Genomic DNA, 43,578 nt, shown 5'->3' on the forward strand with positions numbered 1-43,578 from the left:
TATAATACATCCTTAATTTTTCGAGTCAACACTTAATTTTAAACTTTCTTTTTAGACCGTTTTAAACCGAAGTTTTACTTAACTCTCTGCTACGTTGTTCAGCATCTTTCGTTGCTGCCCGCCGTGTCAGTGGATGCGCATTATAGGGATGCGAAGAATTAACGCAAGCACTTTTTGTAGAAAACTACTAAAAACTTACCTTTCGCGCAAAAAACAAGCTAAAGGCAGTAAAAAACACAGTTTGCTGTACAAAATACAGTCAACTTTTCTCGAGAGGATCTTAAGTATTATCGAAATTAGGTAATACGCAAGTTTTTAAATAAAAAAAAGCGCCACAATCTTAGTGGCGCTTTTATCAATCAACTCTGAATTAGTACAAGATACTATATAACTTACGACGATACTTAGATGCCAAGGCATCGCCATCAGGTAAAGAAGCGATAATTTCTAGATAGGTTGGTTTTGCATCTGCGTAGTTAAGATCTTTTTTAAGTACATTAAATAGCATCTCTAAAGCTTCTTCTTTACGACCCGCGCTATTAAGAGCATTACTTAGTTCTACTTTTATCTCTAAATCATTTGGGTATTTTTCAACTTTATCCTGCAGTGCTTTTATCTCTGGTGAATCTGTTGCTGCTAATGCTTGTTCACATTTTGCTTGGATATTTGTGAAATACGCATCACGTTCATTTTCTGCAACCGAATCTAATAATGCTTGTGCATCTTCTAATTTATGAATTTGAATACAGATATCAGCTAAAACTAACTTTACCCGTGTATGGTTTGGATCAAGCTCATAAGCCTGCTTTGCATAGTTAAAAGCATTATTTAAATCTTGATTGATTAACGCTTGCTTAGCTTGCTCTAGTAATAACTCGTGTTGAGCTGGTAAATGTTTGGCTAGCGCATCGCGAATTTGCTGCTCTGTTTGAGCACCCGGTAACATATCTACAGGCGCTGATTCTTTTAACATCACAAGCGTAGGTAATGCTTGTAAACCAATTTGCTGCGCAAGTTGCCCTGCAAGAGCTTGCTCAACATCACAATCTAATGTTGCTACTAATAAATGCTCACCATACTCATTTGCTATTTTCTCTAAAATTGCAGCTTGCTGATGACACTCTGGGTTTTGCGCAGAGTAAAAAGTAAGTAGCACTAGTTTTTCAGCGGACGTTTCACCCAGTGCTTGCTGCAAATTTTGCTGGGTAAGTTTTATCATATTATTCATTTGATCGATTGCACTATATAAGTATTTAGGTTTTTATATAGTGGCAAACATAACAATTACAAGCCCCACGGGTCGAGGTCATTATGAAATTATCTGCTATTTCTGCAGCTTTATTACTTCTTAGTCCATTCGCACAAGCAACAACGCTCGATTTAAATCTCAAAAAAACTATGCCTGAGATTGAAAAGCTTTATTTAGATTTACATCAATCTCCCGAGCTGTCTTACCACGAAAAACAAACAGGTCAAAAGCTAGCAAAGCAATTAAAACAGCTGGGCTTTACTGTTACTGATAATGTGGGTGGTTACGGCGTTGTTGGTATTTATGAAAACGGTGATGGCCCTACAGTAATGATCCGCACAGATACTGATGGATTACCAATTGTTGAGCAAACAGGAAAACCTTACGCCTCTAAAGTGACTGTAACAAATAATGCTGGTGCAACAGTTGGCGTAATGCATGGTTGTGGTCATGATATTCACATGAGTTCATTTATTGGCACAGCACAACAGTTAATGACACATAAAGATCAATGGCAAGGTACGTTAATGATGGTCGCACAACCTGCAGAGGAAGTAGGCGGTGGTGCAAAAGCAATGCTTAAAGAAGGGCTTTTTACTAAGTACCCTACTCCAGACCATGTTATTGGTTTACATGTAAGTGCGAGTGTTCCTGCTGGTAAAGTTAGCATGAAAACTGAGTATACGATGGCAAGTGTTGACTCTGTTGATATTACTGTAAAGGGTAAAGGCGGTCACGGTGCCTATCCACATACAACAATAGACCCTGTTGTGATTGCTTCACGTATTGTATTGGCACTGCAAACTATTACTAGTCGCGAATTGTCACCACTTGAACCGTCAGTGGTCACTGTTGGCTCAATTCATGGTGGCTCTAAACACAATGTCATTTCTGATGAAGTAAAACTACAGCTCACACTTCGCAGTTATAACCCTGAAGTACGTTTGCAACAAATCGCGGCGATTAAACGAATTTCTAAAGGTATCGCATTAAGTGCTGGCCTTGATGAAAGCTTAGCGCCTGAAGTATATGTACATGAAGATGAGTCAATTCCTTCGACTTACAATAACCCTGCACAAACCAATGTAGTGCGTTCAGCAATTGCTAATGCTATTGGTGAAGACAATGTTCTTGAAACTGAAGCTGTAATGGCTGGCGAAGACTTTGGTCTATACGGTCGTACAGAGCAGCACGTGCCAATTACTTTGTTTTGGTTAGGCGGTGTTGAACCGAGTCAATATGATGCAGCAATGCAATCTGGCGCAACATTACCTTCTTTACACTCAAGCAAGTTTGCACCTGATTACAAGAAGGCTCTTCCTACAGGGATTACAGCGATGAGTAATGCTGCGGTTGCCCTATTCAACAAAAAATAGTTTAGGCTGACTTAGCTCTAGGCTTAGTTTTTCTTTTAAAACGTCGCTTTTGCGGCGTTTTTGGTAACTGAGCAAAGACTTGGCTGTCGCACTGCTTGGCTTGCTCAACTAAAGCATGTAACTCTGCCAACAATGGTGTTAAAAATTGCTGATAACTCATGTGTTGCTCAGCTATATTCCCTAACGATGCTTCCCACTTAGCTGTTAAGTCAGGGCTAGCAAGCTGCTCTGGTAATGTACTTATAAGAGCTTTGCCTGTTGCGGTAGCTAGAATGTTTTTACCCTGACGCTCTAAAAAGCGTCGTTTAAATAAAAGCTCAAGAATACCAGCCCTTGTAGCCTCAGTGCCTAAGCCATCAGTTTCTTTGAGGATCTTTTTAATTTCTGGGTCTTTCACATAGCGGCTGATGCCTGTCATAGCACTCAATAAGGTAGCATCAGTAAAATGCGCTGGCGGTGTCGTCATTTTGTCTACCACTTCACCTTGATTGCAATGTAGCGACTGACCTTTTTCAAGTGGCGGTAAGGTTTGCTCATCTTTTAACTCTGTTTTGCCCATTAATGTTTTAAAGCCTAAGCTAACATCTTGCTTAGCAGCAGCTTTAAAAAGCCCACCCGCAATTTCAACCGTTACTTTAGTTTCGTTAAATATATAGTCTGGATAAAACTGAATTAAATAATGACGGCAGATCAACCGATAGATTTTTTGTTCATCACTATTTAATGATGCTGAGCGAAGCTGTTTTTCAGTAGGAACAATAGCGTGGTGAGCTGCAACCTTGCTGTCATTAAAACATTTACTCCGCTTATTGGTATCAGCTTGCTTGCAAGCTTCATTTACTTGACCTTCATTATTAGTGATGGCGGCAATAATACTCGCTGCATCTTTATGATGCTCTTTTGGTAAATAGCGGTTATCTGAACGAGGGTACGTAATTAACTTATGACGCTCATACAAGCTTTGACAGGTATCTAGCACCTTTTGTGCTGGCATTGAAAAAGCCTTTGCCGCATCAATTTGTAAAGCCGACAAGTTATAAGGCAGTGGCGCTTGTTGCTTTTTTTGCTTTTGTTCAAGCTCAACTACTTTCGCTGGCTGATTAGTTATGCGTGACACAACATTTTCAGCAAGCCCTCTATGTAATACCCGCCCTTCTTCATCTTGATAAGGTTCACATGCTTTACTTGGCTGCCACTTTGCAGAAAATACTTGCTGCTGCTGAGTTTCAAGATGAGCTAATACTTCATAAAAAGGTTTCGCTACAAAGTTAGCTATTTCATTATCACGATTTACAACTAGACCTAAAATAGGAGTTTGAACACGCCCAACAGATAACACATTACCAAACCCAGCTTTTTGCCCAGCAAGCGTATAAGCGCGAGTTAAATTCATGCCAAATAGCCAATCGGCACGTGAGCGAGCTAAAGCCGATACACTCAATGGAATAAAATCGCGATTCGATTTTAAATTATTCAGCGCTTTTTTAACTGCACCTAAGTTTAAGTCGCTGATCAAGAGTCGTTGAATTTGCTGTTTTTTAACTTGGCTAAGTTTAACCTGTTCGATCACTTCATCAACCAATAGCTGGCCTTCCCTATCAGGGTCGCCGGCATGAACAATTATATTTGCCTGCTTGATTAGCTTTTTTAATACAGTGAGTTGTTTACGTGTTTTTGATTTAGGCTTTAATTGCCACTGTTCAGGCACGATAGGTAAATGCTCAAACCGCCACTTTTTAAAACTTGCATCGTAGTCATCGGGTTCTGCTTGTTCAAGCAAATGACCAATACACCATGAGACACAATCACCATTACCTAGCTCTATATAGCCATCATGCTTTTTTTGTGGTTTTGGCAGTGCATCTGCAATGGCTCGCGCCAAGGATGGTTTTTCGGCAATGTAAAGTTTCATAACGCAACACTAAATACTGTTTTTATAAACAGTAGTCTAGCACAGGATTTTTAACGAAGAAACGCCTTATGCTTGCTGGCTTCGTCGAGTAAAGAGGTAGATAAGCGGTAGGTAACATACGACCACAGTACCAATATTGATTAGCGGTAGCAGGGTCTTGTACATGTAGGTGCTGTAAGACAAATCCCAAAGGTGGCGGTCAACTAAACGGAACAACTGTAGAATGGGCGCCATTATCACAACCAACTGCCCTAAAACACTTTGCCATAAGTAGACTTTATCTTTAATACCCAAGTAAGCAATGATTGCCATCCAAGCAATATCATTAAAAGCCCAGACTACATAGCGCCAGATATAGATATCATCAAACTCTCTTAAAGCAGAATAAATAAGAGTTCCATAAAGGAAAAAAGCAGCAGTAATGATAGAGAAATAAAAAGCGGGCCAATCTTTACGAAGGTAAAAAATAATAATAGCCGGGCTCAAAATGAACACCCAGCTATTGCTTAATATAACTCTAATTTCTACAAACCAATCAGGCAAAATGCAGTGCCTTAATCAGTTTTATCATCATCACCGCCATCACCATTGCCTGGCATATAGCTATATTTATCAACTTTTTTCATTTTTATACTCCATTACATGTGTTAATGAAGTTTCACTTTAATTGATTTATTGCCTTACATCAATAGGGTCAGACTCGTGTGCTTTACCTTGCATAATAGAGATTTCAACACGGCGATTACGCTTGCGATCTTCATCGGTCACATTCGGTACAAGAGGCCTTGTTTCTGCGTGACCTACCACCATCATACGAGATTTATCAAAACCGGGCGCTTTTTCCATTTCACTGGCAACTGCCACCGCACGTTTTGATGATAAATCCCAATTATTAGTATAAAGTTCATTCGATACTTGGAAGTCATCAGTGTGACCTGACACGGTTATTTCACCCGGCACATCTTTTAACAGCGTAGCAATATCACGAATAATAGGTTTAAATTTTGGCTGTAAAAAAGCACTACCTGATGGGAATGAGCCATTCTCACGGATACGAATAATAATTTGCTGACCTAATGACTCGAGCTCAATCGCACCATCCATAATTTGCTGTTCTAGTTGCTGAGCAATTTTCTTCACAAGTTCATTTGTTTGTTCTTGATCAGCTGCTGAAATTGACTGTTCTAAAGCTTGTTGCTGAGCCGTACTTTGCGATTCACCACCACGTTTATTACCGCGCTGTTCTTGTCGACCACCGGCAGAGCTTTCGTCGCCAGCCTGAAACTCAAGCATTTGTTGCGTCATTTCTACGGTTTGTTGTTGAATCGTTTCAATAGGAGTGGGTTCAGGTTTACCCGGAGTGAACTCCATGGCAATGACCGAGGTTCCCTTTGGAATATCTTTTACTTCAATTTTATTTTGTACACCGAAAGCAAACTTCATGGAGCCGGCAATTTGCTTAAACTTCAGTACGTCCATTTCTGAGAAAGCAAGCAAGAGTACAAAGAAGCACATTAATAATGACATTAAATCTGCGAAGGTTCCCATCCACGCGGGTAAACCCGGTGGTGGACATTTGCACTCTTGATCTGACATGCCCTACTCCTCGGTATCAACTTTACGTTTTGATTCAGCTAAGTAGTTTTTCAAGATACCTTCAATTACTTTCGGGTTTTGACCATCTTGAATACCTAGTACCGCGTCGAGAATTAAACGTTGATTAAGCGCTTCCTCGTCTTTACGTAGCTCTAGTTTTACCTGAATTGGAATAGCAACAACGTTTGCTAAGAACGCACCATAGAGAGTAGTTAAAAGTGCAACCGCCATTGCAGGGCCGATTGCTTTTGGGTCATCCATGTTTGATAACATAGCAACCAAACCGATTAGCGTACCGATCATACCCATCGCAGGGGCAATATCGGCAAGTGATTTAAATAACCCAGCCCCTAGTTCATGACGGTTAGCTGTAAGAGAAATATCTTTTTGTAGGGTGGCACGAACAACATCAGCATCATGACCATCCACTAACATATCGACCCCTTTGCGCATAAAACCGTTGGGGATTTCGGCTTCTTCTAATGCTAAGAAACCACCTTTACGTGCTGAATCAGCTAATTCTACTGCTTTTTCAATTAATTCTTCTGGAGATTCGATTTTGAACATAAAGGCTTTTGCAGCGACTTTACCTATGCCCAAAAATTGCCCCATAGTGAAATTCGATAATACGATAAAAATCGAACCACCAAATACAATGACCACCGAAGGCGTGTTGTAAAACATTGCAACTTGGCCGTCACTACTTAACACCATCGACATAGCAATTAAGCCTATGGCACCAAGAATACCTATTATGGTTGCTAAATCCACATACCCCTCCAGAGGAACAATTACACGACACCCTCAGGTATCAAATTTTTATTATTAACTGCTTATCGGCAAGCAGTTGAAATACTTAAATCATTAAATGAATTAATTTTATTTTAATGTAAGATTTTTAAGCTACAAGTTTAAGCTGTATCTAAAACCGTAAAAATAGCATATTGAAAATGGATTATGCGTAAAAAAACACATCATTCTTTGACCTAGTTTAGCATTCCCCCTAAAATTGGCCTCACTTTCTAACAGCTATCGAGGCCACAATGGCAACAAAGAAACCAGAAAACTTAAGCTTTGAAGAAGCGCTGGATGAATTATCTCAAATTGTTGCACAAATGGAGCAAGGTGAATTGTCACTAGAACAATCGCTAAAACAATTTGAACGCGGCATTGCACTGGCGAATGCTTCGTCTGGTAAGTTACAGCAAGCCGAACAAAAGGTTGCCATTTTAATGGGTAACGATAGCCAAGCTCCTCTTAGCAATTTTGATTCAAACTTGGACTAATTAAGTGCAATTAAAAGAACAACTACAACGCGCTCGTGAAGACGTTGAAGCACATTTAAATCGCTATTTCGAACTACCACTTAATACCGAAAAAACCATCAAAGAAGCCACCCATTACGGTGTTTTAAATGGTGGTAAGCGCTTACGTCCATACCTTGTATACGCAACGGGTCGAATGATGGGCGCAGACAAGACCGATCTTGATATTCTTGCTGCCGCTATTGAGTGTATTCATAGCTACTCTTTAGTCCATGATGACTTACCTGCCATGGATGATGATGACTTAAGACGTGGCCGCCCTACCTGTCATATTGTTTATGGCGAAGCGCAAGCCATACTCGCGGGCGATGCATTACAAACGCTGGCATTTGATTTAATTGCCAACCATCAATTTGCCGTTCCTGCGAGCCAGCAAGTAAAAATGATTGCCTCATTAAGCAAAGCCTCAGGTATTGAAGGTATGGTAGGTGGGCAAGCACTGGATATTGAAGCGACCGATAAAGAAATTACCGTTGCGCAGTTAGAGCGCATTCATCAGCTAAAAACGGGCGCCTTGCTTAATTGTGCTATTACACTTGGTGCATTGAGTGCAAAAAGCTGTGATGAACATACTCTCGCGCAATTAAACCTATTTGGCCAAGCAATAGGGCTAGCTTTTCAGGTACAAGACGATATCCTTGATGTAGAAGCTGATACTGAAACATTAGGTAAGCCACAAGGCTCAGATATTGCGGCTAATAAAGCAACTTACCCTGCTTTATTAGGTATGGCTGGTGCAAAGCAAAAAGCACAAGATTTACTAGCTCAAGCTCATCAAGCTCTTGAGGCAATTGATTACGACACCAGCGAACTGGCGAGCCTTGCTAGCTATATCGTTGAACGTAATTATTAATGCCTAAAAAAGAAAGACAAAATAACTAAAAAATCAGAGCAGCAATGGGCTATAATGCACTCTGGTTAGCGAAGGATGTATAAAAAATCATGACACTTGATAGTAGCAAGTATCCATTATTAAGTTTGGTTGACGAACCAGCACAGCTGCGTGATTTAGCGCAAGACAAGTTACCTGCGTTTAGTAAAGAGTTACGCGAATACCTACTTAATTCAGTTTCGCAAAGTAGTGGTCATCTAGCATCAGGTTTAGGCACTGTTGAACTAACCGTTGCGCTGCATTATGTTTATAACACTCCTGAAGATCGTTTAGTATGGGATGTGGGTCATCAAGCATATCCGCACAAAATCTTAACGGGTCGTCGTGACCAAATGCATACTATTCGTCAAAAAGACGGTTTGCACCCTTTCCCATTCCGTGAAGAAAGCCCTTACGATACATTTAGTGTTGGCCATTCGAGCACCTCTATTTCAGCAGCCTTAGGCATGGCCATTGCTGCCGAAAAAGAAGGTAAAGATCGTAAAACAGTTGCTGTTATTGGCGATGGTGCGATCACTGCTGGTATGGCATTTGAAGCGATGAACCACATGGGTGATGTTAACCCTAACGTGTTAATTATCTTAAACGATAATGAAATGTCGATTTCAGAAAACGTAGGTGCACTAAACAATCACTTTGCCCGTATTTTATCTGGCAGCTTCTACACCAATATTCGTGAAGGCAGTAAAAAGCTTCTTTCTGGTTTACCGCCAGTGAAAGAACTTGCTAGCCGCATGGAAGAACACTTAAAAGGTATGGTCATTCCGGGCACTTTCTTTGAAGAGTTAGGCCTAAACTACATCGGCCCAATTGATGGCCACGATGTTAATATGATGGTTGATACCTTACGTAATATGCGCAACCTTAAAGGTCCGCAATTACTACATATTAAAACGCAAAAAGGTAAAGGTTATAAGCCTGCTGAAGCAGATCCAATTGGCTACCACGGCGTACCAAAATTTGATCCGAGCATGTCGAAATTACCAAAATCAAAACCGGGCGCTGCCACATTCTCAAATGTGTTCGGTGACTGGTTATGCGATATGGCAGCTCAAGACGACAAGCTAATGGCAATTACCCCTGCCATGCGTGAAGGCTCAGGCATGGTACGTTTTTCTAAAGAGTACCCAGCGCAATACTTTGATGTAGCAATTGCTGAGCAACATGCTGTAACGCTTGCAGCTGGTCTTGCTTGTGAAGGGTTGAAGCCTGTTGTTGCTATTTATTCAAGCTTTTTACAACGTGCGTACGACCAACTTATCCACGATGTAGCATTACAAAACTTACCTGTTCTATTTGCTATTGACCGTGCCGGTATTGTTGGTGCTGATGGTGAAACTCACCAAGGCGCCTATGACTTAAGCTTTATGCGCTGTATTCCTAATATGATCATCATGGCGCCTAGCGACACTAACGAGTGCCGCCAAATGCTTTACACTGGCTACCAATGCAATCAACCTGTTGCTGTTCGTTACCCACGTGGTAGTGCCGGCACCTGTGAGGTTGAATCAACCATGAGTGCAATTGAAATTGGTAAAGCGCGTAGCATCAAACAAGGTAATAAAGTGGCCATCTTGTCGTTTGGTACGCTGTTAGAGAACGCCAAAGAAGCTGCTGAAAAGCTTAACGCAACAGTGATTGATATGCGCTTTATTAAGCCTCTTGATACTGACGCTATCAGTGAATTACTTGGCAACCATGATGTAATTGTTACTCTAGAAGACAACGCCATTGCAGGCGGTGCGGGTTCTGCTGTAAATGAATACTTAGCTGCAATCAAAGCGGATGTGACTATCTTAAACTTAGGGATTCCAGATGAGTTCATCAAGCATGGCACGCAAGATGAAATGCACGCCGAAATGGGCCTAGATGCTAATGGTATTTTAACTAGCATCAAAGCGTTCATGGCTTAAGCCAAACAGCATTCACTAAAAAGGAGCCTTAAGGCTCCTTTTTTAATACCAATAGAAACGCTAGCGCATCCAAATTTTAATATCGGCTAAACCATTAGCTTGTAGTGCACTAAGCTGCTGATCAACATTGTGGCTTTGTTCGAACTCAAAGGCATCTAATTGCTCGTCAAAGGTAATGTTGGCAACGCCATCACCACCGCGCTTTTTCACTTGATGCAATGCAATATCAGCAAGGTTAACTGAGGTTTCCCAACCAATAACTTGGCCACCTAATAAAGGTAAAGGATAGAAAGACCAGCCAACCGACGCAGTAATCGTGGTCGATTCTCCATTCGGTAATCTAAATGGGTTTGCTGCAATTGCTTCACATAAATCGGCCACATAATTGTCTATTGCTGTGCGTTTGAAATCACGTAGTAAGAGTAAAAACTCATCGCCACTCCAACGTGCAACATAGTCAGAACCTTGAGTACGGCTATTCAGTAAAGTCGCCATTTGCTGTAAGCAGCTATCGCCGGCGAGCGGGCCATATGCATCATTAATGCGACTGAAGTTATCAAAGTTAATTATCAATAGCACGAGCGACTTACCCTGCGCTTGCAATGATTGCGAGTTACGCTGGAAGTGTTCGATATCTTTAGGGAGCTGATCAAACAAGAAGCGGCGGCTACGTAGGCCTGTAAGCTCATCTGAGTGACTAACTAACTTAAGCTGTGAGTTCACTTGATTAAGCTTATCGTTAGCTTCTCGAAGCTCTACGGTACGTTCTGTTACTAAGCTTTCAAGGGCTAATTGCTTACGTTTCTCTTGCGCTCTAAATACCCAAAATACAAGGTAGAACAGTAAAATAAAGCTACTAGTGATCAAGAGTCTAAAATAAATAGTCTCATCAAAACGGCGCGGCACTACAAAGCTGTACTCAGTACGACGTGCTTTTTGCCAATCTTCACCACGGCGTTTTGCTTCAAGTTGGAATAAAAACGACCCCGGCGGTAAGTTGGTATAGATTGCCTCACGACGAGTATTGGCATAACGCCAGTCACTGTCTAGGCCACTTAAACGGTAACGGAACTCAATACTTGAAGGAGCATAATAATCAATCGCAGTGTATTTTAACGTTACATCGCGTTCATCAATTTGTAGCTCTGGCTTACTGCCTAAAGTAGCTGTACTTAAATGACGAAGCGGCGTGATCAAGCTTTCAATACGAGGCTTAAGTGCTTGTACACCAAAAAGCTCAACGCTCTTTGGTATTTCTACCACACCTTGTAGGCTTGGATACCAAATAGAGTTACCTGTATCTGCTACAGCATCATGACCCAGACCAGCACAACACTGACTTGCTTTACCATCAAGTTGACGGTCGAACGATGAGATCACTTGTTCTACTTTTAAGCTCTCGATATCAGTACCAAACTGCTCGACTGGCATGCGGTATACACCCTTCATGGTACTGACCCAGATACGTTTTAATTGCTTGTCGTAAACAAGACTAAAAATAGAGCCATACGGCAGACCGTCTGTTGCATCTAACTGACGCCACTGGCCTTTGGTACTGCGATAAAATAAACCATCGTTAAGTGAGCCAATTAATATCCCCACCCCTTCAATATTCAAAATACTGGTAACGTAGGCACTTTCTAAGCTGGTTTGGTCGCCAATTTTTTCAATCCCGCGGTCGGTAAAGTAATAAGCCCCTTTACTGGTGCCAATTAAGCCAAAGTTTTGCTCATCCAGAACATAGGTAATAAATTTACTGCTTAAGAAAGCATTGTATGCAAAGGGTGTTAAACCACCGTAGCTTAAGCGGTACATACCACGGCCAGTACCGAGCCAAAAACCGCCTTTGCTAGAACGGCTAATTGCGAATACTGGGTTATCGCGCAGTGCTCGCCCCGGCACCGTATACAAGTTTTGGTTTTCGTAATAAAACACACCGCGGCCTGTTGCGATGTACAAACGGTCACCATCAAATTGTAAGTCGTGCACTGCTGCTCGACCAAACTGGTTACTCGGAATTTGATTTACAAAATTCTTGTTGTAATCGAAGTAACCAACACCGCTGCGGTTAGCCACCCATAATTTGCCATCAGGTGCTTGGCTAATTGCCATCACCGCTTCGGTCATATTTGAGATAGCTGAGTGACGTTCAATACGCCCTTCGTGAGCAAGCCATAAGCCTTCACTGAAGCTTGCCAGCCAAATGTTATTTTGATTGTCACGGAAAATATCGGCAAACCAAATGCTTTGATCGAGCTGGCTTGGCTCAACCCATTGCCAATCCCCTGAGTTATCACGAAATAACAGTCGGCCATAGGTCGAAATCCAGAGCGCTCCATCTGAGTCGCTCATAAACTTATAAACGGCAGAGTTACTGGCATTTGGCAGTGGGAATGGACGCAGCTCGTCATCTAAATCAAGGAAGTAGGCACCCAGCTCTGAGGCAAGGTATAAGTTCCCTTCAAGCCAAGCCATATCATGAATAATTGTTTGTGCTAAACGCTCAGGTAATGAAACTTTGGCAGTCAGCTCTAATCGTAATTTAGCAAAGTCAGAAGAGGTATTGGTTAAACGCAATAAATGACGCTCATTGACCAGCCAAATGCCTTCTGGCGACAACGCCATTTGGCTCACTGAACCAACAATTTGCGTAATTGCAGTGGCATTAGATACAGGTACAATTAACGCTGAGTTTTGATTGAGTGTGACTTGATTTCGAGCAACGTAATAAAGGCCATTCGCTGCAATCCATATACTGCCTTTGGAGTCTTCAAGAATATCGCGAACCGGACCTTTAACGTTAAAGGTTTGCGACATCATGGTTTTAGGATCAAGTGTTACCAAGCCATTTTTGGTACCAACCCAAAGTAACCCAGTACTATCAACTAATAGCTTATTAATACCATTACTTGGTAGGAAATCGCTGTTTTGCGTATTGAAGTTAGTGAAGGTGTTACCATCAAAGCGGCTTAAGCCAAACTGAGTACCTAGCCACATATAACCTTGCTCATCTTGAGCAATGCTTTTTAAAGATTGCGATGGCAAGCCATTTTGGATGTTCCACTGTTTGACGACATAGTCAGTAATAGATGCAAACGCAGACGTGCTGCAAAGCATCAACAAACAGACAACTAGAAATCGCATCATATACTTGCCACCAAGTAACACTTAACTCATCGTTTAAAAAGGCAAATAGCCTGCTTTAAACAAGGCTTGAACACAAATTAATGAAAATATACCTGCTAAAATATCATCAGCCATGATGCCCAAGCCACCGTGTAAACGTCTATCTAGAATTCGGATAGGGCCTGGTTTAGCGATATCAAAAAAGCGGAACAATAAAAAACCAACCAACAGTGACTGCCAACTCAGTGCAGCACCAATCATGGTGATATAATAACCAGCAACTTCATCCCAAACAATGGCTGGATGATCATGTACCCCTAAGTCATCTGCTGTTTTACCACATGCCCAAATACCAAATACACTGATCACGATGGCAAACACAATCTGTAACCACAGTGGAAAGTACATAGTAGTAAAAATAAGTGGCAAGGCAGCAAAGGTACCAAAGGTGCCAGGTGCTTTAGGGGCAAGGCCTAAGCCAAAACCCAAACCAAAAAATTGGTGTGGGCGTTTTAAATTGAATAATCGGTTACTGCTCAAACCGGCTCCTTCGTAAAGTGCTGAAAGCCCTTACCTTGATAATTAAATTGCTCACCATCAAGTAATAGCTCAATCTCACCTTCGCCACTTTTAATTTGACCTACACAACTTGCTTCAACACCATATTGGCGTAGCTTCATATCAACCATGCTTTTATTGCTTTCTGGCACAGTAAACAGCAGCTCGTAGTCGTCACCGTAATTTAAGATATAGTCAAATTGCTCTGCTCGTGGAATCGACGAGTTTAATGCATCAGAAACAGGCACTTTATCAACATTGATCACCGCACTAACTTGCGATAGCGCTAAAATATGGCCCAAGTCAGCTAATAAGCCATCGGAAATATCAATTGCTGCAGAGGCAGCGCCTCGCAGAACCTGACCAGCTGCAACACGTGGAGTCGGATAATCAAAGCGATTATTTAAATAGCTTAAGTGTTCAGGGGCGATATCGAGGCCTTGTTTACGGGCTTCAATGGCTACACCAGCATCACCTAATGGACCTGTTACATAAATCCAATCGCCAACTTTAGCACCGCTACGGCGCAGTGCTTTGCCTTCAGGCACGATACCTTTAGCACAAATCGTAATAGTTAAAGGGCCTTGAGTGGTATCACCACCAATGATTTGCACATTGAAGTACTCTGCAATTTCATGCATGCCTTCAGTGAACTCTTCAAGCCACTCTATATTTGCTTCAGGCAAAGTTAGGCCTACCGAAATCCACGTAGGTTCAGCGCCCATTGCCGCAAGATCACTTAAGTTAACAGCTAAAGCTCGATGCCCAAGGGCACGCGCAGAGATGTCATCAAAAAAGTGTACGCCCGCAACTAAGGTGTCTGTTGTTACCGCCAATTGACAGTTTTCAGGCACAGTTACTAAGGCACAATCGTCACCAATACCTAGGTTCACATCACGGCGAATAATGCCACGCCCCTTAAAGTAACGATTGATTAGTTCAAATTCCTTCATACACAAAAAAGCCGGCCCAAGCCGGCTCTCCTTTACGGGGTTACTTACTTACGCAGTTCTTTCACTGCTTTATCAAGTACACCGTTGACAAACTTATGGCTGTCTTCAGCACCAAACATCTTAGCAAGCTCAATGCCTTCATTGATTGCCACTTTGTAAGGTACGTCTTCACGGAATTTCAACTCATAGCCAGACAGACGTAAAATTGCTTTTTCGACCATGTCTAACTCATCAGCTGGGCGTGCTAAATGTGGCGCAACGATTTCATCTAATTGCTTACAGTTAACAACAACACCGCGTGCTAGGTCTTTGAAATATTCGACGTCGATCTTAGTCACATCATTTTCAATTAACATTTGCTGTTCAATATCAGCAATTGGGTTACCGCTTAACTGCCAAGAGTATACGGCTTGAAGTGCTAAGATACGTGCTTTACGTCTTGCTGCTGGTTTCACAGAGATTCCTTAAACTTAAATTTTGTCTAACACATTAACCATTTCAAGCGCACCTAAAGCAGCTTCGCCGCCTTTGTTACCCATTTTGGTACCTGCGCGCTCAATTGCTTGCTCAATGCTTTCAGTGGTTAATACGCCAAATGCAACCGGGATATCATACTCAAGAGATACTTGCGCAAGACCTTTGTTTGATTCGCCAGCGACTAAATCAAAGTGTGGTGTACCACCTCTGATCACTACGCCTAAAGCGATGATTGCATCGTGTTCTTTCTTTGCTGCAACGCGTTTCGCTGCTAAAGGTAATTCAACGGCACCTGGTACGTAAACAACTGTAATGTCGTCTTCAGATACGCCACCTGTGCGCTTAAGCTCATCAACAGCACCTGCTAATAGGCTGCTACCAATAAAGTCATTAAAGCGAGAAATGACAATGGCAAATTTTTTGCCCGGTGCGTATTTGTTACCTTCAATAATTTTCATTTAATAACCCTAAAAAATAAGTTTAAGCGGTTGCGATTGCGCAAAAATTACGGCGCATAATACCACAAAAATATAAAAGTAGCCTAGTAAATCTGTTTTACCTAATTAAGAGCGAGGCTCAACATAGTCAACCACTTCTAAGTGGAAACCAGATAACGCATGGTACTTCTTAGGACGGCTCATTAAGCGCATCTTTTCAATACCTAAATCAGCCAAAATCTGCGAGCCCACACCCACAGTACGCGATGTACCTTGGAATTTACGATGACTCACATTTTCGCCAGCATCTTCAGCGGCAAAGGCTTTAACGGTTGCTTCTAGGTCTTCTGTTGACTCTTGTTTACCCAAGATAACCAGCACACCGTTGTGCTCAGCGATATAAGCCATCGCATCTGATAAGCCCCAGCTACGATCAGCACTTCTATCTGATAATAGAATATCGTTAAAGGTACTTTGTAAGTGAACACGTACTAACGTTGGTTCGTCTTTCGATACTTCACCTTTTTGTAAAACATAGTGAAGCTGACCATCAATGGTGTCTTTGTAGGTCACTAAATCAAACTCACCGTGATCTGTTGGCAGTTTACATTTAGCAACGCGCTCAATGGTGGTTTCGTTTAGGTTTCGGTATTCGATTAAATCTGCAATGGTGCCAATCTTTAAGTCATGCTCTTTAGCAAATACTTCAAGATCAGGGCGACGCGCCATGGTGCCATCTGGGTTTAAGATTTCAACAATCACAGATGACGCCTCAAGACCCGCTAAACGCGCTAAATCACAACCTGCTTCAGTATGACCTGCACGTGTTAACACGCCACCAGGCTGCGCCATAATTGGGAAAATATGCCCTGGCTGAACGATATCGCTCGGCACGGCACCTTTAGCGATTGCGGCTTGAACGGTACGTGCACGGTCGGCCGCTGAAATACCTGTAGTTACACCTTTCGCCGCTTCAATCGACATAGTGAAGTTAGTTGAAAAAGCTGCACCGTTATTTTTCACCATCAGTGGTAATTCTAACTGCTGACAACGCTCTTGTGTCATTGTTAAACAAATTAAACCACGGCCATGTGTTGCCATAAAGTTGATAGCATCAGCACTAATGTGCTCTGCTGCGATGATTAAATCGCCTTCATTTTCTCGGTCTTCATCGTCCATTAAAATAACCATTTTACCGGCTTTAATGTCATCGATAATTTCTTGCGCGCTGTGTAAATTCATAATGTGCCCATGAGAGTATGATTAATAGTGACGTATCTTTGCTTACTTAATAAAGCCAGCTTGTGCTAACAAGCTCATTGATATGTCTGAACGGGAAGGTTGTTCAGCCCCTTTAATTAGGCGCTCTAAATAGCGAGCAATCTGGTCAACTTCTAAGTTCACCTGAGTCCCCACCTGAAATTCTGCAATCGTTGTTTGCTCTGCAGTATGCGGAACAATCGTCAGCTTAAAGCGATTTTGCTCAACCTCGTTGACGGTTAGGCTAATGCCATCAATACACACAGAACCTTTGTACGGAATGTACTTCATTAAATCATTGTCTGTGCTTAACCAGTACTCGGTTGCACGAGCATTGGGACTAATACTTTCGACAGTCGCAATACCATCAACATGCCCTGACACTAAGTGCCCACCTAAGCGAGAAACCGGTTGCATGGCTTTTTCGAGGTTAACTGTTTGACCTTTTTTATAATGTGCAAACCCAGTTAAGCTAATTGTTTCGTTTGATAAGTCAGCACTAAAACCATCGCTATGTTTAGCGACAACCGTTAAACACACACCATTGGTGGCAATACTGTCACCGAGCTTGACGTCTTTCATATCCAAATTAGGGCTTTGAATACGAATAGCTAGATCACCTTGCTTTTGTGTTAGTTCAACAATTTTACCTGTTGCTTCAATAATTCCAGTAAACATAGTGCTACTCTTTATTTTCAATGTCTGTGGCTTGCTTTGCTTTTATCGCTGTTAAGCGAATATCATCGCCAATCATCACTGTATCAGTAAAGGTCAGTTCAGTGATATCACTCATCATGGTGACTTCTGCAAAGTTTAGTAAGCTTTTGCCCATATCACCTATTAACTTAGGGGCAATATAAACAATGTATTCGTCAATTAAATCTTGCTCTGCGAACACCCCTGCAAGGGTTGCACCCGCTTCGAGCCAAATATGATTAAATTGTAGTTCAGCAAGACGCTTTAAAACCGCCGATAAATCAACTTTATTGTTATTTGCTGGCACCACTTCGTGTTTAACAAAGTGAGGCCACTTGGTATGATTATCAAGCGACGTGGTAAAAATTATCATCGGGCTCTCGATGCTGAATAACGCAAGTTCAGGCGTTAACCTGTTTTGTGAGTCAATAATGATTCGGGTTGGTTGGCGCAAAGGCAACGAGGTTGGCATGGTAAATGGCAACTCATCAACACGGACATTAAGTTTGGCATTATCAGTAATAACGGTGTCTGCACCGGTTAGGATAGCACAGCTTTGCGCACGAAATGCTTGCACATCTTGGCGCGCCTTAGGGCCTGTTATCCATTTACTTTGGCCGTTATTTAGCGCTGTTTTACCATCTAAACTACATGCCATTTTACAAGTCACATATGGCAATCCAGATTCCATACGCTTTAAAAAACCTTTATTTAAATCGCGCGCTTGTTGTTCAAGTAAACCAGATGCAACGCTAATACCGGCGTCAGCTAAAATTTGTAGGCCGCGACCACTCACCGCAGGGTTTGGGTCAACCATAGCTGCAATGACCTTACTTACACCTGCTGCTTTTAAACCTTCGGCACAAGGTGGAGTGCGCCCATAGTGACTACAAGGCTCTAAAGTCACATATGCAGTGGCGCCTTTCGCGTTGTCGCCAGCTACAGCCAAGGCATTCACTTCAGCATGGCCCTGCCCTGCTAATTGATGAAACCCTTCACCGACTATTTCGCCATCTTTAACCAAAACACAGCCAACATTCGGGTTTGGCGTCGTAGTAAAACGACCTTGTTTAGCAAGCTCAATGGCACGAGCCATGTAAGCTGTATCAAGCTCTGTAAACGACATGATTAATCACCTAAACGAGCGATCTCTTCACCAAACTCGCGAATATCTTCAAATGAACGATAAACCGATGCAAAGCGCACATAGGCTACTTTGTCGAGTTTCTTTAGTGACTCCATGATGCATTCGCCAATTAAATGGCTAGAGATTTCACGCTCACCCGTAGCACGAAGTTGAGATTTAATAATGTTAACGACTTCATCGACCTGCTCAGTGCTCACTGGGCGTTTCTCTAAAGCGCGATGCAAGCCATTCAGTAATTTGTCTTCATTGAATGGTTCGCGGCTACCATCTTGCTTGATGACTCTTGGCATCACAAGTTCAGCGCCTTCAAAGGTGGTAAAGCGCTCATGGCATTCGTTACATTCACGTCGACGTCTCACTTGGTGACCACCGCCAACTAGTCGAGAATCAATTACTTTAGTATCTTTTGCGGTGCAAAAAGGGCAATGCATAGGGTTCAACTTCCGTTTATAAAAAACAAAAAAAGGCCGCTTAGTAAGCGGCCTTTATAATAGCAAAAAACAACGCTATTGTTATCTTAATTACGGTTTAACTAGTAATTAAGCGTAAACTGGTAATTTTTTACAGATAGCTTTAACTTTCTCTTTTACTTCTGCTTGTACAGACTCATCGTTGATGTTGTCTAGTACGTCACAGATCCAGCCTGCAAGCTCTTTTGACTCAGCTTCTTTGAAACCACGGCGAGTAATAGCCGGAGAACCAATACGAAGACCAGACGTTACAAACGGTGAACGTGGGTCATTTGGTACTGAGTTTTTGTTTACAGTGATGTTTGCGTTACCTAGTGCAGCGTCAGCATCTTTACCTGTGATATCTTTATCGATTAGGTCAAGAAGGAATAAGTGGTTGTCTGTTTTACCAGAAACAACTTTATAGCCACGCTCTTGCAGTACTTCAACCATTGCTTGTGCGTTCTTAACAACTTGCGCTTGGTACGCTTTGAATTCTGGTTGTAATGCTTCTTTGAAAGCAACCGCTTTAGCAGCGATGATGTGACATAAAGGACCACCTTGACCGCCAGGGAAAACAGCGCTGTTTAGCTTTTTGTAGATCTCTTCATCTCCACATGCAGAAACGATTAGACCGCCACGAGGACCTGCTAATGTTTTGTGAGTTGTTGTTGTAACAACGTGTGCGTGAGGGATTGGGCTTGGGTATACACCAGCCGCGATAAGACCAGCAACGTGAGCCATATCTACGAATAAGTATGCACCTGCTTTATCAGCGATTTCACGGAATTTAGCCCAGTCAACAACGCCTGAGTATGCAGAGAAACCAGCGATGATCATTTTTGGCTTGTGCTCTAATGCAAGTGCTTCAACTTGAGCGTAATCAATTTCGCCTGTTTCGTCGTTTAGGCCGTATTGAATTGCATTGTACGTTTTACCAGAAAAGTTAACGTGTGAGCCGTGAGTTAAGTGACCACCATGAGCTAAGCTCATACCTAGTACTGTATCGTGCGGCTGAAGAAGAGCTTGGAAAACAGCTGCGTTTGCTTGTGAACCCGCATGTGGTTGAACGTTAGCGTAATCTGTGCCGAATAATTCGTTTGCACGGTCAATTGCTAATTGCTCAACAACGTCAACATGCTCACAACCGCCATAGTAACGTTTGCCTGGGTAACCTTCAGCATATTTGTTGGTAAGCTGAGAACCCTGCGCTTCAAGTACGCGTGGGCTACAGTAGTTTTCAGACGCGATCAGTTCGATGTGCTCTTCTTGACGAGCCGTCTCTTTATTGATGGCTGCAAATAACTCTGGATCGAAATCCGAAATATTCATGCTACGTTCTAACATGGGGTCTCCTAAGGCAACGTGTATGGTGTTTTTTAAAGGCTGTATTGTACGCTTAAAACGCACTTTTGCCTATCTTGTAAAGATGAACATATTTAAACAGGGATTGAATTTATTTCACAGTGTTTTAATAATGATATTTTTTTATTGATACATAACAAAAATTTATAAATTTAAAATATTTCATAGATATTTAAAATGTTACTTAAACAAAAATCGCTCTGTTAAATTGCGTTTTTATTAGGGCAAACTAAGCTTATAAGACTGGTCAATATCAAGGATGGTATAAGTACATGTTAGCTAAACCAATATACGAATTAGTCCCCTACGGATACTTTTTTCTCGGCATCAGTTGTATCACATTAGCCAATAATTATGTGCCTACATTAATCGGTGTAATCTTATTTTTATTAGGTGCTAACATTTGGCGGATGCGTTCTGAAGCCAGAAGAACCGATCATTCAAGCCAGCGAGTCAAGCAAAGAAAACGTCGCTATTACTATGAATTTAAACCTTTTATCATTTTTATTTCGGCATTCACCTTGATGCAATGGACGCAAAATGAACTCGTTTCGGTGATCAGTATTTTGCTGTGTATCTCGGCAGGGGTCATTCTAAGCATGCGGATTTTAAACCGTCATAGCCATTCGTTACTTCATTGAGTGCTTTATTAAAAGACTGCATAAAAAAGAGCGGCTTAGCCGCTCTATAATCAAGGTTATGCTAATTTATTTAACAGCTCAGTTCGAAGCAATTGATAATCAAAGTTAATATCTTCAGCCAAACACTCATTTGCTAGCGCATCAGCAAGTGGTTTCGGCATAGGTAGTTCGATGTCTAAAATTTCTTCTACACTGTCTTTAAATTTTGCTGGGTGTGCAGTCGCTAAAAAGATACCTGCACTGCCATCTGCTAGATTTTCTTTCAAGCCTTGATAAGCAATTGCAGTATGAGGCTCTGCGATGTAACCCGTTTGATGAATTTTTTTCATCACCTCTTTTGTTTCTTCTTCGCCAACACAGCTTGAATAAAAATCATCATAGCTAAACCATTTGTTATCCAACATAAACTGAACACGTGGCCAGTTATTCGGTTTACTCACATCCATAGCGTTCGATAACGATTCAAGCGTGTCATTCGGTGCCCACTCTTTGCTTTGTAAGAAACGTGGCACAGTGTCGTTTTGGTTAGTTGTAGCACTTAGTTTCGCTACTGGCATACCAAGCACAGCACCGATCATCGCAGCGCACACATTACCAAAGTTACCACTTGGTACTGAGATATGCGCTTTACTACGCTGCTCTTTAGGTAATTGAGCAATGGCTTCAAAGTAATAGCAAACCTGTGCAACTAAACGACTGATGTTGATTGAATTAGCAGAATTTAGACCTAGCTTTTGTTTAACTTCATCGTCTAAGAAAGCTTGCTTTACCATGCTTTGGCAATCATCAAAGCTACCATCAACAGCATAGCAGTGAATGTTATTGCCTAATGTTGTAAATAGCTTTTGCTGCGCTAGTGAAATTTTACCTTTCGGGTATAAAATCACGACATCGATATTTGGCTTATTATAAAATGCATGGGCAACCGCAGCCCCCGTGTCGCCCGATGTTGCAGTTAAAATTGTTACTTTTTCGCCTTGGTTAAATTGTGCAAGACACTCAGCCATAAAACGGCCACCAAAGTCTTTAAACGCAAGCGTTGGACCATGAAATAGCTCTAAGCAATAAATGTCTTTTTCTACTTCAACCAGTTTCACATCAAAGTTAAAAGCATTTTGTACCATCTGTGCAACGGTATCGGCAGGTAGTTCATCGCCAATTAGGTGCGATAAAATCTTGCTGCTACGACTAACAAAGTCTAAATCAAGTAACGCATCAATGTCTTGAATTGGCGAAAGGCTTTCTGGGAAGAATACCCCTTGGTTACGTCCTAACCCCGTTTTTACCGCTTCAACAAACGACACCTGTTGTGCTTCATCTTTTAAATTATGTAATTGCATGTTTATTCCTTAAATTCTTTAAAGCTGTCGTGTGCCAAGCTGATCAAGTTTACAGATGTGGCTGAAACCTTGTTCATTTACGTAATTATCATTCAGCCAAGCTGCACACTTTTGAGCAGCTTCAAGACTCTTACACACGGTAAATAATGTTGGGCCCGCACCAGAAATACTGACAATCTCTGCACCAAGCTCTGGTAAAGCACTTTTAGCTTCCGCAAAACCTTGGATTAATGGTGCGCGATGTGGCTCAGCGATTTCATCTGTCATAATTGATAACGCAGCATCAAAACGACCTGTTAGCAATAAGCTGCTAAATGCAGAAAGCCGCTGTGCAAACTCAACACTGTCGTGCATTGATAATTGCGTTGGCAATACCGAACGCGCTTTTGCAGTATTCAGTGAAAAACCTGGAAAAGCCGCTACGTAATACCATTGATTATCAACGGGTAACGAAATTGACTTGTTCGGAATGAGTTCACCCGTTAATTGCAAACCACCTAAATAACAAGGTGTGATGTTATCGTAATGACGGCCGCCACTAACAATGGCTTCAAAATCAGCCATCAACTCGATAAGTTGCTCTTGAGATAATTTGGTTTCGGCAAATTTATCAAGGGCAGCAAACGCTGCCACCACAGAACAAGCACTTGAACCTAAACCTGAGCCAATTGGTAGGTTCTTTTTAAGCTCAAGTTTTACCGCTGGCATAGCCGGTGCAACGTGCTCTTTAAAGTGAATTAAACATTGATAAGCCAAGTTTTCTTCAGCATTTGCAGGTAGTTTATGGGCATAGTCGCCAGAGCAGACAAAAGTATCTTGCTCAGCGGCACTCACCTCTACAACATCGCCTAATAAAGTGCCATCGATAGGTGCCAGCGCAGCACCTAGTGCATCAAAGCCGACAGCAAAATTCCCGATTGAAGCGGGTGCATATACACGGATCATGACCAGCTCCTAACGTGTTAATGTTTTTAAGATATCAGCAAATACGCCTGCAGCCGTTACTTCAGCACCTGCGCCATAACCACGAATCACAAACGGACGTGGTTGATAATATTGACTTAAGATTGCCAATGCATTTTCACCGTCACGGATATCGTAAAGAGCATGGCTACTATCTACGGCTTCAATGCCTACTTTACATTGACCGTTTTCAATAGTGCCCACATAACGAAGTACTTTACCTTCACTTGCAGCACTTTGAATGCGGTCGTTAAACTGTGCATCAAGTGATGGTAGTTTTGCCATGAAATCTGCTACAGAATCATCTTCTGCAAACCCTCTTGGTAAAACTGATTCAACTTCAATATCGCTTAGTTCTAACTCAAGACCCGATTCACGAGCAATGATCAGTAGTTTTCGAGCAACATCAGTGCCTGATAAATCATCACGTGGATCTGGCTCTGTAAAACCACTTTCTTTTGCTTTTAACGTTGCTTCGCTAAGAGATAAACCATCTTGTAGCGCACCAAACATATACGATAATGAACCCGACAAGATACCGCTGAACTTAATAAGCTCATCACCGGCACCAAATAGTGATTTCAAGTTATCAAGTACTGGTAAGCCTGCACCTACGTTTGTTTCGTATAAAAACTTACGGTTATTCTTTTGTGTAGCTGCTACTAAATCTTGGTAGTAAGCATACGAGCTAGTATTGGCTTTTTTGTTTGCCGCAACCACATGGAAACCGGCATTCAAGAAATCAACATATTGCGCAGCAAGCTTATCGGCTGAGCTACAATCTACGATCACAGGGTTAATTAAATGGTTTTGTTTAACAAATTGCTCAACCAGATTTAAATCAAATGCTTGTTCTGACTCGGCTAGTTTGTCTTGCCAGCCATCAAAAGCGATGCCTTCGCTATCTAGATAAAGCTGTCTTGAGTTAGCAACACCATACAAGTTCAGCTTGATGTTACGTTTTTCAAGCCATGCTTGTTGACGCTCTAACTGCTGAATAAGCTCTTGGCCAACTAAGCCACAGCCAAGTAAAAACACATCGATTGAAGGAATGTGAGTAAAGAAGTTCTCATGGCACACTTTTACTGCGTCGTTGCATAATTCACCGTCGATAACCGCTGAAATGGCGCTTTCAGTCGAATCTTGTGCAATAGCAACAATATTAACCTGCGCTTGAGCTAATGAAGCAAAGAACTTAGCCGCTAAACCTTTGTGCGCACGCATGTTATCGCCAACTAGAGTAACAATCGCAAGGTTACGCTGCACTTGTACTGGTTCGATTAAGCCGGCTTGTGATTCTAATTCGAAAGCAGTTTGTAATGCTTCTAAAGCAAGAGATAGGTCACTCTCATGCACACAGAAACTGATGCTAAATTCACACGAAGATTGAGTGATTAGTACAATTGAAACATTGTCGTGCGCCAGTGCATTAAATACTTTTGACGCCATGCCAACTTTGCCTTTCATACCTGGGCCAGACACCGTTAACATAGCGAGGTTTTGTAAACTTGATAATGCTTTAACTGGATCGTTCGACACACTGTCGTTACTGATCACAGAACCTTCTGCACGTGGGTTATGAGTATTTTTGATCTCGCACGGCACACCCGCTTTGGCACAAGGTAAAATCGTTTTCGGGTGCAATACTTTCGCACCAAAGTAAGACAGCTCCATTGCTTCTTTATAAGATAACGAATCAACCTTAGATGCTTTTTTGATATAACGCGGGTCTGCATTGTAAACACCGTCAACATCAGTCCAGATTTGGCATACTTCAGCTTCTAGGCATGCTGCCGCAATAGCTGCTGAGTAATCGGAACCATTGCGACCAAGTGTTGTTAGCTCACCTTGCTCATTGGCAGCAGTAAAACCCGGCATGATATAAATAGTGCTCGGTGCCGCTTTTAATGCTGCTTGAAAACGTAACTTACTTGCAGCCAAGTCAGCTTCAGCATCAATATAGCCACCCACTGAAGCTATGCAATCTGTCGCTTCTAAATAACGAGCATTACTTTCTTTAAGCATACACTCCATTAAGGCTACACTTACGCGCTCACCAAAACTGATTGCATAAGCACGTACTTGGTCTGGGCAGCACTTTAAAAGTGCAACACCATCTAGTTTATTCTTAAGTTCGCTCAAATCAGGCCAACTTGCTACCTGACCAAAGTCAGCTTCAACAGCAGCTTTTAGTTGTTCACAGCGCGCAACCAATGCTTGCCATAACTCACTAAAATCTTGTCCCTGCTCTGCAGCGCTTGCTAATGCTACTAATGAATCTGTCATACCACCCGGTGCTGACAGTACTAACAGCATTTCATCGCGTAATTCTTCTTTGACTAACTGAGCTACCTGTTGCAAACATGCGTAGTCGGCCAAGGACGACCCACCAAATTTTAATACTCGCATTATTTATGTTTCCTCATTCCATAAACGAAAAAGGCCTGTGTTCTAGTGAACACAGGCCTATAATTTTGTTGCACCGACCTATGCCACTATCCCGTAAGGATGATGGTTGTAATAATAATGGTCGTTGCGCGATTAAATGTTTTCATAGCCTGTAGACTGCCTTAAATATAGCCAGCCTGTCAACCCTTAAAGAAAAGATAAATTATGCGTTTGTGTTATATAAAAGATTAGTGAATACCAAATTTATGCAAAGTTGCTTTTAGTCGCACAAGATCTATCGGTTTATCAATGAAGTCAATAGCACCCAATTTTACTACTCTTTGTTTCATTTCAGCCTGAATATCAGCCGAAATCACTATAACAAAGCACTCAATTTTCTCTGCTTTGATCGTTTCGAGCACTGCAACACCATCCAATTCTGGCATGGTTAAATCTAAGCACAATAGATCAAAGTTTTGCTCGCGTAATAAGGCTAGAGCTTCACGGCCATTTGTGGCTTGTTGAACATCTGCATCCAAGCAATCCCCTAAACAGCGTACTACCTGCTTTCGGGCAATATTTGAATCATCACAGACCAGTACTGAAAAATTAGGATTATTCATGAAATAAAAATCTTCGCTGTAGCAAATACAACATCAAAAAAGGCTAAATTAAAGATGGAATAAATTTATAACACACTTTTTCAAGCGCAGTAAGGGCAAGTTTTTTCAAAATTTACTAACAATTTATAAATGTTCCAGTAAAAAAGGATATATTTATTTCTTTTTAACCATTTATTAGCTAACTTTAGAACTAGCTGAATGTATTACAATTGTCACCAAGGAGCTATGGATATTCCATGCTACAAAAAAGCCTGTCCAAAGAATTATTAACAAATGTACTCTCAGTCTACTTTTTACTTACTTTTGTAGTGACCTGTGGACAAGTTATTGCTGAGTACGTTAATACCAAAGATTATATTCGCGACGAGTTAACGACTTTACAAAAAACATTTAGCCGTAGTTTAACCCGCGCTATTTGGGAACTGAACGATAAACAAACCATCACCACGGCTGAGGGCTTACTGGCAATCCCTATGATCGAGGGTATTATCGTGCGTGATGATAGCGGCGAGGTACTCTCTCAGTTAGGTCGCTCGTTAGATATTCACGAGCTATACAGTCAACAGTTAGTGCAAGAAGAAGCGATTATCGAAGATACGCCATCAGGCTTATTCGGTTACACATTCCCACTCATTTTTGAATTTTCGGGTAAAACAACCCAAGTAGGTGATGTAACCCTGTTCTCAAGTCGTGAAGTGGTATTTAGCCGCATCATGATTTCTATCTACTTTTTAATTGGTAATGCAATGATCAAAACCACCTTTTTGATCATTCTTTTCTTACTTGCATTTAGAAAGCGCTTAACCGAGCCATTGGCACAATTCACAGAACAAATTGAAGATCTTGAACTAAACGACCTAGAAGGCCGCCATATCGAGATCAAAACTGTTGAGCACAACGAATTAAAAGTAATGGAAGAGTCTTTCAACCGCTTAATAGATAAGGTAGTACTTTACCGTGAAGAGCTCGAACATACGCAAAAAGAGCTTTTAATAAGCAACGAAAAGCTCGACCAACATAACTTACAGTTAGAGCAAGAAGTAGCGCGCAAAACATCAAACCTAAGCCAAGCGATGATGGACTTGCAGCAACAAAAATACGAGCTTGAAAAACAAAAGCTGACACTAACTGAAGAAATTGATTTACGTAAACAAACTGAACAAGAACTCATAACCAAGCAAACTGAGTTACAACGCTACCTTGATGAACTAAATATGGCGCAAGAACGCTTAGTTGGCTCAGAAAAAATGGCTGCTTTAGGTGGCTTAGTGGCGGGTATTACTCATGATGTAAACACTCCTATTGGAATTGGTGTTACTGCAACGTCATTTTTACAAGAACGCTTGGACCAAATTGAAGCGGCATATAAAGAAAAAACCCTATCGCCAAAAGCGCTTGAAGAGTTTATTAATGACGCCAAGCAAAGTACTAGCCTACTCACTAGTAACCTAGACCGAGCTTCTGAGCTGGTTGCAAGCTTTAAGCAAATTGCAGTGGACCAAGCCAGTGAAGCGGTACGTACCATTAACTTTAAAGAGTATTTAGGTGAAGTGATCCGCTCACTCCATCCAAAGCTAAAGAAAACATCGCATCATATTAATTTAGATTGCCCTGATGATTTAACACTTAACCTGCCTGCGGGTGCGATTAGTCAAATTTTCACAAACTTGATTATGAACTCACTCATTCATGGTTTCGAAGGAATTGAAAGTGGCATCATTGATATTGTTATCAAAGAAGAAGATGACGAAGTCGTTATCGACTTTAAAGACAATGGTAATGGCGTATCAAAAGAGCAGTTAGAAAAGCTATTCGACCCATTCTTTACAACCAAGCGCGACCAAGGCGGCAGTGGCTTAGGCACACATATTACTTTTAACCTTGTTAAGCAAACCCTGAGTGGCGATATTGAGGTATCAAGCGAAGTCGGTAAAGGCTTGCACTACCATATTAGTTTTCCGAAAAATATGCCAAAGCCACTTTCAATGTTTAACTCATAAGCAATTAACGCTGATGCCGAAATGATTCATTTCGGCATCAGTTTTTTATTGCTATGATTGGGCAAATTTATTGAAAGGATTAGCCTAATTATGTGGTTTAGTAACCTTATCTGTTACCGTTTTAAACAAGACGTTTCATACTCTCAAGAAGACTTCGACAAAGCCCTAGAACAAGACTTGTTCCGCTCATGTACAGGCCAAGAGCTTTCAACATTTGGTTGGACAAAAGCCTTTGGTAAGCATGGTCAAACCCTATCTCATTTCTCTCAAGACAGCATTTTAGTATGTGCTAAACGTGAAGAAAAAGTACTGCCAGCTGCCGTTATCAACGAATTAGTTGCAGAGAAAGTTGAGCAAATCGAAGCGGAAGAAAACCGTCCAGTAAAGAAAAAAGAAAAAGACGAACTAAAAGAAAATATTCTGCACACTTTACTGCCTCAAGCATTCAAAAAATCGAGCCTACAGTTTGCGTTTATTGATCAAAAGAATGGCTGGGTTGTGGTTAACAGCGCAAGTTTTAATAAAGCAGAAGAGCTTTTAGCCCTATTACGTAAATCACTTGGCACGTTACCTGTCGTACCTGCATTTGCGAATTACGATTTAGATGTATTTTTAACTGACTGGTTAACTAATTTCAGTACCCCTGAAGGCTTTTCTATCGGTAATGATGCAGAGCTTGAAGAAGCCGATGACAGTGGCGCTCAGGTTAAATTAAAAGGCCATGACTTATCATGCGACGAAGTAAAGTCACACTTAGAAAATGGTAAGCGCGTAACTAAGCTGGCTCTTGATTGGCAAGAACGCGTTAAGTTCATGCTTCAAAACGATGGTTCAATTAAGCGTTTAAGCTACTCAGAAACATTAAAAGAAGAAAACGCCGACATTCCAAAAGAAGATATGGCGGTAAAACTTGATGCTGATTTTATATTAGCGTCAGAAGAAATTAAACAGCTGCTAGAAGAGCTAACTCAAGGCTTAGGTGACGCAGAAGATTTATAAAATTACCCCAGATAATGGTTAACATTAAAAGCGCGACTTAGTCGCGCTTTTTGTTGCTGTTATTCAGTAAAAATAGCTTTTACCTCGTTAAGCATATCGTTATATTCATCGTCACTGAACATATCAAGTGATTCAATCACGCCTTTGTCAATGTAAGTTTGCAATGCCGCAGACTTATCAGAAACCTGTAAGATCCCTTCTAAAATCGCGCCAATACGAATGAAGTCAACATAGCAAATATGTTCTGGACGATAGTTTGGATTTGCCCAGCTTTCAGCTACTTCTACAAACTCATCAGTGAAGCCCCAAGCTCGCATAATTGCGCCACCTACTTTACCACCCAGCTTTTGAATGGCATGAGCAAGGAAGCTTGGGTTTGCGAACACCTCAGGGTGCTTTTCAGCTTCTGTTAAAATGGGCAGTACGCCAATGTTATAAACTAATGCCGCTAAGGTAATTGTGTCGCGATTAAGCGAGGTTTGCTTATTTCTGCGTAAGAAGAAATCCATTAAGGTAATTGAGTGGCACGCTACTTTAAGGGTTTTTTGCCATGCCTTGTCCATATAGCCTTTGATAAGCTCATTATGCGATACAAACAGCTGCTCCATTGCCATTGCAGTTGCAATGTTCTTAATTTGACGTAGGCCAATTCGTGTTACAGCTTGGTGTAAATTTGTAACTTTAACTGAGCGCCCCATAAATGCACTGTTGGCGACTTTGATCATTCGTGCTGATAATGCCGGATCATGAGAGATGACATCTGCCATATCCATCAAGTTTACCTCGGGGTTATCCGCAGCTTGCCTTACCTTCACAGCAACTTCTGGTAAGGTAGGTAACACTAAAGTGTCATTATTTATTCTGTCGACCAATATGGTCAGTAATGCATTTTCTGTTGACATATGTGTGCCATCCTCTTGGGTTAGCCCGCCTAAACAAAGACAGACTAATGACTGACATTATTAGATTAGTTATAGTTTTAGTATTGTCTAACTTAGCGCTAAAGTTAAGAAATTCACAGAAATTATCTATTTTTTATATTTTTTAACTTCTTAACTCATAAATAAATATTGCTTCTAGTGCTGTAAACTTGCCATATATATGTCAGGTTTGCTTTAATGCATAGACTTTTTGTTTTCTAAGCAATGACTCTCACTTTTTTAACGGGCAAAAAAATGACATTAAATAAAATTAGCCAAGCACTTATCTTATCAGGTGCTGTTTTCCTTGGTGCATGTTCTGACCAGCAAGCTACCACTTCTCAAACTAAGCCTGCTGCAGAGCAAACAAAGCAAACTACTGAACAAAACAACCCACAACTTATCAATGCTGAGAAAAGCCGCTTAGACATTTACACTGACTTTACGCTTACTTCTGATCTTAGCCACTTAAGCGATAACCAGAAGCAAATGATTGGCAAGTTAATCGATGCCTCAAAAATCATGGATGAGCTATTTTGGCGCCAAGCATTTGGTGAGAGCAAAGACGCTTTCTTAGCAAAAATTAATGATGAAAAAGTTCAGAAGTTTGCAGATATCAACTACGGCCCTTGGGATCGCTTAAACGGTGACCAAGTATTCTTGTCAGGCTATGAAGAAAAGCCTTTAGGCGCTGAATTTTACCCAAGCGATATCACTAAAGAAGAATTAAACAACGCAATCGTTGATGACAAAACCGGTCTTTACTCGGTGATCAAGCGCGATGAAAAAGGTCTTCTTTATAGCGTGGCTTACTCAGTTGAGTATGCACAAGAATTAGAAAAAGCAGCTAATTTATTACGCGAAGCAAGTAAACTGGCTGATGATAAAGAGTTTGCTAACTACCTAAGCATGCGCGCAGACGCACTAGTAAGTGATGACTTCCAACCATCTGATTTTGCATGGATGGATATGAAAAATAACCCAATTGACGTGGTTATTGGCCCTATCGAAACCTATGAAGATCAATTATTTGGTTATCGTGCAGCGTATGAATCTTATGTACTAATTAAAGATTTAGCATGGAGCGAGCGTTTAGCTAAATTTGCCGCTTTCTTACCTGAACTACAAAAAGGTTTACCTGTAGACGAAAAGTACAAGCAAGAAGTCCCTGGCTCTGATGCAGACCTAAATGCTTACGATGTTGTTTATTACGCAGGCCACTCAAATGCAGGTAGTAAAACAATTGCTATCAACCTACCAAATGATGAACAAGTTCAGCTAGAAAAAGGCACACGTCGTTTACAGCTTAAAAACGCAATGCGCGCTAAATTCGATAAAATCTTAGTGCCAATTTCAGAGCAGCTAATTGTTCCTGAGCAGCGTAAGCACATTACCTTTGATGCTTTCTTCGCAAACACTATGTTCCACGAAGTAGCGCACGGTTTAGGTATTAAAAACACCATTACTGGTAAAGGAACTGTTCGCCAATCATTGCAAGAGCATGCAAGTGCCCTTGAAGAAGGTAAAGCGGATATCTTAGGTCTTTACATGGTTGAACAATTGCTTAAGAAAGGCGAGATCACAGAGGGCACATTAGAAGATTACTACATCACTTTTATGGCTGGTATCTTCCGCTCTGTGCGTTTTGGTGCATCAAGCGCACACGGTAAAGCGAACATGATCCGCTTTAACTTCTTCGCTGAAGAAGGTGCATTCTCTAAAAATGCTGACGGCTTATACAGCGTTAACATGGAGAAAATGAGCCAAGCAATGGAGAAACTATCTAACCTAATCCTTACTATTCAAGGTGACGGTGATTACCAAAAAGTTGATCAGCTAATCGCAACTCATGGCGAAATCAAAGCTGAACTAGCTAAAGACTTAGAAAAACTAAGCCAAGCTAATATCCCTGTTGATGTTACTTTCAAACAAGGTAAAGAAGTATTAGGTCTTTAAGACTTATTCTCCTTTAATAAAAAACGCTGCAATTGCAGCGTTTTTTATTGCCTGAAATCTACTAAAGCATAGCTAGTGTGCAACAAAATTGAGGCCGTATTTAGAATTCAATTCTACAATATCCCCGTTGATCAGCATTTTTTGAAACTCGCCATTAAAAGCATCAATAAATTCATCGAGTTCGCGTTGTTTACTAAAGCCATAGTAGCCCTGATTAACCGTCACCGGCGGCGATAACATAATCACTTTATCTGCTATATCTAAACTGTCGATGACAGGCTTTGCAGCCCGTGGATGGGTAAGAATTAAGTCAACTCGGTTATGCATCAATTGTAAAAAACTAGCCCGCACATTACCCACTTCAGATAGCGATAAATTTGCCTCGTTACGCTTAAATTCAGGACCATAGTTCCAACCTCGAATGGTACCAATAATATCTTTTCGTACACTGGCAAAGTTTCCAACCCAGGTCACATCATTGTTCTTTTTGGTATATAAAACAATCGGATCTTCGTAAAAGGGCAAGTCACTGAATTGCATATACTGCTGACGTATAATGGATTTGTAAGGGCCAATAATGGCATCAGCCTGACCTTGCTCTACCATTTTTAGAGCGCGTTTTAGTGGCATGATATCAATTACCAACTCATGCCCTAAACGTCTGCAAATTTCGTGGGCAATATCGGCACCTAAGCCAACCACTGTGCCTTGTTGGTCCTGCTCTAAAATCGCTGGAAAGTGGCTACCGACAAAATAGTAACTTTTAGCCACACATGAAAAAGAGCTCAGAATAAGCAACACTGCAAACACTGTGTGTTTCATTTATTCTGTACCCCTTCGTGCATCATCCATTTAGCTTAGTCCAATCTTGCTAGAACAAACAGTTTAAAAGTGCGCTTTTAATGCGGCAATTTGTTCGTCGCTATAAGGTACTGCTGGTAATTTACCCCAGATTGGTGTTGGCCAAGCTGCATCAGTTGTAAAACGCGCAATATGATGAACATGTAATTGCGGTACCATATTCCCTAGTGCTGCTACATTGAGTTTGTCTGGGTTGAATACCTGTTGTAATAATTTACTCAGTTTGCCCGACTCTTGTAATAAGGTAATTTGTAGCTCTTCAGAAAGGTCGATTATCTCTTTAACGCCAGCGACTCTTGGCACTAAAATAAACCAAGGGTATTGGCTATCATTCATCAGCAATACTTTACACAGTGGCCAATCCGCAAGCTCAATGCAGTCGCGTTGTAGTTCTGGGGCCAAAGAAAACGGCGTATCAGTATTTTTCATCAATAAATCCTTTGATATTGGGTAAACAATCCCTACTTTATAGCATTTTGTTGCAGTTGCCTAAGCTTACCATTACCATCGTGGCAGTTTTTATTCGAGCGAAGGTACTCCTGTGCTAAAAAAAATTAAATCTCTCTCACTTGCTTTGCCAGTGGTGGCAACAGCATTCAGTGTGACCGCTGAACCTCTTACTCTTGAGCGTATTTTTGACGATCCAAGCTTAGCAGGCAAAGCGCCTGTACAACTTAAATTCTCTCCAGACGGAAGTCGTGTTACTTACCTGCAAGGTAAAACCGATGATTACAACCGTTACGACTTATGGGAATACAACTTAAAAGATAACAAAAACCGCTTATTAGTTGACTCTGCTGCGCTATTTTCTGGTCCAGAAAACTTATCTGACGAAGAAAAAGCACGCCGTGAGCGCCAGCGTATTTTTGGTAAAGGGATCTTAGAATATAAATGGTCTAAAGATGGTAAAGCGCTTTTATTCCCACTTAATGGCGACCTTTACTATTATGAGCTTGCTTCAGCTAAAAGCCGCAAATTAACCGACACAGAAGCATTTGAAACCGATGCACGCTTCTCACCTAAAGGGCACTTTGTGTCGTTTATTCGTGAGCAAAACTTGTATGCACTTAACTTAAAAACGGGTCAAGAAATCCAATTAAGTAAAGATGGTGGCGGCGTTATTAAAAACGGTATGGCCGAATTTGTTGCGCAAGAAGAAATGGGCCGTATGACTGGCTACTGGTGGTCTGGTGATGAGTCTAAAATCGCTTATACCCGTGTTGATGAAAGCCCAGTAAAAGAAGCGATCCGTAATGAGATTTACGCGGATGAAGTAAAGCTATTTAATCAACGCTACCCGTTTACAGGTACCGACAACGTTAAAATTCAGTTAGGTGTTGTAAGCATCAACAATCAAAAAACTGACTGGGTTGATTTAGGCGACGATCAAGATATCTATATCGCTCGCGCAAAATGGTTAAAAGATAACAAAACACTTTCTTATCAGTGGCAAGACCGCTCGCAACATAACTTAGAGTTACGTTTTTATAATAGCGACACTAAAAAACAAACGGTTGCTCTAACAGAAACTAGTGATACTTGGATTAACCTGCACTTTGATTTGCAGTTCTTAAACGATAAAAAACATTTCGTTTGGGCATCTGAGCGCGACGGTTTTAAACACCTTTATTTATACCGCACAAATGGTGAAATGATCCGTCAAATCACCCAAGGTGAATGGGTTGTTGATAGCTTAAAAGGTATCGACGAGAAAAAAGGCATCGTTTATTTTGCAGGTCGCAAAGATACAGCACTTGAGAGCCACCTTTACAGCGTACCGCTATTCAAAAAAGGCGAAATTAAGCGCGTAACTGAGCTAGGTGCTTACCATAATGTGGTAATTGCTAAAGACAACAAAACCTTTATCGATAACAGCTCATCAGTGAATAAGCCTGGTTCTGCGGCATTACGTAAAATTAATGGCGAATTTATCACTTGGCTTGAAGAAAACAAGTTAGATAAGTCACACCCATTAACGCCTTACCTAGCTGATTTGATCACGCCTGAATACGGCACGTTAACGGCTGAAGACGGGCAAATCATGCATTACCGTTTATTCAAGCCAACTAATTACCAAGATGGTAAAAAGCACCCAGTTATTGTTAACGTGTATGGCGGTCCTCATGCTCAGCGCGTAACGAACAGCTGGCGTAGTAAAAACTTATACTTCCAGTACATGGCACAACAAGGCTATGTTATTTTCCAACTTGATAATCGTGGTTCATACAACCGTGGTAAAAAGTTTGAAGACGTGATTTATAAGCACTTAGGTGTTGCTGAAGTGGCAGACCAAATTAAAGGTGTCGAGTTCTTACGCACCCTTGATTACGTTGACCCTGAACGTATTGGTATTTATGGCCACAGCTACGGTGGTTACATGGCGCTTATGACTATGTTTAAAGCGGGCGACTACTTCAAAGCCGGTGTTTCTGGTGCGCCAGTAACTGATTGGGCACTTTACGATACTCACTACACTGAGCGTTATGTAGGTCACCCTGCAACTAACGCGAAAGGTTACGAAGCAAGTGCAGTTTTCCCATATGCCGAAGGCTTAAAAGGCCCACTGATGATTTACCACGGTATGGCAGATGATAACGTGTTATTCACTCACGCCACAAAGTTATTCAAACAACTGCAAGATCAAGAAAAGCAGTTCGAAATGATGACTTACCCGGGTTCAAAACACAGTTTACGTGGCAAGAGCGTACAAACGCACTTACACCAAACCATCACAAGTTTCTTCAACCGACACTTTAACGTTGAGTAATCACGTTTAATTTCGGTGACTTAGACTAAAGGCTGATTGTTAAATCAGCCTTTTTTTTGTCTCAATGTATTCTACTATTTAACTAGATTTTCGACCTATTTTAGCTACGCTTAATACATTGCTCCTATGGGCATGACGAAGGAATACACATGAATTTACGCCGTTTTACAATTTTTCAGCGCCTCGCCATGTTAGTGAGTGTGGTCGTGATAGGGCTGATATTTTTGAGCGTCTCGAGCTTAACGCAGCAATACAGCTCGCTAAAGCAAGAGCAATACATTAAGACCCAAAACCTTGTTGAGTCTGCTTACTCTATTATTGAGCATAATTATGAGTTGTTTGAGCAAGGTAAGCTGAGTGAGCAACAAGCCAAACAAGCAGCCCTCGAAACAATTTCTGCACTTCGTTACGACAACAGCAATTACTTTTGGATCAACGATTATCAACCCGTGATGGTCATGCACCCATTTAAGCCCGAATTAAATGGTAAATCACTAGCGGGCAGTAAAGATCCAGATGGCGTGTTGTTATTTGTCGATATGGTTAATATCGTCAAAAAACAAGGTAAAGGTTTTATTCCCTACAAGTGGCCAAAGCCAGGTAAAGATAAGCCTGTTGATAAAATTGCCTACGTAAAAGGATTTGATAAATGGCAATGGATTGTAGGTTCTGGTGTCTATATTGATACTATTGAAGAGGCATTCTCTTCGCTACGTAACCATGTGATTATTACCGCGGTAGTGATCATTGCCCTACTGGTTGCGCTAAGCTACCTAATTGCCAATAGCATTCTTCGCCCGACCCAACTTGCCGCAAACATGATGAAAGACATCTCGCAAGGGGAAGGCGATTTAACCCAAAAGCTTGATGAAAATGGTAATGATGAAGTATCTCGTCTATCGCGCTACTTTAACTTGTACACCGCAAAAATGCGTGAGTCACTCAAACATGTTGCCCACAATGCAGAGCAAGTAAATCAGTTTGCCCATAGCGTTGATGATGCCAGTAAAACTAACCACTCATTTATTGAGCTACAAAACGACAGCTCGACTCAAGTTGCAACGGCAATGGAACAGATGACTCATCAAATTCACGATGTTAGTCAAAATGCCGACCAAGCAGAACATGCCGCCAATGAAGCGGCGCAAAATGCCGAAGCGGGCAAGCAGGTTCTCAACAAGACCATCACCGCCATTGAGACCCTGTCGCATAATATTGAACAAGTGAGTAAGGTAACGGCGGATCTTGCTGCAGAGAGTAACAACATAGGCTCAGTACTTGATGTTATCCGTAGCATTGCTGAGCAGACCAACTTACTGGCACTCAATGCTGCCATTGAAGCGGCTCGTGCTGGTGAACAAGGGCGAGGCTTTGCCGTAGTGGCTGACGAAGTGCGTACATTAGCAAGCCGTACAGGTAAAAGTACCGACGAAATTCAAGCCATGATCAGTAAACTACAAACTGGCGCACAAGCTGCTGTTGATGCTGTATCGGCAAGCCAACAGTTATCAACTGAAACGGTTTCACAAGCAGGTGAAGCAAATAGCTCGCTGAGTGAGATTGAGCGACTTGTCTCTATTATTAAAGATATGAACAGCCAAATCGCCCGCGCTACCGAGCAACAAACTAGCGCAGCAGATGAGGTTAATTTACGGATTAATGAGCTTTCACAATCAACTGAGCAATCACTGTCGAATACCGAAGGGCTTTCGACCGCCAGTGAAAACTTAAAGCAAAGCTCACAAGCGTTAAGTGATGTCGTTAACCGCTTCAAGCTCGATTAACGCCACAAAAAAGCCCCGCACTACTGTGCGGGGCTTTTCAAACTAAAAACTTATAGCTTTTAGCTTATAAACAATAACGAGCGAATAAGCTGCTTACTGTTGCTGCGGTAGGCTTACCATGTTGCCAATCACCGCCTTCTACGCCGCTACCTGCGATGTCCATATGAACATACGGTAATGGTTGCGCTGATTCAGTACCATGTTTATCTAAACCACCAACAATCGCTAAGAATGCCATTGGGAACTGGTGACCACGAGCTGTCACTGCAGAAGCAGCATTGTTACTTGATAAAACATCGTCAGCTAACGTGCGAGGACGAATGAAGTCATAATCTTCACGACGGCTACGAGATACTTCGGCGCCATCTGCCCATAAATCGCCTAAGTCAGCAATTTGGCGCGAAATTTTCGCTGCGCGAGCTGGACCATTTTCAACATACGCACTGTAAGGGCCCATCGCACGTGCTGCGTGGCCTGTTAGTGTTGCAACAGTAAATAGCTCTGGATTTACTTCGTTTAAAGCACGATCTTTCATTTCGCTTAATAGGTCACCCATTGCTAAACGGCCTTCAGCATCGGTATTACCGATACGTACACGTACACCTTCACGGCTGGTAATGATTTCATCAGGAACAAAACAATCAGAACCAATTGAGTTACGAACTACGGCCAAGTAAGCAATCACTTTAACGCCTTTTGGTGCAAAGTCAGCCACTGATTTCATAAAGCCAGCAACAGAAGCTGCACCGCCTTTATCGCGGCTCATACCTGCCATAAAGCCACCCACTTTAAGGTCTGCACCACCGGTATCGTAAACTAAACCTTTACCAACAAACATTAAGGTACGCTCAACGTCGCCTTCAGGCACGTATTCTAGTTTCACAACACGTGGGTGATGACGCTCAACAGCGTAAGATGCGCGCGCTACGGTGCTCATCATTGGGTAATCTTTATCGATAGTGTTGATATCTGAAATCACTTCAACAGACACCTTGCTACCCGCAAATAACTCAACGCAGTAATCAGCAAAACGTGGTGGTGCCATACGCTCAGGTTCTGTACCACATAAATCACGTGCAGCGTATTGACCAGCAGCAATAGCATTAAGCGCTTTGCTCATTGCCTCATCTGCACCCACTAGGCTAATTTGGCTAATTGGTTCAATCGCTTGGCCGTGGAACTCACGTGCCTCAAGTGGTTGCCAAAGCGCTTGGCAAGCACCTAAATAAGCCACTTCAAGGGCATGCTTGTAACGGCTATCTTGATTTACGTTAGCAAGTAAAATTGCAGGCTGAGTGCTACCCGATGCTTTCGCCTCTAGTACACCTTGCTTCGCTGCATCAAAGTAACGACGTACATCATCATAATCACGATTTAGAGGGCCTGTAGGCGCTAAAATAACGCGTTTAGAATCAATAACAAGTAATGTCACTTGTTTGCCAATACGTGCGTCTACAGCTTGTTGAGCGCTAATAGCTTGGCTTAAGCTTGCATCTGCTAAAGAAGAAAAATCATCACCGATAATAATCAATGCATCGTGATTTGCATCCGCTAATTGCGGGGCTGCAACTGCATGAGGGTATGCCATAAAAAAGGTCCTGCTGTTAGAAACATAGGACCTTATTATCATTGATTTAGAGCGCTATTGCCAGCCAAGTAAGACAGCTTACGATATGGCTGGCAAGCTAAGTTTACTGCTCTGTAATGTGTGCTGAGTCTTTACGATGCTTAACAATTACAGACCAAGCTTCAAGCATAACCAGTACGCTCACAACCAGTACTAACAAATCAAGTGTCACCAGTAACCAGTTACCTTGTTGATAGTACTCGCCCAGTTTAATAACCCCAGCAAAGAACGCCATAACTAATACAAAACTCATTGGGATCAAGGTGTATTTAGCCGGGCGATTCGCTTTAATAAGCATTACCGAGATAACCAGTAGGGTTAAGCTTGCTAAGATTTGGTTAGTCGAACCGAATAATGGCCAAATGATCATACCGCCGCTACCGTCAGCGCCACCAGCACCAAAAGCAAGCAGTAAACAGCTAAGTACTGCAATGAGTGTAGCTACAATACCATTACGAATGATGCTGATATTATAAATATCACCCCACTCTTGAATGATATAACGCTGCAGGCGCACGCCAGAGTCCATCGTAGTCCCCGCAAACAAGACCACCATTACGGCAAGTAAGGTTGATGCCACCTCTTGTGAGATACCCCAACCACTTTCAATTAAGTTTGCGCCACCATTAATAAAGGCACTCACACTACCGGCGCCTAAGTGACTGTAAATTTCGTGCCATTCTTCAGGTGATACTGCAAGTGCAACACCACTTACTGCAACTAGTGTAATAAGCGCAAGCATACCTTCACCTACCGCACCTAAGTAACCCACAAAGCGACCATCAGTTTCTTTGTTCAACTGCTTAGAGCTGGTACCTGAAGACACAATACCGTGGAAACCCGATACCGCACCACAGGCTATGGTCACAAATAGCAATGGAATAATACTTGGTGTATCTACCGCAGTTTGAGTATTAAACGCAGGGGCTGTGATATCCGGCATTGACACAAACACCGCACCATAAAGCAGTACTAATCCCACTAATAACTGCATACCGTTGATGAAGTCGCGAGGCTGTAACAGCATCCACACAGGCAATAATGAAGCAATGGCTGCGTAGATAAATAAGATGATGATCCAGTTCGCATTCGCACTTAGACCAAACATTTCATCAGGTAATGAAATTGGCATACCACTACCAAGGTAAATGGTGTAATAAAGAATTCCCACACCAACTAAACAAAGCGGAATTAACGACACTTTACGGCGTAGTAACTGGCCAATAACTAAGGCCACAACAATCGCTGACCAAGCAGGGAATACCGCGTTAGGTTGCGATACAAATGATTTGGCAATCACCACACCAAATACCGCATTCACCATCAATAGTACTAAGAACACCACAATCATAAATAATGCACGGGTGCGTTTACCAATTACGCTTTCAGACAAAGCGCCCATTGATTTGCCTTTGTTACGCGCACTGGCCCATAGAGCGCCCATGTCGTGAACACCAGCAAAAAAGATAGTACCAAATACCACCCACAGTACCGCAGGCACCCAGCCCCAATATACGGCAATGGCAGGGCCAACAATTGGCGCAGCACCTGCAACAGAGGTGAAATGGTGGCCCCATAACACAACTTTGTTAGTTGGCACATAATCCACACCATCCTCAAGTTCATGAGCGGGTGTGACAAAATTATCATCCATTTTAAATATTTTTTCGGCGATGAATTTCGAATAAAAGAACCATCCGAACAACATACCGACTATTCCGAGCAGCACGATTACGACCGATTGCATAGTCATCTCTCTTATTAAGTTATAATGTTGTCTAAGGTGTTGAACTAGGCTGGCCTAGCACCCCAATTAGACACTAACAAACTTTCAAGCACCAAGGTGTTAACCTTTAGTCTAATATACTTAGCTGAAAATGCTCGTGAGCCTGACTCTTTATTCCGACACCTATTCCTAACAGGCGCACTGGCTGGTCGTTACCTCGCTCATAAGCTTTACTCATTAACTCAGTAAAAATGCGTTCGTCTAATTGATGGTGGCTTTGATCGGCACTGGTCACGACAAAATTGGCAAACTTGACCTTCACCGATAACTTATTGATGCGGTTGTTTAATTGCTGTTTATCAAGACGGCGAGTTAATTCATCCATCAAGCGGGGTAACTGGCTTAAACACTCATCTAAATTATTTTTGTTGTATTCATAGGTGTGCTCAACACTGAGCGACTTTCGTACTCGCTCAGTTGACACTTTGCCAACGTACTCGCCTGCACACTTTTGATATAAAGACACGCCAAAATTACCAATATGCTGCTGCATCCAATTTACCCCTTTCGCGCGCACATCAGCCCCTGTGTAAAGCCCTTTAAGTTGCAGCTTTTCTAATGTCACCTTGCCAACGCCAGGGATTTTGCCAAGCGGTAAACTCGCCAAAAAGTCATCAACTTGATCGGGCAATACCACAAACTGACCATTAGGCTTGTTTTCATCGCTGGCAATTTTGGCAATAAACTTAATTGGCGCGACGCCTGCTGAGGCTGTTAGTCCGGTGGTGTCATAGATTTCTTGGCGGATTTGCTCCGCCATCAGTGTTGCACTGCCTTTGCACGCAGTACTGTCGGTTACATCAAGGTAGGCTTCATCTAACGATAACGGCTCAATAAGGTCGGTGTACTTTGCAAAAATGGCGCGAATTTGCGTGGAGATTTCTTTATAAACCTGCATTCGTCCGGGAACGATAACCAGATCGGGGCACAGTTGTTTGGCGTGATAGTTCGACATCGCCGAGCGCACACCATATTTACGGGCAATATAATTAGCAGTTGAAAGCACCCCGCGACGACTATTACCACCTATAGCCAGTGGCACATTGGCAAGCGCGGGGTTATCACGCATCTCAACGGCTGCATAAAAGCAGTCCATATCGATGTGAATGAATTTTTTCATCAGGAATACAACAACTGTTTATATATACAGTTATTATATTTAAACTTCCTGAGAGTGCAAGCTAAGAGGTTTGGCTTGTTTGTTGGTTTGGTTTTTTACGGCTAATAAGCCGTGAACCAAATAACCAAAACGCGGCTTCGAATAACAAGCCCACGACAATTAAAGCGATAAATCCTGACATTGTGCCCATGCTATAACAGAGCAAAGCTAGAGCTAGCAAGATGAAAAGTGCAATCCACTTTATCACCCTCAAGGTTAGTTGCTGCATAATTAAGGTCCTTTAATGTGTGTTCATTTTGCTCACACTTTACGTAAGCGTGAACTTATAAATCTAGCACAATCTACTGAGTTTTCTAATTTCCTTGAGCTAAAAGCAGCATATTGCTAACCTAAGTTTTCTCACAATCAACGAAGATTTACTATGCAATCGTTTATAGAACAACACCCTATCAGAACAAAAATTAATGTTGCATGGGGTGAAATGGATGCCCTGCAGCACGTCAATAATGTGGTGTATTTTCGCTACTTTGAAACAGCCCGTATCGATTTCTTTACTCAACTGGGTTTCCTTAAAGATTTACAAGTAACAGGTGTTGGTCCGGTGATCAGCGAAAACAATGCCCGCTATAAACGCCCTGTAACATTTCCTGATACTGTGCATGTTGGTGTAAAGATTAGTGACATTGAACAAGATCGTTTTATGATGCATTACACTGTATTTAGTGAAAGCCAGGACGCAGTAACAACCATTGGCTCATCACAAGTGGTTATGTTTAATTTTAAAACGGGTAAAAAAGCTCAGTTAAATGATGAGTTATTAACTGCACTTAGAGCCCATTCTAGCGATTAACAAGGATCTATTATGCTTTATAGCCCACTTGGTCGAAGTGGTATTGAAGTATCTCGTGTCTGCTTAGGTAGCATGACATGGGGTATGCAAAACAACCAAGCCGATGCCGATGAACAAATCGCCTATGCATTAGATAAAGGCGTTAACTTTATTGATACTGCCGAAATGTATGCCGTTCCCCCTTCTCCAGACACCTACGGTAAGACAGAAGAGATCATCGGT

The 43,578-nt window shown here is 41.8% G+C and carries 38 protein-coding genes; 12 read left to right on the forward strand and 26 right to left on the reverse strand.

What is annotated here, in order from left to right; genetic code table 11:
* Positions 1 to 370: 370 nt before the first annotated feature.
* Positions 371 to 1,228 carry a tetratricopeptide repeat protein gene (locus AN394_RS16060; RefSeq protein ID WP_055021989.1) on the reverse strand — a complete coding sequence of 286 codons (858 nt, stop codon included), beginning with the start codon at positions 1,226 to 1,228 and terminating at the stop codon, positions 371 to 373.
* Positions 1,229 to 1,311: 83 nt separating this feature from the next.
* On the opposite strand from AN394_RS16060, the gene AN394_RS16065 reads away from it, so the two are divergent.
* A complete protein-coding gene (locus AN394_RS16065) occupies positions 1,312 to 2,625 on the forward strand; it encodes a M20 family metallopeptidase (RefSeq protein ID WP_054562653.1) in 1,314 nt (437 codons plus the stop codon).
* Between the two features lies 1 nt (position 2,626).
* Here the strand turns inward: AN394_RS16065 and AN394_RS16070 are convergent, their stop codons facing one another.
* The 4 genes from AN394_RS16070 to pomA all read right to left on the reverse strand — a co-directional run bounded on the left by AN394_RS16070 (position 2,627) and on the right by pomA (position 6,904).
* Complete coding sequence (locus AN394_RS16070) at positions 2,627 to 4,537, reverse strand: DNA topoisomerase III (RefSeq protein WP_054562654.1); 1,911 nt, start codon at positions 4,535 to 4,537, stop codon at positions 2,627 to 2,629.
* A gap of 66 nt (positions 4,538 to 4,603) precedes the next feature.
* Positions 4,604 to 5,080 (reverse strand): hypothetical protein, encoded by a 477-nt coding sequence (locus AN394_RS16075; RefSeq protein ID WP_054562655.1) that lies wholly within the window; start codon positions 5,078 to 5,080, stop codon positions 4,604 to 4,606.
* A 129-nt stretch (positions 5,081 to 5,209) separates the two neighbouring features.
* Positions 5,210 to 6,133: a flagellar motor protein MotB gene (locus tag AN394_RS16080; protein WP_054562656.1), complete on the reverse strand. Its 924-nt coding sequence runs from the start codon at positions 6,131 to 6,133 to the stop codon at positions 5,210 to 5,212.
* 3 nt (positions 6,134 to 6,136) lie between these two features.
* On the reverse strand, positions 6,137 to 6,904 hold the full coding sequence (gene pomA / locus AN394_RS16085) for a flagellar motor protein PomA (protein ID WP_054552564.1): 768 nt from the start codon (positions 6,902 to 6,904) through the stop codon (positions 6,137 to 6,139).
* 272 nt (positions 6,905 to 7,176) lie between these two features.
* On the opposite strand from pomA, the gene xseB reads away from it, so the two are divergent.
* From xseB to dxs, 3 genes are all read left to right on the forward strand, one after another.
* Positions 7,177 to 7,419 (forward strand): exodeoxyribonuclease VII small subunit, encoded by a 243-nt coding sequence (gene xseB / locus AN394_RS16090; RefSeq protein ID WP_054552565.1) that lies wholly within the window; start codon positions 7,177 to 7,179, stop codon positions 7,417 to 7,419.
* A 4-nt stretch (positions 7,420 to 7,423) separates the two neighbouring features.
* A complete protein-coding gene (gene ispA / locus AN394_RS16095; RefSeq protein WP_055021990.1) occupies positions 7,424 to 8,311 on the forward strand; it encodes a (2E,6E)-farnesyl diphosphate synthase in 888 nt (295 codons plus the stop codon).
* 89 nt (positions 8,312 to 8,400) lie between these two features.
* A complete protein-coding gene (gene dxs / locus AN394_RS16100) occupies positions 8,401 to 10,263 on the forward strand; it encodes a 1-deoxy-D-xylulose-5-phosphate synthase (RefSeq protein WP_055021991.1) in 1,863 nt (620 codons plus the stop codon).
* A 60-nt stretch (positions 10,264 to 10,323) separates the two neighbouring features.
* On the opposite strand, the gene AN394_RS16105 is transcribed toward dxs, so the two are convergent.
* The 10 genes from AN394_RS16105 to glyA form a co-directional block, all read right to left on the reverse strand.
* Positions 10,324 to 13,410 (reverse strand): ligand-binding sensor domain-containing diguanylate cyclase, encoded by a 3,087-nt coding sequence (locus tag AN394_RS16105; RefSeq protein ID WP_054562807.1) that lies wholly within the window; start codon positions 13,408 to 13,410, stop codon positions 10,324 to 10,326.
* 33 nt (positions 13,411 to 13,443) lie between these two features.
* Positions 13,444 to 13,929, reverse strand: coding sequence for a phosphatidylglycerophosphatase A (locus AN394_RS16110; RefSeq protein ID WP_055021992.1), 486 nt, complete (start codon positions 13,927 to 13,929; stop codon positions 13,444 to 13,446).
* Positions 13,926 to 14,900 (reverse strand): thiamine-phosphate kinase, encoded by a 975-nt coding sequence (gene thiL, locus AN394_RS16115; RefSeq protein WP_054562660.1) that lies wholly within the window; start codon positions 14,898 to 14,900, stop codon positions 13,926 to 13,928. The genes AN394_RS16110 and thiL overlap by 4 nt, the downstream gene beginning before the upstream one ends.
* A gap of 44 nt (positions 14,901 to 14,944) precedes the next feature.
* On the reverse strand, positions 14,945 to 15,355 hold the full coding sequence (nusB, locus tag AN394_RS16120; RefSeq protein WP_054552571.1) for a transcription antitermination factor NusB: 411 nt from the start codon (positions 15,353 to 15,355) through the stop codon (positions 14,945 to 14,947).
* Positions 15,356 to 15,370: 15 nt separating this feature from the next.
* Complete coding sequence (gene ribE / locus AN394_RS16125) at positions 15,371 to 15,835, reverse strand: 6,7-dimethyl-8-ribityllumazine synthase (RefSeq protein WP_054562661.1); 465 nt, start codon at positions 15,833 to 15,835, stop codon at positions 15,371 to 15,373.
* 105 nt (positions 15,836 to 15,940) lie between these two features.
* Entirely contained in the window at positions 15,941 to 17,056 is a 1,116-nt protein-coding gene (ribBA, locus tag AN394_RS16130; protein WP_054562662.1) for a bifunctional 3,4-dihydroxy-2-butanone-4-phosphate synthase/GTP cyclohydrolase II, read from the reverse strand.
* 42 nt (positions 17,057 to 17,098) lie between these two features.
* Positions 17,099 to 17,752, reverse strand: coding sequence for a riboflavin synthase (locus tag AN394_RS16135; protein WP_054562663.1), 654 nt, complete (start codon positions 17,750 to 17,752; stop codon positions 17,099 to 17,101).
* A 4-nt stretch (positions 17,753 to 17,756) separates the two neighbouring features.
* Positions 17,757 to 18,896, reverse strand: a complete 1,140-nt coding sequence (gene ribD / locus AN394_RS16140) for a bifunctional diaminohydroxyphosphoribosylaminopyrimidine deaminase/5-amino-6-(5-phosphoribosylamino)uracil reductase RibD (RefSeq protein WP_055021993.1) — start codon at positions 18,894 to 18,896, stop codon at positions 17,757 to 17,759.
* 2 nt (positions 18,897 to 18,898) lie between these two features.
* Positions 18,899 to 19,348, reverse strand: a complete 450-nt coding sequence (gene nrdR / locus AN394_RS16145) for a transcriptional regulator NrdR (RefSeq protein ID WP_054552576.1) — start codon at positions 19,346 to 19,348, stop codon at positions 18,899 to 18,901.
* Positions 19,349 to 19,456: 108 nt separating this feature from the next.
* Positions 19,457 to 20,713, reverse strand: coding sequence for a serine hydroxymethyltransferase (gene glyA / locus AN394_RS16150; protein ID WP_055021994.1), 1,257 nt, complete (start codon positions 20,711 to 20,713; stop codon positions 19,457 to 19,459).
* 290 nt (positions 20,714 to 21,003) lie between these two features.
* Between glyA and AN394_RS21935 the strand changes: the two genes are divergently transcribed.
* Positions 21,004 to 21,372 (forward strand): hypothetical protein, encoded by a 369-nt coding sequence (locus AN394_RS21935; protein WP_130166844.1) that lies wholly within the window; start codon positions 21,004 to 21,006, stop codon positions 21,370 to 21,372.
* 56 nt (positions 21,373 to 21,428) lie between these two features.
* Here the strand turns inward: AN394_RS21935 and thrC are convergent, their stop codons facing one another.
* The 4 genes from thrC to AN394_RS16170 form a co-directional block, all read right to left on the reverse strand.
* Positions 21,429 to 22,712 (reverse strand): threonine synthase, encoded by a 1,284-nt coding sequence (gene thrC, locus AN394_RS16155; RefSeq protein WP_055021995.1) that lies wholly within the window; start codon positions 22,710 to 22,712, stop codon positions 21,429 to 21,431.
* 18 nt (positions 22,713 to 22,730) lie between these two features.
* On the reverse strand, positions 22,731 to 23,657 hold the full coding sequence (gene thrB, locus AN394_RS16160) for a homoserine kinase (RefSeq protein ID WP_055021996.1): 927 nt from the start codon (positions 23,655 to 23,657) through the stop codon (positions 22,731 to 22,733).
* 9 nt (positions 23,658 to 23,666) lie between these two features.
* Complete coding sequence (thrA, locus tag AN394_RS16165; protein WP_055021997.1) at positions 23,667 to 26,084, reverse strand: bifunctional aspartate kinase/homoserine dehydrogenase I; 2,418 nt, start codon at positions 26,082 to 26,084, stop codon at positions 23,667 to 23,669.
* Between the two features lie 227 nt (positions 26,085 to 26,311).
* Positions 26,312 to 26,686 carry a response regulator gene (locus tag AN394_RS16170; RefSeq protein ID WP_054562669.1) on the reverse strand — a complete coding sequence of 125 codons (375 nt, stop codon included), beginning with the start codon at positions 26,684 to 26,686 and terminating at the stop codon, positions 26,312 to 26,314.
* 236 nt (positions 26,687 to 26,922) lie between these two features.
* On the opposite strand from AN394_RS16170, the gene AN394_RS16175 reads away from it, so the two are divergent.
* The gene (locus AN394_RS16175) at positions 26,923 to 28,686 is read left to right on the forward strand and encodes a sensor histidine kinase (protein ID WP_054562670.1); all 1,764 of its coding nucleotides are present in this window, start codon (positions 26,923 to 26,925) and stop codon (positions 28,684 to 28,686) included.
* Positions 28,687 to 28,776: 90 nt separating this feature from the next.
* Positions 28,777 to 29,685 carry a recombination-associated protein RdgC gene (rdgC, locus tag AN394_RS16180; protein ID WP_054552583.1) on the forward strand — a complete coding sequence of 303 codons (909 nt, stop codon included), beginning with the start codon at positions 28,777 to 28,779 and terminating at the stop codon, positions 29,683 to 29,685.
* Positions 29,686 to 29,744: 59 nt separating this feature from the next.
* Here the strand turns inward: rdgC and AN394_RS16185 are convergent, their stop codons facing one another.
* Entirely contained in the window at positions 29,745 to 30,587 is an 843-nt protein-coding gene (locus tag AN394_RS16185; protein WP_054562671.1) for an HDOD domain-containing protein, read from the reverse strand.
* Between the two features lie 273 nt (positions 30,588 to 30,860).
* Here AN394_RS16185 and AN394_RS16190 point away from each other — a divergent pair, with 273 nt between their 5' ends.
* Positions 30,861 to 32,561 (forward strand): dipeptidyl-peptidase 3 family protein, encoded by a 1,701-nt coding sequence (locus AN394_RS16190; RefSeq protein WP_054562672.1) that lies wholly within the window; start codon positions 30,861 to 30,863, stop codon positions 32,559 to 32,561.
* Between the two features lie 72 nt (positions 32,562 to 32,633).
* On the opposite strand, the gene AN394_RS16195 is transcribed toward AN394_RS16190, so the two are convergent.
* Entirely contained in the window at positions 32,634 to 33,383 is a 750-nt protein-coding gene (locus tag AN394_RS16195; RefSeq protein ID WP_055021998.1) for an ABC transporter substrate-binding protein, read from the reverse strand.
* Positions 33,384 to 33,446: 63 nt separating this feature from the next.
* Positions 33,447 to 33,851, reverse strand: coding sequence for an HIT domain-containing protein (locus AN394_RS16200; protein WP_054562674.1), 405 nt, complete (start codon positions 33,849 to 33,851; stop codon positions 33,447 to 33,449).
* Positions 33,852 to 33,963: 112 nt separating this feature from the next.
* Between AN394_RS16200 and AN394_RS16205 the strand changes: the two genes are divergently transcribed.
* Both AN394_RS16205 and AN394_RS16210 read left to right on the forward strand, forming a co-directional pair.
* Positions 33,964 to 36,189: a S9 family peptidase gene (locus tag AN394_RS16205; RefSeq protein ID WP_055021999.1), complete on the forward strand. Its 2,226-nt coding sequence runs from the start codon at positions 33,964 to 33,966 to the stop codon at positions 36,187 to 36,189.
* A 149-nt stretch (positions 36,190 to 36,338) separates the two neighbouring features.
* On the forward strand, positions 36,339 to 37,973 hold the full coding sequence (locus tag AN394_RS16210) for a methyl-accepting chemotaxis protein (RefSeq protein WP_054562676.1): 1,635 nt from the start codon (positions 36,339 to 36,341) through the stop codon (positions 37,971 to 37,973).
* A gap of 64 nt (positions 37,974 to 38,037) precedes the next feature.
* Here the strand turns inward: AN394_RS16210 and AN394_RS16215 are convergent, their stop codons facing one another.
* From AN394_RS16215 to AN394_RS16230, 4 genes are all read right to left on the reverse strand, one after another.
* Positions 38,038 to 39,561, reverse strand: a complete 1,524-nt coding sequence (locus AN394_RS16215; protein WP_054552591.1) for a leucyl aminopeptidase family protein — start codon at positions 39,559 to 39,561, stop codon at positions 38,038 to 38,040.
* 103 nt (positions 39,562 to 39,664) lie between these two features.
* Complete coding sequence (locus tag AN394_RS16220) at positions 39,665 to 41,347, reverse strand: carbon starvation protein A (RefSeq protein ID WP_054552592.1); 1,683 nt, start codon at positions 41,345 to 41,347, stop codon at positions 39,665 to 39,667.
* 106 nt (positions 41,348 to 41,453) lie between these two features.
* Complete coding sequence (dinB, locus tag AN394_RS16225; RefSeq protein ID WP_055022000.1) at positions 41,454 to 42,506, reverse strand: DNA polymerase IV; 1,053 nt, start codon at positions 42,504 to 42,506, stop codon at positions 41,454 to 41,456.
* A 61-nt stretch (positions 42,507 to 42,567) separates the two neighbouring features.
* Positions 42,568 to 42,774, reverse strand: coding sequence for a hypothetical protein (locus AN394_RS16230; RefSeq protein ID WP_055022001.1), 207 nt, complete (start codon positions 42,772 to 42,774; stop codon positions 42,568 to 42,570).
* A 153-nt stretch (positions 42,775 to 42,927) separates the two neighbouring features.
* Between AN394_RS16230 and AN394_RS16235 the strand changes: the two genes are divergently transcribed.
* Positions 42,928 to 43,356 (forward strand): thioesterase family protein, encoded by a 429-nt coding sequence (locus AN394_RS16235; protein ID WP_054562679.1) that lies wholly within the window; start codon positions 42,928 to 42,930, stop codon positions 43,354 to 43,356.
* A gap of 12 nt (positions 43,357 to 43,368) precedes the next feature.
* Positions 43,369 to 43,578, forward strand: a 210-nt coding sequence (locus AN394_RS16240; protein ID WP_200910019.1) for an aldo/keto reductase, incomplete at its 3' end; no start/stop codon positions are given.

It is taken from the genome of Pseudoalteromonas sp. P1-26 (assembly GCF_001401795.1).
In the GTDB taxonomy this organism is placed as follows: domain Bacteria; phylum Pseudomonadota; class Gammaproteobacteria; order Enterobacterales; family Alteromonadaceae; genus Pseudoalteromonas.

Coding starts and splice junctions, on each gene's coding strand:
- AN394_RS16060 (WP_055021989.1), bottom strand. CDS start 1,228: ATGAATAATATGATAAAACTTACCCAGCAAAATTTGCAGCAAGCACTG.
- AN394_RS16065 (WP_054562653.1), top strand. CDS start 1,312: ATGAAATTATCTGCTATTTCTGCAGCTTTATTACTTCTTAGTCCATTC.
- AN394_RS16070 (WP_054562654.1), bottom strand. CDS start 4,537: ATGAAACTTTACATTGCCGAAAAACCATCCTTGGCGCGAGCCATTGCA.
- AN394_RS16080 (WP_054562656.1), bottom strand. CDS start 6,133: ATGTCAGATCAAGAGTGCAAATGTCCACCACCGGGTTTACCCGCGTGG.
- xseB (WP_054552565.1), top strand. CDS start 7,177: ATGGCAACAAAGAAACCAGAAAACTTAAGCTTTGAAGAAGCGCTGGAT.
- dxs (WP_055021991.1), top strand. CDS start 8,401: ATGACACTTGATAGTAGCAAGTATCCATTATTAAGTTTGGTTGACGAA.
- AN394_RS16105 (WP_054562807.1), bottom strand. CDS start 13,410: ATGATGCGATTTCTAGTTGTCTGTTTGTTGATGCTTTGCAGCACGTCT.
- thiL (WP_054562660.1), bottom strand. CDS start 14,900: ATGAAGGAATTTGAACTAATCAATCGTTACTTTAAGGGGCGTGGCATT.
- ribE (WP_054562661.1), bottom strand. CDS start 15,835: ATGAAAATTATTGAAGGTAACAAATACGCACCGGGCAAAAAATTTGCC.
- ribBA (WP_054562662.1), bottom strand. CDS start 17,056: ATGAATTTACACAGCGCGCAAGAAATTATCGATGACATTAAAGCCGGT.
- AN394_RS16135 (WP_054562663.1), bottom strand. CDS start 17,752: ATGTTTACTGGAATTATTGAAGCAACAGGTAAAATTGTTGAACTAACA.
- ribD (WP_055021993.1), bottom strand. CDS start 18,896: ATGTCGTTTACAGAGCTTGATACAGCTTACATGGCTCGTGCCATTGAG.
- nrdR (WP_054552576.1), bottom strand. CDS start 19,348: ATGCATTGCCCTTTTTGCACCGCAAAAGATACTAAAGTAATTGATTCT.
- glyA (WP_055021994.1), bottom strand. CDS start 20,713: ATGTTAGAACGTAGCATGAATATTTCGGATTTCGATCCAGAGTTATTT.
- AN394_RS21935 (WP_130166844.1), top strand. CDS start 21,004: ATGTTAGCTAAACCAATATACGAATTAGTCCCCTACGGATACTTTTTT.
- thrC (WP_055021995.1), bottom strand. CDS start 22,712: ATGCAATTACATAATTTAAAAGATGAAGCACAACAGGTGTCGTTTGTT.
- thrB (WP_055021996.1), bottom strand. CDS start 23,657: ATGATCCGTGTATATGCACCCGCTTCAATCGGGAATTTTGCTGTCGGC.
- thrA (WP_055021997.1), bottom strand. CDS start 26,084: ATGCGAGTATTAAAATTTGGTGGGTCGTCCTTGGCCGACTACGCATGT.
- AN394_RS16170 (WP_054562669.1), bottom strand. CDS start 26,686: ATGAATAATCCTAATTTTTCAGTACTGGTCTGTGATGATTCAAATATT.
- AN394_RS16175 (WP_054562670.1), top strand. CDS start 26,923: ATGCTACAAAAAAGCCTGTCCAAAGAATTATTAACAAATGTACTCTCA.
- rdgC (WP_054552583.1), top strand. CDS start 28,777: ATGTGGTTTAGTAACCTTATCTGTTACCGTTTTAAACAAGACGTTTCA.
- AN394_RS16185 (WP_054562671.1), bottom strand. CDS start 30,587: ATGTCAACAGAAAATGCATTACTGACCATATTGGTCGACAGAATAAAT.
- AN394_RS16190 (WP_054562672.1), top strand. CDS start 30,861: ATGACATTAAATAAAATTAGCCAAGCACTTATCTTATCAGGTGCTGTT.
- AN394_RS16195 (WP_055021998.1), bottom strand. CDS start 33,383: ATGAAACACACAGTGTTTGCAGTGTTGCTTATTCTGAGCTCTTTTTCA.
- AN394_RS16200 (WP_054562674.1), bottom strand. CDS start 33,851: ATGAAAAATACTGATACGCCGTTTTCTTTGGCCCCAGAACTACAACGC.
- AN394_RS16210 (WP_054562676.1), top strand. CDS start 36,339: ATGAATTTACGCCGTTTTACAATTTTTCAGCGCCTCGCCATGTTAGTG.
- AN394_RS16215 (WP_054552591.1), bottom strand. CDS start 39,561: ATGGCATACCCTCATGCAGTTGCAGCCCCGCAATTAGCGGATGCAAAT.
- AN394_RS16220 (WP_054552592.1), bottom strand. CDS start 41,347: ATGCAATCGGTCGTAATCGTGCTGCTCGGAATAGTCGGTATGTTGTTC.
- dinB (WP_055022000.1), bottom strand. CDS start 42,506: ATGAAAAAATTCATTCACATCGATATGGACTGCTTTTATGCAGCCGTT.
- AN394_RS16230 (WP_055022001.1), bottom strand. CDS start 42,774: ATGCAGCAACTAACCTTGAGGGTGATAAAGTGGATTGCACTTTTCATC.
- AN394_RS16235 (WP_054562679.1), top strand. CDS start 42,928: ATGCAATCGTTTATAGAACAACACCCTATCAGAACAAAAATTAATGTT.